This window comes from Prochlorococcus marinus CUG1417 (genome assembly GCF_017695975.1).
Taxonomy (GTDB): Bacteria; Cyanobacteriota; Cyanobacteriia; order PCC-6307; family Cyanobiaceae; genus Prochlorococcus_A; species Prochlorococcus_A marinus_AG.
On record NZ_JAAORN010000001.1, the window covers coordinates 687,529 to 745,199 of the forward strand.

At 31.5% G+C, this 57,671-nt stretch carries 62 protein-coding genes (2 of these 62 only partly in view); 33 read left to right on the top strand and 29 right to left on the bottom strand.

Going from position 1 to position 57,671, the window contains the following annotated elements:
- Positions 1-794, bottom strand: partial view of an ATP-dependent zinc metalloprotease FtsH gene (gene ftsH / locus HA140_RS03955; protein ID WP_209039822.1) — the 5' end (the start) only. The gene continues 1,120 nt to the left of window position 1, outside the view; 794 of the gene's 1,914 nt are visible here — the first part of the coding sequence; it begins with the start codon at positions 792-794; its stop codon lies off the left edge, out of view.
- A 107-nt stretch (positions 795-901) separates the two neighbouring features.
- Here ftsH and HA140_RS03960 point away from each other — a divergent pair, with 107 nt between their 5' ends.
- Entirely contained in the window at positions 902-1,111 is a 210-nt protein-coding gene (locus tag HA140_RS03960; protein ID WP_025894367.1) for an NAD(P)H dehydrogenase assembly family protein, read from the top strand.
- A gap of 1 nt (position 1,112) precedes the next feature.
- Here the strand turns inward: HA140_RS03960 and HA140_RS03965 are convergent, their stop codons facing one another.
- Complete coding sequence (locus HA140_RS03965; RefSeq protein ID WP_209039823.1) at positions 1,113-2,330, bottom strand: M16 family metallopeptidase; 1,218 nt, start codon at positions 2,328-2,330, stop codon at positions 1,113-1,115.
- Positions 2,324-3,574: a M16 family metallopeptidase gene (locus HA140_RS03970; protein ID WP_209039824.1), complete on the bottom strand. Its 1,251-nt coding sequence runs from the start codon at positions 3,572-3,574 to the stop codon at positions 2,324-2,326. The genes HA140_RS03965 and HA140_RS03970 overlap by 7 nt, the downstream gene beginning before the upstream one ends.
- 41 nt (positions 3,575-3,615) lie before the next feature.
- Between HA140_RS03970 and HA140_RS03975 the strand changes: the two genes are divergently transcribed.
- From HA140_RS03975 to HA140_RS04025, 11 genes are all read left to right on the top strand, one after another.
- On the top strand, positions 3,616-4,341 hold the full coding sequence (locus HA140_RS03975) for a phycocyanobilin:ferredoxin oxidoreductase (RefSeq protein WP_209039825.1): 726 nt from the start codon (positions 3,616-3,618) through the stop codon (positions 4,339-4,341).
- Positions 4,341-5,258: an HlyD family efflux transporter periplasmic adaptor subunit gene (locus tag HA140_RS03980; protein ID WP_209039826.1), complete on the top strand. Its 918-nt coding sequence runs from the start codon at positions 4,341-4,343 to the stop codon at positions 5,256-5,258. Before HA140_RS03975 ends, HA140_RS03980 begins: the two co-directional genes overlap by 1 nt.
- On the top strand, positions 5,255-6,427 hold the full coding sequence (gene devC / locus HA140_RS03985) for an ABC transporter permease DevC (RefSeq protein WP_209039827.1): 1,173 nt from the start codon (positions 5,255-5,257) through the stop codon (positions 6,425-6,427). The genes HA140_RS03980 and devC overlap by 4 nt, the downstream gene beginning before the upstream one ends.
- Before the next feature lie 13 nt (positions 6,428-6,440).
- Entirely contained in the window at positions 6,441-7,169 is a 729-nt protein-coding gene (locus HA140_RS03990) for a DevA family ABC transporter ATP-binding protein (protein WP_209039828.1), read from the top strand.
- An 18-nt stretch (positions 7,170-7,187) separates the two neighbouring features.
- Positions 7,188-7,337 carry a hypothetical protein gene (locus tag HA140_RS03995; RefSeq protein ID WP_011376314.1) on the top strand — a complete coding sequence of 50 codons (150 nt, stop codon included), beginning with the start codon at positions 7,188-7,190 and terminating at the stop codon, positions 7,335-7,337.
- Positions 7,338-7,399: 62 nt separating this feature from the next.
- A complete protein-coding gene (locus HA140_RS04000; RefSeq protein ID WP_209039829.1) occupies positions 7,400-8,311 on the top strand; it encodes a glycosyltransferase family 2 protein in 912 nt (303 codons plus the stop codon).
- Between the two features lie 129 nt (positions 8,312-8,440).
- Positions 8,441-9,145, top strand: coding sequence for a 30S ribosomal protein S2 (gene rpsB / locus HA140_RS04005; protein ID WP_011818259.1), 705 nt, complete (start codon positions 8,441-8,443; stop codon positions 9,143-9,145).
- A gap of 44 nt (positions 9,146-9,189) precedes the next feature.
- Positions 9,190-9,846, top strand: a complete 657-nt coding sequence (gene tsf, locus HA140_RS04010) for a translation elongation factor Ts (RefSeq protein WP_025923057.1) — start codon at positions 9,190-9,192, stop codon at positions 9,844-9,846.
- Complete coding sequence (locus tag HA140_RS04015; RefSeq protein ID WP_245156190.1) at positions 9,812-10,936, top strand: adenylate cyclase; 1,125 nt, start codon at positions 9,812-9,814, stop codon at positions 10,934-10,936. Before tsf ends, HA140_RS04015 begins: the two co-directional genes overlap by 35 nt.
- Positions 10,937-10,958: 22 nt before the next feature.
- On the top strand, positions 10,959-13,415 hold the full coding sequence (recG, locus tag HA140_RS04020) for an ATP-dependent DNA helicase RecG (protein ID WP_209039831.1): 2,457 nt from the start codon (positions 10,959-10,961) through the stop codon (positions 13,413-13,415).
- A gap of 57 nt (positions 13,416-13,472) precedes the next feature.
- Positions 13,473-14,156 carry a M15 family metallopeptidase gene (locus HA140_RS04025; RefSeq protein ID WP_209039832.1) on the top strand — a complete coding sequence of 228 codons (684 nt, stop codon included), beginning with the start codon at positions 13,473-13,475 and terminating at the stop codon, positions 14,154-14,156.
- 3 nt (positions 14,157-14,159) lie between these two features.
- Here HA140_RS04025 and HA140_RS04030 read toward each other — a convergent pair whose 3' ends face one another.
- Entirely contained in the window at positions 14,160-15,947 is a 1,788-nt protein-coding gene (locus HA140_RS04030) for an NADPH-dependent assimilatory sulfite reductase hemoprotein subunit (RefSeq protein WP_209039833.1), read from the bottom strand.
- An 87-nt stretch (positions 15,948-16,034) separates the two neighbouring features.
- Here HA140_RS04030 and glyS point away from each other — a divergent pair, with 87 nt between their 5' ends.
- On the top strand, positions 16,035-18,197 hold the full coding sequence (gene glyS / locus HA140_RS04035; RefSeq protein ID WP_209039834.1) for a glycine--tRNA ligase subunit beta: 2,163 nt from the start codon (positions 16,035-16,037) through the stop codon (positions 18,195-18,197).
- On the opposite strand, the gene chlP is transcribed toward glyS, so the two are convergent.
- A complete protein-coding gene (gene chlP / locus HA140_RS04040; protein WP_209039835.1) occupies positions 18,178-19,518 on the bottom strand; it encodes a geranylgeranyl reductase in 1,341 nt (446 codons plus the stop codon). The genes glyS and chlP overlap by 20 nt on opposite strands.
- Positions 19,519-19,631: 113 nt before the next feature.
- Here chlP and HA140_RS04045 point away from each other — a divergent pair, with 113 nt between their 5' ends.
- The 5 genes from HA140_RS04045 (at position 19,632) to ccsB (ending at position 24,519) form a co-directional block, all read left to right on the top strand.
- Positions 19,632-20,345 carry a M15 family metallopeptidase gene (locus HA140_RS04045; protein ID WP_209039836.1) on the top strand — a complete coding sequence of 238 codons (714 nt, stop codon included), beginning with the start codon at positions 19,632-19,634 and terminating at the stop codon, positions 20,343-20,345.
- A gap of 130 nt (positions 20,346-20,475) precedes the next feature.
- Positions 20,476-22,272: a translational GTPase TypA gene (gene typA, locus HA140_RS04050; protein WP_209039837.1), complete on the top strand. Its 1,797-nt coding sequence runs from the start codon at positions 20,476-20,478 to the stop codon at positions 22,270-22,272.
- A gap of 11 nt (positions 22,273-22,283) precedes the next feature.
- Positions 22,284-22,652: a DUF309 domain-containing protein gene (locus HA140_RS04055; protein WP_209039838.1), complete on the top strand. Its 369-nt coding sequence runs from the start codon at positions 22,284-22,286 to the stop codon at positions 22,650-22,652.
- A gap of 94 nt (positions 22,653-22,746) precedes the next feature.
- Positions 22,747-23,475, top strand: coding sequence for an LPS export ABC transporter ATP-binding protein (gene lptB, locus HA140_RS04060; protein ID WP_209039839.1), 729 nt, complete (start codon positions 22,747-22,749; stop codon positions 23,473-23,475).
- 114 nt (positions 23,476-23,589) lie between these two features.
- Positions 23,590-24,519 (top strand): c-type cytochrome biogenesis protein CcsB, encoded by a 930-nt coding sequence (gene ccsB, locus HA140_RS04065; protein WP_209039840.1) that lies wholly within the window; start codon positions 23,590-23,592, stop codon positions 24,517-24,519.
- 21 nt (positions 24,520-24,540) lie between these two features.
- On the opposite strand, the gene rpe is transcribed toward ccsB, so the two are convergent.
- Positions 24,541-25,299, bottom strand: coding sequence for a ribulose-phosphate 3-epimerase (gene rpe / locus HA140_RS04070; protein ID WP_209039841.1), 759 nt, complete (start codon positions 25,297-25,299; stop codon positions 24,541-24,543).
- A 187-nt stretch (positions 25,300-25,486) separates the two neighbouring features.
- Here rpe and glpX point away from each other — a divergent pair, with 187 nt between their 5' ends.
- The 7 genes from glpX (at position 25,487) to HA140_RS04105 (ending at position 32,437) form a co-directional block, all read left to right on the top strand.
- Complete coding sequence (glpX, locus tag HA140_RS04075) at positions 25,487-26,488, top strand: class II fructose-bisphosphatase (protein ID WP_011862804.1); 1,002 nt, start codon at positions 25,487-25,489, stop codon at positions 26,486-26,488.
- Between the two features lie 18 nt (positions 26,489-26,506).
- A complete protein-coding gene (locus tag HA140_RS04080; RefSeq protein WP_209039842.1) occupies positions 26,507-27,817 on the top strand; it encodes a glutamyl-tRNA reductase in 1,311 nt (436 codons plus the stop codon).
- 130 nt (positions 27,818-27,947) lie between these two features.
- Positions 27,948-29,243 carry a glucose-1-phosphate adenylyltransferase gene (locus HA140_RS04085; protein WP_209039843.1) on the top strand — a complete coding sequence of 432 codons (1,296 nt, stop codon included), beginning with the start codon at positions 27,948-27,950 and terminating at the stop codon, positions 29,241-29,243.
- Between the two features lie 95 nt (positions 29,244-29,338).
- The gene (gene gndA / locus HA140_RS04090; RefSeq protein WP_209039844.1) at positions 29,339-30,757 is read left to right on the top strand and encodes an NADP-dependent phosphogluconate dehydrogenase; all 1,419 of its coding nucleotides are present in this window, start codon (positions 29,339-29,341) and stop codon (positions 30,755-30,757) included.
- On the top strand, positions 30,745-31,482 hold the full coding sequence (gene pgl / locus HA140_RS04095) for a 6-phosphogluconolactonase (protein ID WP_209039846.1): 738 nt from the start codon (positions 30,745-30,747) through the stop codon (positions 31,480-31,482). The genes gndA and pgl overlap by 13 nt, the downstream gene beginning before the upstream one ends.
- A 30-nt stretch (positions 31,483-31,512) precedes the next feature.
- On the top strand, positions 31,513-32,061 hold the full coding sequence (locus HA140_RS04100) for a CIA30 family protein (RefSeq protein WP_209039848.1): 549 nt from the start codon (positions 31,513-31,515) through the stop codon (positions 32,059-32,061).
- Entirely contained in the window at positions 32,051-32,437 is a 387-nt protein-coding gene (locus HA140_RS04105) for a coat-like protein (RefSeq protein WP_209039850.1), read from the top strand. Before HA140_RS04100 ends, HA140_RS04105 begins: the two co-directional genes overlap by 11 nt.
- Before the next feature lie 21 nt (positions 32,438-32,458).
- On the opposite strand, the gene ilvD is transcribed toward HA140_RS04105, so the two are convergent.
- Genes ilvD through HA140_RS04120 form a run of 3 tightly spaced genes read right to left on the bottom strand, consistent with a single transcriptional unit; the run spans position 32,459 to position 35,093 of the window.
- Positions 32,459-34,132 (bottom strand): dihydroxy-acid dehydratase, encoded by a 1,674-nt coding sequence (ilvD, locus tag HA140_RS04110; protein WP_209039852.1) that lies wholly within the window; start codon positions 34,130-34,132, stop codon positions 32,459-32,461.
- A gap of 23 nt (positions 34,133-34,155) precedes the next feature.
- Entirely contained in the window at positions 34,156-34,446 is a 291-nt protein-coding gene (locus tag HA140_RS04115; RefSeq protein WP_011376338.1) for a hypothetical protein, read from the bottom strand.
- Positions 34,447-34,475: 29 nt separating this feature from the next.
- The gene (locus HA140_RS04120) at positions 34,476-35,093 is read right to left on the bottom strand and encodes a uracil phosphoribosyltransferase (protein ID WP_209039853.1); all 618 of its coding nucleotides are present in this window, start codon (positions 35,091-35,093) and stop codon (positions 34,476-34,478) included.
- Positions 35,094-35,156: 63 nt separating this feature from the next.
- On the opposite strand from HA140_RS04120, the gene HA140_RS04125 reads away from it, so the two are divergent.
- The 5 genes from HA140_RS04125 (at position 35,157) to purQ (ending at position 37,974) form a co-directional block, all read left to right on the top strand.
- Positions 35,157-35,669, top strand: a complete 513-nt coding sequence (locus HA140_RS04125) for a pentapeptide repeat-containing protein (RefSeq protein ID WP_011818281.1) — start codon at positions 35,157-35,159, stop codon at positions 35,667-35,669.
- Positions 35,670-35,678: 9 nt separating this feature from the next.
- The gene (locus HA140_RS04130) at positions 35,679-36,743 is read left to right on the top strand and encodes a GTP-binding protein (RefSeq protein WP_209039855.1); all 1,065 of its coding nucleotides are present in this window, start codon (positions 35,679-35,681) and stop codon (positions 36,741-36,743) included.
- Between the two features lie 47 nt (positions 36,744-36,790).
- Positions 36,791-36,955, top strand: coding sequence for a hypothetical protein (locus HA140_RS04135; RefSeq protein ID WP_209039857.1), 165 nt, complete (start codon positions 36,791-36,793; stop codon positions 36,953-36,955).
- A 97-nt stretch (positions 36,956-37,052) separates the two neighbouring features.
- Entirely contained in the window at positions 37,053-37,307 is a 255-nt protein-coding gene (gene purS, locus HA140_RS04140) for a phosphoribosylformylglycinamidine synthase subunit PurS (protein WP_209039858.1), read from the top strand.
- A gap of 1 nt (position 37,308) precedes the next feature.
- Positions 37,309-37,974 (top strand): phosphoribosylformylglycinamidine synthase subunit PurQ, encoded by a 666-nt coding sequence (gene purQ, locus HA140_RS04145; RefSeq protein WP_209039860.1) that lies wholly within the window; start codon positions 37,309-37,311, stop codon positions 37,972-37,974.
- A 50-nt stretch (positions 37,975-38,024) separates the two neighbouring features.
- Here purQ and fba read toward each other — a convergent pair whose 3' ends face one another.
- From fba to hisA, 16 genes are all read right to left on the bottom strand, one after another.
- Complete coding sequence (gene fba, locus HA140_RS04150; protein WP_209039862.1) at positions 38,025-39,098, bottom strand: class II fructose-bisphosphate aldolase; 1,074 nt, start codon at positions 39,096-39,098, stop codon at positions 38,025-38,027.
- A gap of 92 nt (positions 39,099-39,190) precedes the next feature.
- On the bottom strand, positions 39,191-40,288 hold the full coding sequence (locus HA140_RS04155; protein WP_209039864.1) for a Gfo/Idh/MocA family protein: 1,098 nt from the start codon (positions 40,286-40,288) through the stop codon (positions 39,191-39,193).
- A gap of 2 nt (positions 40,289-40,290) precedes the next feature.
- Positions 40,291-40,683, bottom strand: a complete 393-nt coding sequence (locus HA140_RS04160) for a hypothetical protein (RefSeq protein ID WP_209039866.1) — start codon at positions 40,681-40,683, stop codon at positions 40,291-40,293.
- A 1-nt stretch (position 40,684) separates the two neighbouring features.
- The gene (accD, locus tag HA140_RS04165) at positions 40,685-41,566 is read right to left on the bottom strand and encodes an acetyl-CoA carboxylase, carboxyltransferase subunit beta (RefSeq protein WP_209040236.1); all 882 of its coding nucleotides are present in this window, start codon (positions 41,564-41,566) and stop codon (positions 40,685-40,687) included.
- 139 nt (positions 41,567-41,705) lie between these two features.
- Entirely contained in the window at positions 41,706-42,602 is an 897-nt protein-coding gene (locus HA140_RS04170) for a phosphoribulokinase (protein WP_209039868.1), read from the bottom strand.
- Positions 42,603-42,691: 89 nt separating this feature from the next.
- Positions 42,692-43,765 carry a 3-isopropylmalate dehydrogenase gene (leuB, locus tag HA140_RS04175; RefSeq protein WP_209039872.1) on the bottom strand — a complete coding sequence of 358 codons (1,074 nt, stop codon included), beginning with the start codon at positions 43,763-43,765 and terminating at the stop codon, positions 42,692-42,694.
- 28 nt (positions 43,766-43,793) lie between these two features.
- A complete protein-coding gene (gene lpxD / locus HA140_RS04180; protein WP_209039874.1) occupies positions 43,794-44,828 on the bottom strand; it encodes a UDP-3-O-(3-hydroxymyristoyl)glucosamine N-acyltransferase in 1,035 nt (344 codons plus the stop codon).
- A gap of 20 nt (positions 44,829-44,848) precedes the next feature.
- Positions 44,849-45,931 (bottom strand): glutamate 5-kinase, encoded by a 1,083-nt coding sequence (gene proB, locus HA140_RS04185; protein ID WP_209039876.1) that lies wholly within the window; start codon positions 45,929-45,931, stop codon positions 44,849-44,851.
- The gene (locus HA140_RS04190; RefSeq protein ID WP_209039878.1) at positions 45,928-46,422 is read right to left on the bottom strand and encodes a YqeG family HAD IIIA-type phosphatase; all 495 of its coding nucleotides are present in this window, start codon (positions 46,420-46,422) and stop codon (positions 45,928-45,930) included. The genes proB and HA140_RS04190 overlap by 4 nt, the downstream gene beginning before the upstream one ends.
- A gap of 6 nt (positions 46,423-46,428) precedes the next feature.
- A complete protein-coding gene (locus tag HA140_RS04195) occupies positions 46,429-46,965 on the bottom strand; it encodes a DUF3727 domain-containing protein (protein ID WP_209039879.1) in 537 nt (178 codons plus the stop codon).
- A gap of 26 nt (positions 46,966-46,991) precedes the next feature.
- Positions 46,992-47,453, bottom strand: a complete 462-nt coding sequence (ruvX, locus tag HA140_RS04200) for a Holliday junction resolvase RuvX (RefSeq protein ID WP_209039881.1) — start codon at positions 47,451-47,453, stop codon at positions 46,992-46,994.
- Positions 47,450-48,505, bottom strand: a complete 1,056-nt coding sequence (locus tag HA140_RS04205; protein WP_209039882.1) for a hypothetical protein — start codon at positions 48,503-48,505, stop codon at positions 47,450-47,452. Before HA140_RS04205 ends, ruvX begins: the two co-directional genes overlap by 4 nt.
- Positions 48,506-49,672, bottom strand: a complete 1,167-nt coding sequence (locus tag HA140_RS04210; RefSeq protein ID WP_209039883.1) for a hypothetical protein — start codon at positions 49,670-49,672, stop codon at positions 48,506-48,508. It abuts the gene before it with no gap.
- Positions 49,673-49,679: 7 nt separating this feature from the next.
- Entirely contained in the window at positions 49,680-50,228 is a 549-nt protein-coding gene (locus HA140_RS04215; RefSeq protein ID WP_209039885.1) for a thylakoid membrane photosystem I accumulation factor, read from the bottom strand.
- Between the two features lie 14 nt (positions 50,229-50,242).
- Positions 50,243-51,859 carry a DUF3685 domain-containing protein gene (locus tag HA140_RS04220; RefSeq protein WP_209039887.1) on the bottom strand — a complete coding sequence of 539 codons (1,617 nt, stop codon included), beginning with the start codon at positions 51,857-51,859 and terminating at the stop codon, positions 50,243-50,245.
- Positions 51,860-51,938: 79 nt separating this feature from the next.
- The gene (gene hisA / locus HA140_RS04225) at positions 51,939-52,706 is read right to left on the bottom strand and encodes a 1-(5-phosphoribosyl)-5-[(5-phosphoribosylamino)methylideneamino]imidazole-4-carboxamide isomerase (RefSeq protein ID WP_209039889.1); all 768 of its coding nucleotides are present in this window, start codon (positions 52,704-52,706) and stop codon (positions 51,939-51,941) included.
- Between the two features lie 92 nt (positions 52,707-52,798).
- Between hisA and HA140_RS04230 the strand changes: the two genes are divergently transcribed.
- A complete protein-coding gene (locus tag HA140_RS04230; RefSeq protein ID WP_209039891.1) occupies positions 52,799-53,719 on the top strand; it encodes an NAD-dependent epimerase/dehydratase family protein in 921 nt (306 codons plus the stop codon).
- On the opposite strand, the gene pgsA is transcribed toward HA140_RS04230, so the two are convergent.
- Positions 53,693-54,232, bottom strand: coding sequence for a CDP-diacylglycerol--glycerol-3-phosphate 3-phosphatidyltransferase (gene pgsA / locus HA140_RS04235; RefSeq protein WP_209039893.1), 540 nt, complete (start codon positions 54,230-54,232; stop codon positions 53,693-53,695). The genes HA140_RS04230 and pgsA overlap by 27 nt on opposite strands.
- A gap of 183 nt (positions 54,233-54,415) precedes the next feature.
- Here pgsA and HA140_RS04240 point away from each other — a divergent pair, with 183 nt between their 5' ends.
- Positions 54,416-55,027 carry a PCC domain-containing protein gene (locus HA140_RS04240; protein ID WP_209039894.1) on the top strand — a complete coding sequence of 204 codons (612 nt, stop codon included), beginning with the start codon at positions 54,416-54,418 and terminating at the stop codon, positions 55,025-55,027.
- Between the two features lie 10 nt (positions 55,028-55,037).
- Here HA140_RS04240 and HA140_RS04245 read toward each other — a convergent pair whose 3' ends face one another.
- The 3 genes from HA140_RS04245 to nth are packed head-to-tail and all read right to left on the bottom strand — an operon-like array spanning position 55,038 to position 56,600.
- A complete protein-coding gene (locus HA140_RS04245; protein WP_209039895.1) occupies positions 55,038-55,226 on the bottom strand; it encodes a hypothetical protein in 189 nt (62 codons plus the stop codon).
- Positions 55,227-55,252: 26 nt separating this feature from the next.
- Positions 55,253-55,912: an SDR family oxidoreductase gene (locus HA140_RS04250; RefSeq protein WP_209039897.1), complete on the bottom strand. Its 660-nt coding sequence runs from the start codon at positions 55,910-55,912 to the stop codon at positions 55,253-55,255.
- Positions 55,913-55,946: 34 nt separating this feature from the next.
- Positions 55,947-56,600 (bottom strand): endonuclease III, encoded by a 654-nt coding sequence (nth, locus tag HA140_RS04255; RefSeq protein WP_209039898.1) that lies wholly within the window; start codon positions 56,598-56,600, stop codon positions 55,947-55,949.
- A gap of 95 nt (positions 56,601-56,695) precedes the next feature.
- Between nth and HA140_RS04260 the strand changes: the two genes are divergently transcribed.
- A protein-coding gene (locus HA140_RS04260) for an ABC transporter ATP-binding protein (RefSeq protein ID WP_209039900.1) crosses the window boundary here: on the top strand, positions 56,696-57,671 show its 5' portion. The gene runs 83 nt beyond the window's last position; only the first 976 of its 1,059 coding nucleotides appear in the window; it begins with the start codon at positions 56,696-56,698; the stop codon falls past the right edge of the window.

The following is a 57,671-nucleotide window of genomic DNA, read 5'->3' on the forward strand; positions in this document are numbered from 1 at the left end:
AGGTCTCTAACTCTACTAGCGCCAACACCAACAAACATTTCAACAAATTCAGAACCTGATAATGAGAAGAATGGTACACCAGCTTCACCTGCAATTGCTTTAGCTAAAAGGGTTTTACCAGTGCCAGGAGGACCTACCAGTAGAACACCTTTGGGAATTCTTGCTCCTACAGAAGTAAATTTTTCTGGTTTTTTCAGAAAAGTGACAACTTCTTGCAAATCCTGTTTAGCTTCATTAACTCCTGCAACATCATCGAATACAACTCCAGTTTCTGCTTCCATTGCAAATCTTGCTTTAGTTTTTCCAAACTGCATTGCTTGGCCAGGACCTCCAGGCATACCATTTGACCTCCTCGCTAACAAAATTAAACCCCCAATTAAGATAGCTGGGAAGAGTAAATTACCTAAAATTCCTAATGCAGGAGGAGCTGTTTTTATTGGATGAACATCAAAACTAATTCCCTCATTTTTTAAAATATTTATAAGTTCTGGTGTTAAGCCGGGAAGATCTACACGCAACCTTTGAACTTTATTATCTAAATCCGAATCTATTGTCTCTATAACTGCATTTCTCCCTCCCTCAAAAATATCAACAGATGTAACTCTTCCAGAATTAATGTAATCTAAAAATCTCCCGTAACTAACTCTTGCTACCGCTGAATTTCTTGGTGCAACAGTTGTGCCATTAGATTTAAGCGAATCAACGTTGTTTGAAGATAAAAATTGGTAGGAAAGTGCTATTACTAAAAGTATAGGTAAAGCCCATAAAATTAATGTTTTAAATTTTTGATTCATTAATTTGTAGAAAGTCAATTCTAGGATTCTAGAATGAATCAGTGCATTTCGTTGATATTTCCTCTAATTTTATGCTTATACTACTCTTTAATGTATCTAATTAATAAATGAAATTTGAGATCAACGATAAGGTTAAGTTAATTGCGCCAGTCTCTTACTTGAAGACTTCAGATAATATGCCGATGTTAAGACCACCTGATCTAGTGGCAATTGATGAAATTGGCGAAATCCTTTCAATTAAATCTCCAGATACTGTTGAAGTAAAGTTTAGGAGAGGTTCTTTTTTAATAGATATTGATAAGATTGAGAAAAACTAATCTAAAAGTTTTTCTTCCACCTATTAGAAATTTCTAAACATATATTTTTATTTCCAGAAATACTCAGAAAAGGTTTTGAAAAATACTTATTAGTTAATTTCAAAATATCTAACGAAGAAATTTCCTCTATTTTTGAATTTAAATCTTTCTCAGAAATTGGTGAAATACCATAACTGACTAACTGTATCATTCTCTGTAAAGCTTCATCTAGTGATTGATTTCCTAATAAAAAAGAACCTTTTAGTTTTTCTTTTGCTAAAAATATTTCAGAATCAGTCAACGGATTTGAAAGTAAATTTTTCCATAGTGTTGATAAAAGTTCAAAAGCAAAAAGTGCTTGATTATTAGATACGGATAAATAAATTAAAAATGGAGCATTTCCACTCCTGATAGGATAATAAACACCTAAATCGTATGTGATGCCATGTTTTTCTCTAAAAAGTTTAAATAAAGCAGCGCTCATTCCATAAGATAAATATGACTCCAAAACCTTAAGCGGAAAATATTCACTACTTCTTCGCGAGCAAGTTTGGTCCCCCATCATTATTATTGTTTGATTCGAATCATTAATAATGTAATCAAATCTATTCGTAGTATTTAAATTATGATTTAAAGGATCTGATTTTTCTTTTGAGATTTTTTTTTCAAGTGTTCCAAAATTTTCTCCATTTATTTCGGGATTATTTGAAATTAAATACTTTTCTCTATTTTTTAAATTTTTAAACTCAAGCAAAACATCTTCATAAGTAATCTTTGAGACATCATTAGCATTGCCTATTGTGTTGAAAGCATAAGGATGATTTGAGTAAACAATTTTTCTCCATTTTTCAAAACAGATATTGAATGGATTCTCTTTATCTTTTTTAATTTGATCAATAGAAGATTTTTTTACTTTTTTAAATTCAGTTTCCGAGAGGATTGGCTTATTAATTATTAAATCTAATAAAGGGTGTAATTTACTGAAATGTTCATTTAGGGATTTAATACTTATTGAAATTCCATCTTCAAATATTTCTTGATTTAATTCTGCTCCATAGGACTCAATATATTCAGAGAGAGTGAAATTGTTAAAACCTTCACATCCTCTGGTAAGTAATGAACAAAGGATCTTGTTTATCCCTTTTTTTCCAGTACTATCCATATCACTTCCCCCTTTAATCCAAATTGAAGCAGTTGAAAAATTTCTTTTTTTATTATTTAAAAAATATCTTTTTAACATTTACCTGGGGATGCAACTAATGTAAATTTCTCTCCACGAATATATTCTGTGATCTCTTTGAAGTTATCCAATTCATTCCAATATTTTAAATGACTCTCTAAATTATTTATTGAAGATTTTCTCCCCCAAAGAAGTTCATTTCCAAAGAATGAAGAGAGTTGTGTAGATGTCTCTAAATTAAAGATATAATTACTTTTGACAATATTTATTGCTTTTTTTATTTCATCAAAAGACAAGGCTTTAAAATTTAATATCTCATCTATTGTTTTATTAATTTGCTTTTCTACTAAATCAATATCTTTGGACTCACAACTTGCTTCTATTATAAATAATCCTCCTAATTCTCCAGCATTCACATCTACATATACCGATTCAACAAGATTACTATCTTCTTTTAATATTTTAACTAATCTGCTGTTTCTTCCAACAGAGAGTATTGATGCTAATATTTCTAGTCCAATAATATTCTTTTGATCATTTATGTTTGGGATAAACCAAGCCATAAATATTCTTGAAAACTCTAAATTATCAAACTTAACTGACTCTCTACCATTCCTAATTTTTAAAGAAGGTTTATTTTTTAGATTAATTAAATTTGGACTTTTTTTTATGCCAGACAGATCACTTTTTTCAAAAATTTTATAAATTTCTTCAGAGATATTACCAGCAATTGCAATACAAATTTTTTCTGTAGTGTAATGTTTTCTGTGAAATTTCACAAGGTCATTTATCTCTAGGTTTTTGATACTATGTTCAGTTCCAAGAATCGAATTTGCGTAATTCGGACTTAACCAAACCCTTTTCAAAAAATAATTAAATAATCTTTCCTCAGGCTGATCATTTTGTTGTTTTATTTCATCAATAACTACCCCTTTTTCTTTTATAAATTCATCAGGATTAAAATCTGGAGCAACGACAATATTTGTCAAAAGAGCAAGTGATTCTTTAAAGTTACTTGGTGGAACTAAGACATGGTAATGTACATCATCATAACCTGTTGAAGCGTTACTTAATCCGCCTAGTGATTCAATTTTATGGTCAAACACACCTGGCATTATTTTGTTAGATCCTTTAAAAATCATATGTTCTAGAAAATGAGCAGTGCCGTTTTTATCAACATCCTCAAATGAAGAACCTGCTTTGCACCAAATATCAATGCTTATAAGCGGCAATTCTTTATTATCCACAAACACACATCTAGTTTTGCTTGAATGAGTGTAGTAATTAACATCTCCTACGTTCATTTCGGTTCTCTTTCTAAATTCTATTTTGGTACTTTTTAGCCTTGTTGTCTGAATCTTTAACTAAAACAAAATTAACTGACCCTCTTATTTTGGAGTTATTACAAAATATTAGAGAGCATAGATCCACGCTTGAGGACCTTAAGAGTATAAAAATTGATCCAAAACTAACTAACATTATTTCTAAAGAAATAGGCAGAGAACTCTATATTGAAAATGAATTTCATAAAGCAAAAGGATTTAGAAAGTTACATATTGAAGTAGCAGAATTTTCAAAGAATCTTAAAATTTTACACTGCGTTTTTTTTCCTGATCCAAAGTTTGATATCCCAATTTTTGGTATGGATTTGGTAAAAATAAATGATATTGTTTCTGCTGCCATTGTTGATTTATCCCCCGCATCACAAACCCAAGGTTTGAAATACGAAAAATTGCTTTCTGAAGTTGATAAAAGTTCTTTTACCTCTTTGAGAGAGATCCCTAAATGGGGGGGGATATTTTCTAATAATGTATTTTTTGCTTCCTTAAAAAATATATCTGAAAAGAATGATTTTTGTAGAGTTGTGGATCAATACCTCTCTATTTTGATTCATATAAGTAAGAAAGCTAATCCGGAAGTCAAAGAGGAAATTATCCAAGAGAGAATAGATTTTCAAAAAAATTATTGTGTTCAACAAATGAAAAATGAAAAGACTAGTATGGTTCTTCTAAAATATTTTGATGAAAAATGGGTCAATAACTATATAAAAACAGTACTCTTCGATTTTTAATGAAATTAAAAATATTAAAAAATTTATTTATTTATTTTTTATTATTTACACCAATATCACTTGGGGTTATTTCTTGTTCTGGAAATAATAAGTCTAGTTCAAAATTTAAAGAGGAAATAACTTCAGATCTCATACCTGCTATTACAGCTGTTGCCGCACTAGGTCAACTTTCTCCTTCGGGAGAGATTAGAAAATTGGCAGCTCCAATAAGTCGGTTTGGCTCTTCACCCCGAGTTGTCGAAATTTTAGTAAATGAAGGGGATTTCGTAAGAAAAGGTGATATTCTGGCAATCTTTGAAGATGGAGAAAAATTAACTGCTGATCTTGAAAGGAATGAAAATCTAATTAATACTCTTAACGAAGAAATTGCCCTAAAAAAAGATCAAATCCAAAGGTATGAGTTAGCTTTGAACAAAAATGTATATTCTTTTGTAGAGTTTTCACAGAGGAAAGATGAATTATTAAAACTGCAAAAACAAAAAATCAACCTTATCGGAGATCAAAAAAATATCAAGATAGATCTATTTAATTCAAAACTAAGGAGTCCAATTGATGGTTTTATCCTTGGAATAAATACGAGAGTTGGTGAGAGGCCCCAAAATGAAGGGATTTTAGATATTGGTTCTAGTCAAAAAATGGAAGCTTTGATAGAGGTTTATGAATCTGACATCGATAGAGTCTTTATCTCTCAGGATGTTGAATTGAGCAGTGAGAATGGCGGTTTCCAAAAAAATCTTAAGGGAAAGGTAATTAGGATTAGTCCTCAGGTAAAACAAAGAAAAGTGTTATCGACTGATCCAACAGGGGATGCAGATTCGCGAATTATCGAAGTACTAGTAAAACTAGATCAAGATTCTATAGATATCGTTCAATACTATGCAGGAATGAAAGTTATTGCAAAATTTATTCCTCAATGAGTTTTTCTTTTTTAAAATTTAGAAAAATACCATTAGCTTGGTTGTTATTAACTAGGCAACCATTAAGACTGGCAGTTGCCATAGCTGGAATCAGTTTTGCAGGAATTTTGATGTTTATGCAATTAGGTTTTAGGGATGGTTTATTTGACACGAGCGTAACTATTCATAAACTTTTAGATGCCGACCTTGTTTTGATAAGTCCCAGATCAAAAAGTTCTATAAGCATGAGTGGATTCCCAAAAAGAAGGTTAATTCAGACTCTCGCAGTAGAAGATGTTGAAAAAACTGCTCCCGTTAATCTAAATTATTTACTTTGGAGAAATCCTGAAAATCTTAAAACTAGATCAATACTTGCATTAGGTTTTAATCCTTCCGATTCTCTTCTTATAGATGAGGGATTTTCAAAGAAAGCTTATAAATTGAGAAATCCATCAAGAGTTCTTTTTGACAAACTATCTAGACCTGAATTTGGCCCGATTGAAGAATGGTTCTTATCTGAAAAAAAGGTTGAGACTGAGGTTGCTGGAAAAAGAGTAATTGTTGAGGGCCTTGTGGAGTTGGGACCATCTTTTGGTGCAGATGGTAATTTGATAACTAGTCGAGAAACCTTTTTAAGACTTTTTCCTGCTAATCCTCCTGGCAGTATAGAAATTGGTTTGGTAAAGCTTAGAAAAGGATCTGATCCCGAATTGATTTCAAGGATATTAAATAACTCACTCCCTAATGATGTTAGAGTTCTTACAAAAAAACAATTTATAGAATTTGAAAAGAATTATTGGAAAAATAGTACTGCAATAGGTTTTATATTCAGTTTAGGAGCCTTGATGGGTTTTGTTGTAGGGTGTGTGGTCGTTTATCAAATTCTTTATAGCGACGTTACAGATCACCTTCCAGAGTATGCCACCTTATTGGCAATGGGTTATAGAATTAAGTCCCTTTTCTTTGTTGTAGCTAGAGAGGGGTTTTTGTTGGCATTATTTGGTTATTTACCTGCTTATTTCTCTGGTCAAATACTTTACTCAGTTATAAGAAGTTCTACTAAACTCCCAATAATAATGGATGCTGATAAAACAATTTTAATTTTCGTATTAGTTTTAGTTATGTGTATGGGGTCTGCTGCTGTTGCGATGCGTAAATTAGTTGACGCTGATCCTGCTGAAATTTTTTAAGAAACAAAGAAAAATGGTTAAAGCTAATAAATCAAAAAATAATGTTAAAAACCTTAAAACAGTCTCAATAAATAATTTGAGTCACTTTTATGGAAAAAATGAGAATAAAAAACAAGTTCTTAACAACGTTAATTTAAATATTGATAAAGGAGAGTTGGTCCTTTTAAAAGGACCTTCTGGATGTGGTAAAACGACTCTTTTAACATTAATTGGCGCCTTGAGAACCTGTCAAAGTGGAGATTTAACTGTATTAAATAAGCAGTTAAATGGAGCATCAAGGAAAACGCGTCAGATTCTTAGAAGAAGTATTGGAATGATTTTTCAAGGTCATAATCTTCTGAGATGTTTAACAGCAGAACAAAATGTCCAGATGGGCGCCGATTTAATAAAAGGTTTAACATATTTGCAAAGACGTGAAATAGCAAGGAATTGGTTGTCAGCAGTAGGACTAGAAGAACATCATAAAAAGTTGCCAAATGACTTATCTGGTGGGCAGAAACAGAGAGTAGCAATTGCTCGAGCTTTATCTGCTAACCCAAAACTTTTGTTAGCTGATGAGCCCACTTCTGCTTTAGATAGCGTCACAGGAAGAGAAATAGTAACCCTTTTAAGGAAACTAGCAAAAGAGCAAAATTGTTCTGTACTTATGGTGACGCATGATCCAAGAATTTCTGATATGGCGGATAGGATATTAAATATGGAAGATGGTAAAATATATAGTGCTCATAGTGAGCTAATATAATTAAAAGTTAAAAATTTTATGTCTAAGAGAAGGAATTTAAAAAAAGAAAAGCAGGAACGTAATAGAGCCTATGCTAGAAAATTCAAAAAAAGGAAATTAAGAACTGATGGAAGACCTGATGGTGGAAACGTTACAGGTACAGCAAATAATGGCGGTGCAGCTGATTAGGTAATATCTTTTCTTTTTTATTTTTTGGAGTTCAATATATTATGCATATTTAAGACATAATCATGAATGTAAGTATTGTTATACCGACTTACAATAGATTGCCCATACTAGAGAAATGTCTCTTTGCGCTTGAGAATCAAAAATTAGATACAAGTATCAGTAACTATGAGGTAATTGTAGTTGATGATGGATCAACTGATGGGACAACCTCATGGATATATAAAAACAAAGCTAATCTTCCACACGTTATTCTATTTCAACAAGAACATGGAGGGCCTGCACTTGGAAGAAATCTTGGAGTAATTAAATCAAAATATGAAATTATTATATTCATTGATAGTGATCTTATTGTTTTAGACAATTTTATAAATTGCCACGTAGAAAAATTACTTGCCTCTTGGAGAAAGAATGATAAAAAATGTTTTACCTATGGCTCAGTAGTCAATACATCTAATTTTCTAAATCCTCAGAGTGAAAAACATAAAATAATGGACACTTCTTTTGCATATTTTGCTACTGGGAATGTAGCAATATCAAAAGAATTGATTTTAAGTGTGGGATTATTTGATACTTCTTTTAGTCTTTACGGTTGGGAGGATTTAGAACTTGGAGAAAGATTAAAAAAAATGGGGACAAAATTAATTAAATGCCCAAATGCAGTAGGTTTTCATTGGCATCCACCATTTAGTTGCGAACAAATAGATGCATTAGTAGCTCAAGAAAAAGAGAGAGCAAAAATGGCTTTGGTGTTTTATAAGAAACATCCAAATTTAAGGGTTAGATTTATGATTCAATTAACGCCTCTCCATAAACTACTTTGGCAAATTCTTTGCTTGGGAGGAATAATCAGTGTTGATAGAATCCTTCCTTTATTAAGATTCCTAGTAAATATAAGAAAAAATAGACTTGCACTTGAGATACTTAGGATCCCCCTAAATATGATTTACATTAAACAGTTAACAAAATCAAGATAAAAAACTTTTAGAAATACACATCACTTGCTAGAATCGTTGAAATTAAATCCACACATCTGACAGTTTCGGGTGATTTTTAATATTAAATCCCCGTCAGATGGAGGCTAACCCGAAACCCTTTTCTAAATTATGGCTGTTGTATCACTATCAGAAATGATGGAAGCTGGTGCTCATTTTGGGCATCAAACTAGACGTTGGAATCCCAAGATGTCTAAGTATATATATTGCGCGAGAAATGGAGTCCATATTATTGATCTTGTAAAAACAGCATTGTGTATGAACAATGCATATAAATGGACGAGAAACGCTGCAAAAAGCGGTAAACGTTTCCTCTTTGTAGGTACAAAAAAACAAGCATCAGATGTAGTGGCTCAGGAAGCTACACGCTGTGGAGCTGCATATGTAAATCAAAGATGGCTTGGAGGGATGTTGACTAATTGGACAACAATGAAAGCTAGGATAGAAAGATTAAAGGATTTAGAAAGAATGGAAAGTAGTGGTTCAATAGCAATGAGGCCTAAAAAAGAAGCTGCAGTTTTAAGGAGAGAACTTGAAAGATTACAAAAATACTTAGGTGGACTTAAGGGTATGAGAAGATTACCAGATGTTGTTGTATTGGTCGATCAGAGAAGAGAATCTAATGCGGTATTAGAAGCTAGAAAATTAGATATCTCATTAGTCTCAATGTTGGATACAAATTGCGATCCTGATTTGTGTGAAGTTCCAATTCCTTGTAACGATGATGCCGTTAGATCTGTGCAACTTATTTTGGGAAGACTTGCAGATGCAATAAATGAAGGTAGAAAAGGCTCTAATGCCGAAAGAAAAAATTAAAATCCAATTTTAAACTTACTATTCACTATTTTTTATTACTTCAAATGGGAAACATTACAGCAAAACTTGTAAAAGATCTTAGAGATAAAACTGGCGCAGGAATGATGGACTGCAAAAAAGCACTTAACGAAACTGAAGGAAATCTAGATAAAGCTTTGGAATGGTTAAGAAAGAAAGGCATAGCTAGTGCTGAAAAGAAATCGGGAAGAGTAGCGGCCGAAGGTTCAATTGGCAGTTATATTCATACTGGATCAAGAGTCGGAGTTTTACTAGAGTTGAATTGTGAAACTGATTTCGTTGCTAGAGGTGATATATTCCAATCTCTGTTGAAGGATGTCTCAATGCAAGTAGCAGCATGCCCAAATGTTGAGTATGTATCAATTGATGAAATACCAGAAGATGTTGTGGAAAAAGAAAAGCAGATTGAAATGGGTAGGGATGATTTATCTGGAAAACCAGAACAAATTAAAGAAAAAATAGTTGAAGGGAGAATAGCAAAAAGACTTAATGAGCTTGTATTGCTTTCACAACCCTACATTAAAGATAGTTCTTTAACAGTTGAGGATCTTGTTAAACAAGCAGCTGCAAAAATTGGGGAAAATATCAAAGTACGACGCTTTACAAGATATACATTAGGTGAAGGTATCGAAAAAAATCAGATGGATTTTGCTGAAGAAGTTGCATCAATGCAAACAAACTAGTCACTTGAATGATTTGAATAATTTCAATAATTACATAGATATAGATAAAATTAATGCTCAATTAGAGAGAGCAGACATACAAAAAAGAAGATTAATTCGAAGTATTTATAGGGAATATGAACTTTACCTTAATCTCTTAAGAGATCTACTTTATATCTCGATAGAAAAAGGGCTTAAAGAAATATATAGTTATCCGTTAATTAATGATAATTTCTTAAATGAAAATGAATTTTTTTGTCTCTTTGAAGAAAAAATAAGTAAATTCATTAATACGAATTTGCCTTTATTAACAGTAGAGCAATTAAAAATAAATGAAATTGAAAAAAACATAAACAAGGAAATTAAATTTAATAGTTTGGGTAGTTCCATAAAAAGTAAAAATGACCAAAATGATAAATTTCAATGTGAAGATGGTTTTCAATTAGAAGAACCTATTCAGTTCAAGATTAATAAAGATATATCTAATACTTCTGAATATTATCAAGCTGATAATTATGAGAATTTAGTATCACTTGATCTAGATAATAATGATCATGATAATTATTTATTAAATAACAAAATTATTGAAAATTTAGGAGTTGAAAAACAATTCATTTCCTCTTTACTTGATTTAATGGAGGAAGTAAAGGTTGAAAATCCAAGATATTCAGAAAAAGATAAAATCAAAAAAATGGATATTTCACCCAAAAATCAAAGCCTAAGAATTTTTGGTTTTATAGACAAGTCATTGGAAAATTTACTTTTGAATCTTTCATACAATATTAACCAAGAATTATTTAAGGCTAATCTAATAAAAAAAATGATATCTAAAGATTCCTTTGAGTTCTTGGTTGGCAAAAAATTGATGATAAAACATCCTTATCCTTTTGTTATTAATTTCGAATTAAACTCAAATCGTTCATCAACAAAAGGCGATAATTTTCCATGTATTATTTTCTTTAATGTATCTACTGTTGAGTTAGAATTTGAAAATTTAAATCTTTCTATTCAAAGGAATAAGATAAATGAGCTAAAAAATCAATTTCAGCGTTTGATTAAAAAAGAGACATACTGGAGGCAAAAAGAAATAACTTTGAATAAGATACGTTGAAAAAATAACTTTTTTTTCAGATGTGACTATTAGCGGAAATAATAATAAATTAATTAAAGATTGGATAAGACCTCTTCAAAAGTCTTTAACTATTGAAACTGAAAACAAATTTATTAATACTCTTGGAAGAGAAAAATACTTTAATGATTATTTGCATGAATCATTAACCAAATTAGATAATCTAAATCTATCAGAGGAATATTTGAGGATATTTAATGAATTTTCAGAAAAATACAATGAATATAATAAATTAGATGATAATCAAAGAAAAAGGTTAATTATAGATACTAGAAAAAGTCTTTATAAACTTAGTAAAACTTTAGAAATAGAAAATCCTAATAATATTTCTAATAAAGTTTTTCTGAATAAAGCTGATTCAAGTTTGTCTCTTGATTCAGATATTTCATTAATAAAAAATGTAGGAAAAGTTTATAAAAATAAGCTTTCTGAACTGGGGATTTTTCATATAAAAGATCTAATTAATTACTTCCCACGAACTTATCTAGACTATACGAATAGAGTTAAGATAATTAATTTAAAACCAGATAATTTATATACTTGCATAGTAAATATTAAAAGATTTTATATTTATAAGAGTACGAAAAATAGTAATTTATCAATAATGAACTTTGTAGTTTCTGACGAAACGTCTTCAATAAAGGTTACAAAATTTTTTTTAGGAAGGAGATTTAGATCTTATTCCTTTTTCTCATCTCAAAAATCTTTGTATACTCCTGGAACTAAATTAGCAATTTCCGGTAAGGTTAAATTGACAGAGTATGGCAAAACTTTTGTAGATCCGCAGATTGAAATTCTTAAGGATAACAATGATAATTTTAATTTCTCAGGCAAAATATTACCCTTGTACTCATTAGGTGAATCATTATCAAATATGAGTTTTATAAAAATTATGAAAAAGGTACTAATTTATGCAAAGGAATATCCAGAAATTTTAAATAATAAGCAACTTGATTCATTATCTTTGTTATCAAAAAGAGAGTCGTTGATCAATATCCATTTCCCATCAACTCAACAGGCACTTATTGAGTCAAAAAAACGTTTGGTTTTTGATGAGTTGTTCCTACTGCAAATAAAGTTCCTACTAAGAAAAAGAAAGACGAACAAAAATATTACTTCTCAACAATTACCTCAAAAGAAATCTTTATTAAAAGAATTTTTAAATACTTTCCCTTTTGAATTAACAAAATCTCAAGAAAATGTTTTAAATGAAATTAAGAAAGATTTATCTAATCCCGTACCAATGTCTAGATTGCTTCAGGGAGATGTTGGAAGCGGTAAAACCATAATTGCAATAGCGTCTCTTTTGCTTGTAATTGAAAAAAACCTTCAAGGTGCATTTATGGTCCCAACTGAGGTATTGGCAGAACAACATTATAAAAATATATTAAAATATTTGAATCCTCTTTTAGTTTCTGTTGAACTACTTACTGGGAATACTCCTCAAAAAAAGAGAAAAGAAATTTTCTCTAATTTGAATAATGGGTTAGTTGATATCCTAGTAGGTACTCATGCATTATTTGAGGATAAAGTCATTTTTAATGAATTAGGGATGGTCGTTATTGATGAACAACACAGATTTGGAGTTACTCAAAGAAATAGATTATTAAGCAAAGGAGAAAATACTAACTTGTTATCAATGACAGCAACACCAATTCCAAGAACTCTTGCTCTTTCCATTTATGGTGATTTAGATGTGAGTCAAATTACAGAACTCCCTCCTGGACGAGTTCCTATAACTACAAAAATAATTTCAGAAGATGATTTAACTAACTTGTTCAAGATTGTTGAAGATGAGATCAATGAGGGAAAGCAAGCTTATGTGATTTTGCCACTTATAGAAGATTCAGAAAAAATGAATTTAAGCTCCGCAAAGAAAACATTCAAATATTTATCAGAAGGGGTCTTTTTTAACAAAAAAGTTGGCTTATTACATGGCAAATTAAGTTCACAAGAAAAGAATGAAGTGATTAATTCTTTTTTAAAGAATGAAATTAATATTTTGGTTTCAACAACTGTAATTGAGGTTGGCATTGATGTACCTAACGCCACAATTATGATTATTTATAATTCGGAAAGATTTGGATTATCACAGCTACATCAATTAAGGGGGAGAGTAGGTAGAGGCTCAACAAAATCTTTTTGTTATCTGGTAACCTCCGATAAAAATGGATTAGAAAATAAACGACTTTGTGTTTTGCAAAAATCTAATGATGGATTTTATATTGCTGAAAAAGACTTGGAGCTTAGAGGACCAGGCCAGATTTTAGGCTATAGACAATCTGGATTACCTGATTTTGTACTGGACAATTTACCTAACAATAAATTTCTTATTGATAAGGCTCGTGAAGAGGCTATTAAGGTTGTTAGTGATGATCCTGATTTAAAAGAAAATGTTGTTTTAAGGAATATACTTATTGATAATTCTGATAATAAATTCATTCATGATTTCTTGAATTGAAAATTATCATTGTAATTTTTGATATATATGCCACTATAAATCAATTGCAAATTTCAATTGAAAATTTGGAATAAAATACCAATTAAAGATAATGGAGATAAATTAATAGCTATACCTAGCTGCTTAAAGTTTTTAGATCCCCACCCTTACTCTCATTTAGGAGCACCTTACAAAGATAAAACTTCTATTTGGAAATTAAGAGAGGAGGTCATAAATAGATTAGTAAAAGCAAATGATTATTTGATATCAAAGAGTAGTTTTAACCTTTTAATTTATGACAGTTGGCGACCCTTAGAGGTCCAGGAATTTATGTTTAAAAGAGCATTTTTATTAGAGTGTAAAAAATACGATATTGATATTTCTTTTGAAAATATAAAATCGCATCCATCTATTTTAAAAAAAGTTGAAAAATTTTGGGCATATCCTTCTTATGACAATAGGTATCCTCCGCCTCATTCAACCGGAGGTGCATTGGATGTTTGTTTATCAGATAAAGACGGAAATCTTGTTGAAATGGGAAGCATGGTTGATCAAATGGATGAGACCTCAAATCCTTATTTTTATGTAAACATAAAGAATGAAGAAGCAATTATTTGGAATAGTAGAAGAAATTTATTAAGGGAAATTATGACTAAATTTGGATTTGCTCAACATCCTAATGAATGGTGGCATTTTAGTTATGGTGATCAATTATGGGCTTGGAAAAATAACAAAGCAAATGCCCTTTATGGAAAAATTTAAATTTTATTGATTTTTATTTAGTAAATTCAATATATAATTTTCATCTTGAGTATTTATAAAATCTCCGAAATCCATATCTAAATTACTCTTCCAATTATCAAATAATGGTTTAATAGTTTTTTCTAAATCGTTAAGTTCCATTCTTTGTAAAAATGGCTTAGCAAGCCTTTGTAGATTTTTACTCCCCCCCAACCATAATTGGTATTTGTTTTGCCCACTTCCAACAAGTGCTAATTCGGCCATATAAGGCCTCGTACATCCATTCGGACATCCTGTCATTCTGAATAAAATTGTCTTTTGTATTTTCAGATCTAATAGTAAATTTTCAATCCTTTTTAATACATCAGGTAATATTCTTTCTGCTTCAGTCATCGCAAGACCACAAAGTGGTAAAGCAGGGCAAGCTAAAGCGTGTCTTTGAATTTCATTAATGTTTTCTAAATTTTCGTATCCAATTTTTGATAGAGATTTTTGAATTTCACCTTTGTTTTTATTGGCGATATTACAAAGTAAAATATCTTGATTAGGTGTGAGTCTTAAATCTAAATTATATTTTTTAACAATACTTGTAATTGTATTCTTCTTCTCTCCAGATAATCTCCCTGACAATAATGGTAAACCTACGAAATAGGAGGTTTTATTTTGTTTATTCCAACCTAGGTAATCAATAAGAACATTGTCTGGTTCTTTTCTGATTTTTTTAATTTCTTTTTTGAAATACTTATCAAAAAGTATCTTTTTGAACCATTTAATACCTTTTCTATGAAGAAGGTATTTCATTCTCGAATTTTTTCTTGATTTTCTATCACCATAATCTCTTTGAATAGCCACTATGCTTTGAATTAATTCATAAACATCAGGTTCTTCAACATATCCAAGTGGATCTGCAATTCTGGCAAAGGTCTCTTCATTATTATGTGTGCGACCCATACCACCTCCAACATAGAAATTACACCCTTCTAAGTTTCCATCTTTAGAAGTAAAGGCAACTATTCCTATGTCATTGGTAAGAAGATCAACAGAATTGTCCCCAGGAACTGTCACAGCACATTTGAATTTTCTCGGTAAATAAGTTGAACCATAAAGAGGCTCATCTTTTATCCCACTAAAAACATTATCTTTGAATTGGAGCTTCCTAATTGCTTCAATATCTTTGTCAGGTTTTATAGTGTACTCTAAATCTCCATCAGCCCAAAGCTCTAAAAAAGTACCCTGGCCAGCCATTGGGGTTAGAAGATCTGCAACTTTTTTTGCCAACGATCGTGCAATATTATAGTCTGGCGAATCAAATGGAGCCGCAGGGGCCATTACATTTCTATTTATGTCTCCACATGCAGCCAAAGTGGAGCCCATTGAATTTACTATTGTTTGAATTACTTCCTTTAGGTTCTCCTTTCTAATTCCATGCATTTGAAAGGCTTGTCTTGTAGTGGCCCTAAGTGTCCCATTGCCTAGTTTGTCAGATAATTCATCTAATGCTAAATATAATTTCCCAGGAATTTCACCCCCTGGGCTTCTTAACCTAAGCATCATTTGCCAATCTTTACTTTTCCCCGGCCTTCTATTTTCCCTGTTATCTTGTTGATAACTACCATGAAATTTTAATAACTGAACTGCATCATTGGTAAAATGATCGCTCTCATTAACTAATTCTGTAGCAAGTGGTTCTTTTAGAAATTGGCTGCCTTTCTTAAAATTTTCAAATTTAGAAACTTCCAGTCCATTTGCTAAACAAACAGTTTCATCCTTGGTAGATTCTTTTTTCTTTTTTACTTTCTCAACCTTGATCAAAGGACCAAAAAATATCTCTTTTTATACATTAGCGAAAAGCTTATTTAACTGGTAGTAAATTATAGTAAGTGAAGTCATATTTTTTTCTTGTCTAAATATTTACTTGAGATAGGAACAGAAGAGTTACCCGCAAAATTTTCTCATTCTGTTCTAGAACAATTTAAATCTCTACTAGAATTTGAATTGAATAAAAAGTTAATCAAATTCGAACATATAGTTGTTACCTCCACACCAAGGAGGATAGTTCTACTACTCGAAGGTTTAGTTGATTATGCAGAAGATAAGATAATAGAAAGAAAAGGACCTAAAGCAAATTCAGCTTATTTAAATGGAACTCCTACTAATGCTGCTTTAGGATTTGCTAATAGCTTAGATATAGATGTAGGTGATCTAGAAATAAAAAATACAGAAAAGGGTGATTTTGTATTTGGAAAGAAAATTGAGAAAGGACTATCAACAAAAATTTCTTTGTCTTCGATTATCCCAAAATTAGTAAAGAGTCTTCAAGGTCCCCGATTTATGAAATGGGGGGCTGGGAACATCAAATTTTCAAGACCTATTAGGTGGATTGCCTCTATTTATAATGATGAAATTCTTGATTTTGAATTTGATGAATGTGATCCAAAGATCAAAATAAGTAATAGAACAAAAAGTCATAGGTTAATCAATGAAATTTTAGAAGTTCAGAATCCTGATGTTTTTTTTGAATTATTGAAACGAAATAGAGTAATAGCTATTCGAAAAGAAAGAAAAGAAAAAATTGAAAGTTTAATAAATCAGGCATCTAAATCTTTAAATCTTAAACCTGACCTTTCAGAAGGATTACTAAATGAACTTACCGATTTAGTTGAATGGCCAGATTTAATTATTGGCAAATTTAGTGATGAATTTCTTGATCTTCCGGTTGAAGTTCTCTCAACAGTCATGAAAAGTCATCAGAGATACGTTCCTCTTTTATTGAAAAACAAAAGTTTTTCTAAACTAGATTTAAGCTCTGAAAAAAATATTAGTACAAGTTTCTGCGTTATTTCAAATGGTCTTGAAGAATCAAATAATAATATTGCCAAAGGTAATGAGAAAGTACTGAGGGCTAGATTTTCAGACGCAAAGTTTTTTGTAGAAAGTGACAAAAAAGTTGCTTCAGTCGAAAGAAATGAAAAGCTTAAATCTGTTTCCTATTTGAAAGGACTTGGAAATATATTTCAAAGGGTAGAAAGGATAGAGGAAGTTACTAAAAAAATTCTTAAATTTTTAAATGATAATTCTTTAGAAGAAAAAAAAATAATAGAAGCTACTAAATACTGTAAAAACGACTTATGTAGCGAAATCGTTTTCGAATTTCCTGAGCTGCAAGGAATAATGGGTGGTAAATATCTTAAATATGAGGGATTTAGTGAGGATGTTTGCTTGGCTGTCGCTGAACATTATTTACCTTCATTTTATAAAGACGCTTTGCCCTCGACAAAATATGGTGCAATAGTTTCTATAGCAGATAAGGTCGAAACTTTAATAAGTATATTTATATCTGGTAAGCGTCCCAGTGGATCATCTGATCCTTATGCTTTAAGAAGAAATTTGAATGGAGTGATTAAAATAATTTGGGATTATGAACTTGATTTGCCTTTAGATAAATTATTTAATGAACTTATTGATTTTTGGAAAATCGCATTCCCAAATTTAAACTTCTCAAGAGAAACAGTATTTAAAGATTTAAATGAATTTTTAGTTCAAAGAATTGTTGGTCATCTAGAGGAAATATCACTAAGTAAAGAATTAATAAAGGCCGTTTGCTTTTCTGATGAATTATCTCAACAAAGAGCATTGAATATTGTGGATCTTAAATATAGGATTAAATCAATTATGCATTTTAAAGAAAAGGACAAATTATTTGAAATCCAGAAGGTAATTTCTAGGGTAAGCAAATTAGCTAATAATAGTGATCTTTCAACAGACGTTCTTTCAATAAGAGATTATGTGAACACAAAACTTTTTGAAAAAGATTGTGAGTTGAAAGTTTTTGAATTTATTGGAGAATTAGAAAAACTTTTTTCGGAAGGTTATTGTAATTATTTTAAACTTCTAAATTTGTTTGAGATTAATATAAATACTATCGAGGATTTATTTGATAATGAAAAGGGAGTCCTAATAATGTCAGATGATTTGAAAAAAAGAAATAATAGACTCAATTTGTTGAGCTTAATTAGAAATTATTCTCTAAAACTAGCAGACTTTACACTTTTGAACTTTTAACTTTAATGCCTCCCTTTATTGAATAATTTTCTAGCATTTTTTCTACTTCTTTATTTTCCCTGACAGCACTATCAACTGGTTTATATTTTAGAGGTGCCAAGGCTTTCCCTCTTAAAATAGAACCAAGTGTAAGCATTGTAATTTTAAGTTGCTGTAATGGTTTCATAGAGACAACTTTTTTGTATAAGTAACTATCAAAAGTAAGTCTTTGTACATCCATGTCATCACACATCTCAACAAAGGCTTCTCTTGCAGAATCATTTCTGTAGAAAATATTTTGAAGGATTTCAAGCACCTTATAAGTTGTGCCATATTTTTTATCCCATTTTTTAAGATAGTTTTTTAAATCTTTTTCTGATGGAATTACTTGACCATTTTTTGATGCTTCAACAATTTCTTCAGCGCACATTCTCCCGCTCTTTGCAGCAAAATAAATACCCTCTCCAGAACTCTTTGTAACATAACCTGCTGCATCACCAACCAAAGCCATTCTCCCAACGACTCTTCTTGGTCTTGGATGCTCAGGTATGGGATGTGCTTCTACCTTTATTACTTCACCATTAACAAGTCTTTTCTTAGCTCTATTTCTTACACCCTCTTGAAGCCCTTTAATTAATGACTGATTCTTTTGCATAGTTCCAGTACCCACAGCAACATGATCATATTTAGGAAATACCCACCCATAAAAATCTGGAGAAACATCTGTGCCGACATACATTTCAGCAAGATCTTCGTAGTAACTCATTTCTTCTTTAGGTAGTTTGATTCTCTCCTGAAATGCAATAGCAACTTTGTAATCCCCTGCATCCATCGCTTTCGCGACTCTACTATTGGCCCCATCAGCACCGATTAAAAGGTCAACAGTAAGCTCCTTAAGTTCTCCTTTTTTATCTCCATTCGTGAAATCTGAATAGGAGAGTTTATACGGCCCTTGATTATTATCACCAGTATCAATAGAAGTAACTAATCCATTTATTAGTGTTGCCCCAAGATCTGATGCTCTATTACGCATAAAAGCATCCATAACTTCCCTTCTACACATACCAATAAACTCATTATCACTTTTCCCGTAAACTCTATCTAGACTTATGTCTACCTCTCTATTCGATGGAGATATCATTCTCATATGCCTTACTTTTCTATCAATAATTGACTCAGGTAAATCAAATTCTTCTACCATGCAAAGCGGAATAGCTCCTCCACAAGGTTTCGCATTATCTAGTTTTCTCTCGAAGAGCCAAGTTTTTATTCCAGCTTTAGCAAGTATTTCTGCAGCACATGAACCACTTGGACCTCCACCAATAACAGCTACCCTCAACATATGAAAAAAAAATAATACTGTATATAAAAACTACATCTTTTTTGCTTATAAAAGTGCATTTCTTAAAATAATAGTTAATATCGAAATATCTTTTCCAAATTCACTTCTAAATATTGGAACTAAACAAAGATATCGATCAATTTGATATACCACTTGCCAAAAGAACCTACCTAAATAATCCAAATTCAACATTATTAAAGAAATTATTAGTATTTTCTCCATTTCTTTTTCTTATCTTTTCTGTGGCTGCATTGCGATTAATCAGAAATATAGAGATAGGATCTCTTGGCAATATAAATGTTCAGGTTCAGACAAATCACGACCATAGAATTTTGGGCCATTTACCCTATGCTGAAATTCCTAAGGAGAAGCTAGTTTTAATTGAGCCCAATATTCAAGTTCACATTGATATGCGTGATTCTTTGTTGGAGATGAGGGATGAAGCAAAAAAGAATGGGATATACTTAGTTTTCTTGAGTGGTTATAGATCAATAAATTTGCAAAACGAAATCTTCTATTCTCTTAAATCTATTAGAAATCAGGAAGCTTCAGAAAGAGCTAGGGTTTCAGCCCCCCCTGGATATTCTGAGCATAGTACTGGTTTTGCAATTGATATTGGTGATGCTACTCAAAGAGAAACAGACTTTGAGACCGAATTCGAAAATACTGATGCCTTTAAGTGGTTAATAAAGAATGCAGCTAAATTTCATTTCAAGTTATCGTTCACCAAAGATAATAAATTTATAGATTATGAACCTTGGCATTGGAGATATGAGGGGTCAATTGAAGCTTTAAAGGTTTTTGAAAATTCAAATAGAAAATCATAAATCTAATTCATTAAATTAAGTTATTCAATAAGATTATGTTTTTCAAAGTCTTAAAGAGAAAATTTTCATAATAAGCATTCTTTGAGTTAGCCTTAATAAAGTTAATCTACTATTTATATAAAATTTATAAATGTCATCTTCGATAAAAGAAATTAGGAATGTTGCAATTATTGCGCACGTAGATCATGGTAAGACAACTCTTGTGGACGCATTATTATCTCAATCAGGAATATTTAGAGACAATGAAGTCATCCCCACATGCGTGATGGATTCGAATGATCTAGAAAGAGAAAGAGGGATAACAATACTCTCAAAAAATACTGCTGTGAATTACAAAGATACCAGAATTAACATTATAGATACACCAGGACATGCAGATTTTGGAGGAGAAGTAGAAAGGGTTTTGGGAATGGTTGATGGTTGTCTACTTATCGTTGATGCTAATGAGGGGCCAATGCCTCAAACAAGATTTGTTTTGAAAAAAGCATTAGAAAAAGGACTTAGGCCTATAGTTTTTGTAAATAAAATTGATAGGCCAAGAGTAGTCCCAGAAATAGCAATTGATAAGGTATTGGATTTGTTCTTAGAACTAGGAGCAGATGATGATCAATGTGATTTTCCTTATCTTTTTGGAAGCGGCCTTTCTGGTTTTGCAAAAGAAGAGATGGAATCTAATAGTGACAATATGATGCCTCTTTTTGAAGCTATTATTAGACATGTTCCACCTCCAGTAGGTGATGCCAACAAGCCTCTTCAGCTACAAATAACTACTTTGGACTATTCTGATTTCTTAGGGAGAATAGTAATTGGAAAGATCCATAATGGAACTATAAAAAACGGCCAACAGGCTAGTTTAATTAAAGAAAACGGAAAAACTATTAAAGGCAAGGTTAGTAAGCTTTTAGGATTTGAAGGATTACAAAGAATTGATATAAATGAAGCATTTGCAGGTGATATTGTTGCTGTTTCTGGTTTCGATGACGTCAATATTGGTGAGACCATAGCATGTCCCGATTCTCCCCATCCACTTCCATTAATCAAAGTTGATGAACCTACCTTAAATATGACTTTTGTTGTTAATGATTCTCCATTCGCGGGTAAAGAGGGGAAATTTGTTACTAGTAGACAATTAAAAAATAGATTGGAAAGGGAACTTTTAACAAATGTTGCCCTAAGGGTCGAAGAAACTGATTCTCCCGATAGATTTTCAGTTTCAGGAAGAGGAGAATTACATTTAGGTATTTTGATTGAAACTATGAGAAGAGAAGGGTTTGAGTTTCAAATCTCACAACCTCAAGTGATTTTCAGAGAAATTGATAATGTTGAATGTGAGCCTATTGAGACTTTGGTTTTAGATGTACCTGAAGTATCCGTTGGCTCTTGTATTGAGAAACTTGGATCGAGAAAAGCAGAAATGAAAAATATGCAGACAAGTTCAGATGGGAGAACTCAATTAGAATTTCTTGTGCCATCAAGAGGACTTATTGGGTTTCGCGGTGAATTTGTTCGTATAACTAGAGGTGAAGGTATCATGAGTCACTCATTTTATGAATATAAACCTAAAACAGGAGATTTTGAAACCAGAAGAAATGGAGTCCTTATAGCTTTTGAGGAAGGTGTGGCCACATTTTATGCATTAAAGAATGCTGAAGACAGGGGAGTATATTTCATTAAACCTGGGGTTAAAGTTTATAAGGGAATGATAATTGGGGAGAATAATCGACCACAAGATCTTGAGTTGAATATATGTAAAACTAAGCAGTTGACAAATATGAGGTCTGCAGGGGCAGAAGAACTCGATACTTTGCAGTCACCTGTTGATATTACGCTTGAAAGAGCGCTCGAATATATTGGTCCAGATGAAATGCTAGAGGTAACACCTGATTCAATAAGAATGAGAAAAATAAATAAAAAGAAAAGAAATTAATAATTAATTTCATGAACGAAGAAAGTACAAAAAGTTTTAAAGATTCTCTTTTTACTGCTTTAAATCTTTTTAACAATCATGAATGGTATGAGGCTCATGATGCTTTTGAAGAAATATGGAATTCCGTTGATGGAGACGAAAGACAAGTTATTCAAGGAATTTTACAAGTATCTGTCTCTCAGTTTCACTTAAGTAAGGGTAATTTGAATGGAGCTACTATTTTGCTTGGAGAGGGTTTAGGTAGAATAAAAACTAGAACTAAGATTGATTTAGGAATTGATCTTGAATCCTTCTGCCAATGTTTGGAAGATTTATTGAGGAAATTACAATATGAAGAGCTATTAAATGAGAACGATAAGCCTTTTTTGAAACCTCTTTGATGAATATGAATTTATCTTTATCTTTAATGAAATTATTATTGTCTATTCCAGATTTTTTTCAAGAAAACAAGAAAACTAATCAATCTCAAGAAAAATGAACCTAAAGATTCATAAAGTATCCCTTTCAATTAAAGGAAGATTAATCGTAAATGATGTTTCTATAATTGTAAATCCAGGAGAAGTTGTAGGTTTGATGGGACCTAATGGTGCGGGGAAAACTACCACTTTTAATCTTGCCGTTGGGAATATAAAACCTGATAAAGGTGAAATTTTAATGAATGGAAAAAATATAACCAATCTCCCTCTCCCAATTAGATCAAGACTTGGTTTGGGTTATTTAACTCAAGAAGCGAGTATATTTAGGGACCTAACTGTTAAGGATAATATAGATTTAGCTTTGCAGAATTCATCTTATAGTAGAGCAGCAATTAGAAATAGAAGAGAACAATTAATTAATGAATTTAATCTGAATAACTTTGTAGATAATTATGGTTATCAACTTTCAGGAGGAGAGAGGAGGAGGTGTGAGATAGCTAGATCTCTCACGGTAGGCAGAAAGGGACCTAAATATTTGTTATTAGACGAACCTTTTGCTGGGATCGATCCTCTAGCTGTTAATGATCTAAAGAAACTAATTCTTAAATTAAGTAGTGATGGGGTGGGGATTCTCATTACAGACCATAATGTGAGGGAAACCCTTCTTATTACTAACAAATCATATGTATTAAGTGAAGGAAAAATTTTAGCTAAAGGTTCATCAAGTGAATTGGCTGATAATCCAATAGTCAAGAAGTATTATCTAGGAGATAATTTCAAACTTTGAAAAACTTTTTTAAAAATAAATTAAAACTTTATTATTAAAGATTTACTCATATAAGTGGGATTTTAATTATTATTTGTTTGTCATTAATTATTAAAACTTGAGAAATTTCTAGAAATGATACTAGATAATTTTTTTAAAAATTTAATATATGAACCGGTTTCAGTTTTAGGTCTTTTAGTTTTTTATTTTTTATTAATTAACTTACCACTTTCTTTGGGTGCAGTTTTTAAAAAAAAGTCTTCTTCTGCTGTAAGACTTATTACGATTTTAGTGAACTTATTAATAACATTACAATTACTTTTTAGGTGGTCAATCTCTGGTCATTTTCCTATTAGTAATTTGTATGAATCTCTTTATTTTCTTACTTGGGGTATCACATTAGGTCAACTATTGGTTGAAAGAGAATACCAAGCTCCAATAATTCCCTCAATTGCCATACCTATTGAGTTACTAACTGTGGCTTTTGCTTGTTTTGTTTTGCCTGAGGATTTGAAATTATCATCCAATTTAGTTCCAGCTTTAAGGTCTAGTTGGTTAGTAATGCATGTTAGCGTCGTAATGCTTAGTTATGCAGCATTAATAATAGGTTCTTTACTTTCTATGTCCGTTTTGTTTATTAATAAAAATAAGCCGCTTCAAATCAGAAGTAGTTCTACAGGTATAGGAGGATTTAAACTTTCAAATAGTTACCCTGTAAATGATTTAGTTGAACCTATTGAATTTTCTCATTCGGAAGAATTAGATACATTAAGTTATCGTTCTATATTAGTAGGTTTTGTTCTTTTGACTCTCGGATTAATTTCAGGAGCAGTTTGGGCTAATGAGGCCTGGGGTACATGGTGGAGTTGGGATCCAAAAGAAACATGGGCATTTATCTCATGGTTGTTTTATGCTGCTTATCTGCATATGAGAATAAGCAAGGGTTGGCAAGGACGCAAACCAGCATTATTAGCATCTACAGGCTTTTTAGTGGTTTTAGTATGTTACTTAGGAGTTAATTTCTTAGGAATAGGGTTACATAGTTATGGCTGGATATTTGGGTGATTTGTTAATCTCTCAGAATATTTATTGAGGTTCAGAAAGAACATTCCCCTTTTGAGCTTCTTGTGCAACTTTTCTCAAGTCATCACATCCCTCTTTTAATGTTGGATAAGCAAACATTCCACTACCTGCAATAAAACAATTAGCTCCAGCATCTGCACATTGTGAAATAGTCCAATTTGCTTTTATTCCTCCATCAACTTCAATGTCGACATTTAAGTTTTTTTCGATAACAAAGTTTCTTATCTCTCTGATTTTATTAAGCATTGTTGGTATATAAGCTTGTCCACCAAAGCCTGGATTAACTGTCATAACTAAAACATGATCAACCATGTCCATAATGTTTTTAATCATTTCAAAGGGAGTATGAGGGTTTAATGCAACGGAAGGAGATCCTCCTAAATCTCTTATTCTTCCAAGAACTCTATGCAAATGAATATTTGCTTCCGCATGAGCTATTACTACTCCTGGTTCACCATTCGCTCCCTTTGTGGCGTTTACATAAGATTCAAGCATGGTTTCACAGTTGTATTGACTCACCATTAATTGAGTTTCAAAAGGGACATCGCAATATTTCCTGCATGCCGCAATCATTTCAGGACCGAATGTGAGATTTGGCACGAAATTCCCATCCATTACATCAAATTGAATTCTATCTACTCCAGCTTCCTCGAGCTCTTTCACACATGCCCCCATATTTGCCCAATCTGCTGGTAAAACTGATGGAATTATTTGAATTGGTCTATTAACACCAGCTAAAATTGTTTGATTTGACTCAGTCATTTAATTTTTAAAATATTTAATAAAGATACTATATTTGGTTGTTTATTCCTAATTTCAAGTCACGGCCTGATAAAGTATCACCTGTAAAGAGTTAAAAAAAGCTTACTAGCATAATAATTCTTATAAAAAATGACATTTTTTATGAGATCATACTCAAAACCTTTAAGAAAATCCTCAAAATTTAATTGTGAATCAAACTTTAATTCAAGAAATTCTCGAAGTTGTCGAGCAAGCAGCTATTGCCTCAGCAAAACTAACAGGTCTTGGTCAAAAAGATGAAGCTGATGCTGCAGCTGTAGAAGCAATGAGATTGCGAATGGGCAAAATTGAAATGAAAGGGAAAATTGTCATTGGAGAAGGTGAAAGAGATGAAGCACCTATGCTTTATATAGGTGAAGAGGTTGGGAGTGGAAATGGCCCAGGGGTTGACTTTGCAGTAGATCCTTGTGAAGGAACAAATCTTTGTGCGAATAATCAAAGAGGCTCTATGGCGGTTTTAGCTGCCTCTGATACTGGTGGTCTTTTCAATGCACCTGATTTTTACATGAACAAATTAGCAGCGCCTCCTGCGGCTAAAGGTAAGGTGGATATTAGAAATTCAGCTACTGAAAACTTGAAGATACTTAGTGATTGCTTAGGCCTTTCTATTGATGAGCTTACAGTAGTTGTAATGGATAGAACTAGGCATAAAGATTTAATTAAGGAGATTCGAGGATGTGGTGCAAAAGTACAACCGATTTCTGATGGTGATGTTCAAGCTGCGATTGCATGTGGTTTCGCAGGTACTGGAACACATTGCTTGATGGGTATAGGTGCAGCTCCAGAGGGCGTTATTTCAGCTGCTGCTATGAGAGCTCTCGGCGGACACTTTCAAGGACAACTAGTGTATGATCCAGCCATCGCTCAAACTTCTGAATGGGCTGATTACACAAAAGAAGGAAATATAAAACGTCTTAATGAAATGGGCATAACAGATATAGATAAAATCTATGAAGCGAATGAATTGGCATCGGGAGAAAATGTTGTTTTCGCTGGAAGTGGAATAACTGATGGATTATTATTTGACGGTGTTAAATTTGAAAGGGATTGTGTTAGAACAAGTAGTCTAGTAATTAGTACATTAGATAGTACTGCAAGGTTCACAAATACTGTCCATATAAAAGATGGTGCTAAGAGTATCAGCCTTTAAAAATTCACTTTTGATTTTATGCATATTGTTGTCGTCGGACTGAGTCATCGCACGGCACCTGTTGAAGTGCGTGAGAAGTTAAGTATTCCTGACCAATCCATAACAGAGTCATTGAAGGCGTTAAAAGCTTTCTCTGATGTATTAGAGGTGTCAATTTTAAGTACCTGTAATAGGCTGGAAATATATGCGCTAGTAAAGGATAAAAATACTGGAATTTCGTCAATTAAAGAATTCATATCAGAATATTCTGGAATTACTTTTGAAGATTTAAATCCACATCTTTTTTGCTTCAGACAAGAAGAAGCAGTTTTGCATTTAATGAAAGTCTCGGCAGGACTCGATAGCCTCGTTTTAGGGGAAGGACAAATCCTCTCGCAGGTAAAAAAAATGATGAGATTAGGTCAAGAGAATCAATCTACTGGACCAATTCTTAATAGATTATTAACTCAATCAGTTAGTACAGGTAAAAAAGTAAGATCCGAAACAAATTTAGGAACTGGAGCCGTGTCAATCAGTTCAGCAGCGGTAGAACTAGCTCAATTAAAAATTGGACAAGAAAAGGGTTTTGATAATCTTGTAAGTTTGGAATCAGAGAACGTTCTTGTTGTTGGCGCCGGACGAATGAGTAGGCTTTTAATAACTCATTTAAAATCAAAAGGATGTCATAAACTTATCCTTTTAAATAGAAATATTGATAGAGCATTAAATCTTGCTCAAGACTTCCCTGATTTAGAGATTGTTTGTAAAGGGTTAAACCAATTAGAAGAAAACATATCATTATCTTCGCTTGTTTTCACCAGTACTGCTTCTGAAGAGCCAATTATTGATCTCAGAAAAATTGAAAAAATAAATTTGAGTAATAGACTTAAATTTATTGATATTGGTGTTCCGAGAAATATATCTAATGATGTCAAACAACATGAATTTGTAAAATCATTCGATGTTGATGACTTACAAGAGGTCGTTTCAAGAAATCAAGAATTTAGACAGAAAATAGCAAAGGAAGCGGAATCTTTAGTAGAAGAAGAAAGGATCATTTTTCTAGAGTGGTGGGCAAGTTTAGAGGCCGTTCCAGTAATTAATAAACTTAGATCAGATTTGGAGTTAATTCGAAAAGAGGAATTGCAAAAAGCACTTAGCAGAATGGGGCCAGATTTTTCAGCTCGAGAGAGAAAAGTTGTGGAAGCTCTGACTAAAGGAATAATTAATAAAATACTTCATACGCCTGTTACCAAGTTGAGAAGTCCTCAATCAAGAGAAGAAAGACAAGTTTCTTTGAAAATCGTTGAAAAATTGTTTTCTTTGGTAGAAGAGGATAAAAATAACTAACTTTTTACGATTTATATTAAGTTTTACCAGTGATTTATCGAAATACCTTTGTAAACTGACCATTTGAATTTCTAAATATGCCCATAATCAGTTACTTTAAGTAGTTGTATATATACCTCCATTAGATTGAATGAAGCGTGTGTTGGCCATAATCCTCGGAGGAGGAAAAGGTTCTAGACTTTACCCTCTAACAAAAATGAGGGCTAAACCTGCTGTGCCTTTGGCAGGAAAGTATCGTTTGATAGATATTCCCATTAGTAATTGTATAAATTCAGGCATTGAAAAAATGTACGTATTGACCCAGTTCAATAGTGCATCTCTAAATAGACATATAGGAAGAACCTATAATTTAAATGGCCCTTTCGGCCAAGGATTTGTGGAGGTTTTAGCGGCACAACAGACTCCTGATAGTCCGAAGTGGTTTGAAGGTACTGCTGATGCTGTAAGAAAATATCAATGGTTATTTCAAGAATGGGATGTTGATGAATATTTAATATTGTCAGGTGATCAACTGTACAGAATGGACTACAGTTTATTTGTTCAACATCATAGAGATAATGATGCTGATTTAACTGTTGCAGCTTTGCCTGTTGATGAAGCTCAAGCAGAAGGTTTTGGCTTAATGAGAACCGATGATGTAGGAAATATAAAAGAATTTAGTGAAAAGCCTACTGGAGAGAAGTTGAAGGCTATGGCAGTAGATACTTCAAAATTTGGGTTAAGTAAGGAGTCGGCTGCCGAAAAACCATATCTAGCCTCTATGGGTATTTACGTTTTTAGCAGAAATACTCTTTTCGATCTTCTAAATAAATTTCCTAATTATACGGATTTTGGTAAGGACATAATTCCAGAGGCCCTCAAGAGAGGCGATACTCTTAAAAGTTATGTATTCGATGATTATTGGGAAGATATAGGCACCATTGGGGCATTCTTTGAGTCAAACCTTGCATTGACTGAGCAACCCAAACCTCCATTTAGTTTTTATGATGAGAAATTTCCAATTTATACTAGACCTAGATTTTTACCCCCTTCTAAACTTGTAGATGCTCAAATTACTGATTCAATTGTTTGTGAAGGTACAATTTTGAAGTCATGCAGTATTTTACATTGTGTTTTAGGTGTAAGAAGCAGGATTGAAAGTGACTCGGTTCTCGAGGATACTCTTGTTATGGGAGCCGATTTCTTTGAATCTCCTGAAGAGAGGATTGCATTAAGAAAAGGGGGCGGAACACCTCTTGGAGTAGGTGAAGGGACTACTGTAAAAAGAGCAATTCTCGATAAGAATACAAGAATTGGTGATAATGTCGTGATTATTAATAAAGATCGAGTAGAAGAAGCAGATAAGCCAGAATTAGGCTTCTATATCAGAAATGGAATTGTTGTAGTTGTTAAAAATGCAACTATTGCAAATGGAACTGTTATTTAAATCTTTTCCATCATTTTTCGCTGACATAAGTGTTTTTTTTGAGCAATTTTGTTGAGTTGCAGGCACACTATATTTATTGAGTTTTTTAATTTTTTATGTCCAAGGCACATTTTGGTTTAATAGGTCTTGGTGTTATGGGCGAAAATTTAGTTCTTAACGCAGAGAGAAATGGATTTTCTAGTGTAGTTTTTAATAGGACTTTCTCAAAAACCGAAGAATTTTTACAAGGTCGCGGCCTTGGCAAGAATATAGAAGGAGCTGAAACTCTTCAAGAATTTGTTAATAAGCTAGAGAGACCTAGAAGAATTCTCATGATGGTAAAAGCTGGGCCAGCAACAGATGCTGTTATTGATAATATTTCTGGATATCTCGAGGAAGGAGATTTATTAATAGATGGCGGTAACTCTCAATTTAAAGATACAGAAAGAAGGGTGAATACTCTTGAAAGTAAAAGTTTTGGATACATTGGGATGGGAGTCTCTGGAGGTGCTAAAGGAGCTCTAGAGGGTCCAAGTATGATGCCCGGTGGTACTAAGGCTTCATATGATGCAATAGAAAGCTTACTAACAAAAATGGCTGCCAAAGTTGAAGACGGACCATGTGTTGCATATGTTGGACCAGGAGGCTCAGGTCATTTTGTAAAAACTGTTCATAACGGAATTGAATATGGAATTGAACAAATACTTGCAGAAGCTTATGACCTTATGAAGAGAGTTAAAGGTATGAATGGACAGCAGATGTCAGAGGTATTTGGTATTTGGAATAATACTGATGAATTAGCTTCTTATCTTGTTGAGATAACAGAGATTTGTCTAAATACAAAAGATGAGATAACTGGAGATGATGTCGTTGAAAAAATATTAGATAAGGCTGGCCAGAAAGGTACAGGTTTATGGACTGTTGTAAGTGCTCTAGAACTGGGGGTATCAGTCCCAACTATTTATGCATCTTTAAATGCAAGAGTAATGAGTTCTTTAAAAGAGCAACGTAGTGAGATTGAAAAAACTATTCCATCTAAAGAGATAGAGGATTTTGATTTAGGAAATATATCAGATGGAATGAAACCTTTATTTGATGCTGTAGTCCTTGCCACAATTGCTAGCTATGCCCAAGGTATGGATATTTTAAGAGAAGCATCTGCGGTATATAACTATGATTTGAATATGCCGTCAATTGCTCAAATATGGAAAGGTGGTTGCATAATTAGATCAAAATTATTAAGTAAAATTCAAGATGCTTATAACAAAGAACCTAATCTAAAAAATTTAATTTTTGATGATTGGTTTAATAATGAAGTTGCGACAAGATTAGATAACTTAGCTAAAGTAGTTTCTCTATCCACAAAGGCAGGTATACCAGTTCCATGTTTATCTAGTACTTTAGATTATTTGAATAGTTATAGAACCAATAGACTTCCTCAGAATCTTGTTCAGGCAATGAGGGACTGTTTCGGTTCTCATACATATGAAAGAATTGATAGGGAAGGTAGTTTTCATACTGAATGGATGAAATGATTGAAAAGGTCAAAAATGGATACACCTTAAATATATACAAAGACAAGTTAGAACTATCAACAGCGGTTTTTAATTTTATTCAAAGCCACATTATTCATACCTTAAAAAAGAAAGACAGATTCAAATTTTGTGTAAGTGGAGGTTCAACTCCTAAATCTGTGTATCATCTCTTATCTAATAATGATCTTAGATGGGATATGGTTGATGTCTTTTTAGGAGATGAAAGATGTGTTGATCCAAATTCAGAATTAAGTAACTCGTTAATGTTGAGAAATTCTTTGTTAACTAATTTTGGATCTAAAGCTTATTTTTATGAAATTTTCAATGATCTAAACGCTGATGATGAAACTACCAAAAATCAATTTATTTCTAAATTATTTGAAAAATGCGGATCAAACCCGCCCTCATTTGATTTGACTTTGTTAGGTCTTGGAGACGATGGTCATACAGCTTCATTATTTCCTTATCAAAAAAATAACAATGTAGATGATTTTGTGATTTTTAATGAAGGCAAAGGATTAAAAAGAATTTCATTAACGCCAAAGGTTCTTTCAGCCTCATCAAAGATAGTATTTTTGGTTAGTGGAGCTAATAAAAGAATTGCTCTTGAGAGGTTGTTAGATGAGAAAGAGCCGCCAGATAGAACACCATCAAAATTAATAAAATCTATTAATCAAATTTCAATATTTTGCGATCAGGATTCAGCAAAAGAATTAGAAATTTAGTTAAAGTCTATTAATAATTTAAATTATTTAATGAGTAAGAAAAAATTTTTATTCCAGAAAAAGGAGTTCGATGGTTGGAAAACATTAAATGATACTGTTATGGGCGGATCAAGTTCAGCTTTTTGTGAAATTTCAAATTCTGGTTTGTTATTAAAGGGTAATATTGTCGAGAAAGCTGGAGGATTTGTTAGTTGTAGATCGCCTATTTATAAACCCTCTTTAAATGTATCTGAATATTCATCCTTCGAATTAAATATTGATGGACAAGGAAGAACTTTTAAATTTGCTGTTGCTTGTGAAGATGATCTTCTTGGACTAACCGAATTTATTCCTGGTGGTCTTAGATGGATTAAATCATTCCCAACAAAAAAATTCGGAACGACAAATGTTCAAATTCCGTTTAGTGAGCTAAAACCTTCAGTAAGAGCTAATAAGGTACGGTTCCCATTTAAATTCAAGCCTTCTAAAATTAGAAGACTGCAACTACTACACTCTAAGTTTGGTGATGATGGATTACTTAATAATGAGTTTAAACAGGGTTCCATAAAAGTTTTAATTAAATCAATAAGTGTTATTTGAAAATCCATCTAAAAATATAGAGAGCTTAATCGCTAAGTCAGCAGATTTAACAAATAAACCTTTTGTGCATTCTGTCGTAAAAATAAATGGTGAATACGAAATCGAAGAAGGAGATATTGATTTGACGGTTAATATCTTATGTCGAGATAAAGAAGGTAAAAGATTAGAAATTTACGATCTTGAATTAGAACTTTTTAAATCAAATAAAGAGTTAGTTTTAGTTATTTCTAAGCTTAATTTTCCTGATGAACCAATATTGTGGTGTGGAGTTAAAACATTGTGGATGAATAGCAATAATGGAAAAAAATGCAACTCACCAAAATACAGCGCTAGATTGGAAAACCTAGCAAATAGGATAAAAAGCTTTATTGATTAAGAAAATAAATTTTGAGCTGATCTATAAATCAGTAACTGCCCCTAAACTTGATGTGCTTACGATTTTCGAATATTTTGAAAGTATCCCTCTCTTGTATTTTGGTTCAGGCTTTACCCAATCCTTTTTTCTTTTTTCTAATTCTTCGTCAGATAAATCAACTTCAATAAGTTGCTTTACAGCATCTACTGTAATTAAATCACCTTGTTTTATTAGAGCAATATTTCCGCCAACAGCAGCCTCTGGGGCTATATGACCCACAACTAAACCATAAGTACCTCCGCTAAATCTGCCATCGGTAATTAAGGCTACCTTCTCTCCGAGCCCTTGACCAACAATTGCAGATGTTGGAGCTAACATCTCTCTCATGCCTGGTCCTCCTACAGGTCCTTCGTTTCTAATAACAACAACATCACCAGCTTTGATATCATTATTCAATATCGATTTTAAACAATCCTCTTCACTTTCAAAGATCCTTGCTGGACCTGTTAATACAGGGTTTTTTACTCCGCTAATTTTAGCTACGGAACCTTCGCTCGCTAAGTTACCTTTTAATATCGCTAGGTGCCCCTTTTGATAAAGAGGATTATCTATGTCTCTTATGACTTTTTGATTTGTTGGAGGCTTATCTGGAATATTCTGTAAGTATTCTGAGATAGTTTTCCCTTCAATATTTTTGCAATCGCCATGAATTAATCCTGCATTCAAAAGTATTTTCATTACTTGTGGAATCCCACCTGCATTATGAAGATCCACCGTAACATATTTACCACTCGGTTTAAGGTCACAAATAACGGGTACTTTTTGTCTGATTCTCTCAAAATCATTAATGTTGATATCTATTCCTGCAGTATTTGCAATTGCTAAGATGTGCAATACCGCATTTGTTGAACCCCCAATTGCCATAATGACTGAAATTGCATTCTCAAATGCTTTCTTCGTCATTAGGTCTAGAGGTCTTATATCTTTTTCTATCGCAGAGACTAATATCTCAGCACTTTTATCTGCACTTAGTTCTTTTTCAAGATCTTCAGCAGCCATAGTGGAACTGTGAGGAAGACTTAACCCTAACACTTCAATAACAGCAGACATTGTATTAGCTGTAAACATCCCTCCACAACTACCAGCACCGGGAATACAATTTTTCTCAACTTGGATTAGCCTTTCTTCATTGATTTTGCCTGATGTTAATTGTCCAACAGCTTCAAATGCACTAACAACAGTAAGATCTTCTCCATTTAACTTTCCAGGTTTTATTGTCCCTCCATAAATGAAAATTGAGGGAATATTCATTCTTGCAATCGCTATCATGGCACCAGGCATATTTTTGTCACATCCTCCTATAGCAAGCACTCCATCCATACTCTGAGCATTGCATGCTGTTTCAATTGAATCGGCAATAACTTCTCTTGAAACTAGAGAATATTTCATGCCCTCTGTTCCCATAGAAATGCCATCACTTACTGTTATAGTTCCAAACATTTGAGGCATCCCACCTGATCTTTTTATTGACTCTTCAGCTTTGAGAGCAAGCTTATTTAAACCTATATTGCATGGTGTTATGGTGCTGTATCCATTCGCAACTCCAATAATAGGTTTATTAAAATCTTCATCATTAAATCCAACAGCTCTTAACATCGATCTGTTAGGGGATCTTTGCACACCTTGGGTTATTGCAGATGATCTGAGTTTATTCATATTATTTGAGAACCTTTTTTATTCTATTGTCCCAACTCTTCAAGTTGCTTCCTTACATCAGCAATTGCAGAATTTAGTTGCTCAACTTTCTTCTCCAAATTCTCTCCTTCAACTTCATTTATATTTTCATTTGAATCAATCGCTTCAGAACCGTCTTGAATTCTGGAGGAATACATCATTGCTTTTTGTTTTTTTTCCTCCTTTCTTTTGTCTGCTTCGGAAATTAACCACCAAGCTAGACCTGCTGCTCCAATAAAAGCACCGCTTATTAATGATAAAAGATTATTTGAAGACGAATCTCTGTATTCAGACATTGGTAAAATATTTACTCCTATATTCTATATTAGTTCTTATCTTGAAATATAGTACTTAAACGCAATAAAGGATTCCCAATCCCCGGTCGTAATGATTTTGTTTTTTCGTCTTCCTCATCTATGCAAGAAGTGTAAATTACCTGATTAGGGAATAATTTCGCAATTTCATTTAACCCTTTATTTGAGCAAATAGCAGTTATTAAAAGAATCCTATTTGAATCAACACCTAATTCCTTTAATTTAATTAAAGTTTCTAATGTTGCTGATTTTGTTGTTATTTGTTCTGAATAAAATATGACTCCTTCATTTGATTCAATAGTTTTAGGAAGTTCTCCTAATGAGAGGGTTGAATTAGGAATTACTTCTTTAGATCCAAACCAAAGAGATAACCCTTCGGGCAACATTGCGAGCACTTTTATTGGATAATCATTATTAATAAAGAATCCATCTGCGTCCCCATTATCAGTATTTACTATTTCTTTTTTATATGGCAGCCAATTTCGTAATGCTTCATATGTAAGCCATTTCCCTAATTGCTCATATCCTGTTGAGTACAAAATATTTGGAGTATTTTTTTCTCGCAGTATTGAAAGCCAATGTTTTATTAATGGATGAGGAGGAACAATAACCTTTAATGACATTGCCATATATTTTCCTTTAAGATACTCTTACAAACTTTAAATACTTAAGTTCTAAAATACAGTCTTATTATGATTAAATCAATTGTTTTCCCCTCACTAAAGAATGCATTAATTACTTTGTTGTTCGTTGGGATTTTATTTTTTAATTCTGTAAATTCTGCATGGGCTAAAAGACCTCCTGAGATTAGAAACCAGCAAGACCTTAATTTAGAGCCAGATATGCATGGTCAAGATTTAAGTGGTAACGAATATGTTAAGTTTGATTTGAATGGGTTTAATTTCAGTGAAAGTAATTTAGAAGGCGCGGTGTTCAATAACAGTAAATTGCAAAATTCAAAGTTTAATGGAGCCAATTTAAGAGATGCACTAGCTTATGCAACGGATTTTACAGATGCAGATCTTTCGGATGTTAATTTTACAAATGCTTTATTGATGGAGAGTAATTTTGAAGGAGCAAAAATAGATGGTGCTGATTTTACTGATGCTGTTCTTAGTCGTACACAACAAAAACAATTATGTGCGATTGCTAATGGCACAAATAGTTCTACAGGAGAGAGTACAGAATATAGCTTAGGGTGTTAATCATTAAAGATGAAAAAAAAAATACCAGTTATCGTTGTTTCAGGATTTCTTGGTTCAGGTAAAACAACTTTTCTAAGATATCTATTAAAAGAGAGTAATAAAAAATTTGGTTTAATAATAAATGAATTTGGGGATGTTGGAATTGACGGTGATTTGATTAAAAGTTGTGATAAATGTGATGAATCTGAAGACGACTGCATAATCGAATTAAACAATGGATGTTTATGTTGTACTGTTCAAGATGATTTTGTTCCATCAATAAAAGCTCTCCTAGAATTTAATCCTTCTATCGAATCAATAATTATCGAAACAAGTGGCTTGGCACTACCAATTCCCTTAATTCAAGCACTTAACTGGCCTGAGATCAGGTCTTCCATCTACCTTGATATTGTTGTTGGTATCGTTAATGGAGAATCAATGCTTAATGGTTCACCAATTAATGATTTAAATAAAATAACAAAACAATATAATGAAACAGATAAAATTGATCACAACGCCAGTATAGATGAACTTTTTGAGGAGCAACTAGAAGTTTCTGATATCGTTTTAGTCTCTAGATCAGATATCTTAAATGATGATCAGTTTGACGTTGTAAAACATAGAATTCAAGGAAGTCTAAACTCATCTACACCAGTCCTTAAATCCAATAATGGCAAAATTGATTTGAACTATCTATTTGATTTTAATTTTAAAAAAGAGACTTATAAAGAATTTTTAACTGAAGAACATGACCATAATCATGTTGAACTTGTATCAGATTCAATAAAATTAAGTTATTTCCTTGAAAAAAATAACTTTGAAAAGGAGATGTCAAAAATCTTGGATGAATTAAACATTCTTCGAATAAAAGGACGTATTTGGATACCAAACAAATCATTGCCTTTACAAATACAAATTGTTGGAAAGAAAATTAATACTTGGTTTGAAGAAGCTCCAGACAATTGTTGGAGACCAAATGATAATGCTGGGCTTGAATTAGTAATAATTTCCTTTGATGAAAAATCTATAAAAACTTTCAATAGAAAAATTAAAGAGAAATTTAAGATTTTAAGTGAACCAAAAATAGCAATTTGACATTATAGTTAGCTGTCGGGATACTTAGACAGTAGAGACAGCCCAAGATGAAAAATCCAAAAATTGCTTTTAAACAAATAATCTCTGACGAAGTTACATCAATTGATAAAATAAAATGTTCAAAATGTGGAGGATCAGGGAATTTTAAAACACATGAAAATTCAAGAAGAACTTGCTTAGTATGTTTTGGTAGAGGCTACATAAACATCTAATAATTCAGAAAACCTTAAGGTAAAAATATTTGTTTATTAATCAATAGTACTTTTTATTAAAATTTAAACTAATCTTCTAGTAGAAATTAATTTTTAATTGGACCAATTTGCTGCAAAAGTTTTTATAAGACTAAGACCCTCAGTCTTGGATCCAGCAGGAGAAGCTACCAAATCTGCCTCTATAAAACTTGGAGCCGAGGGAATAAAATCATTACGTATAGGAAAAATGATTGAGGTAAAAATAGAAGGTAATGGTGAAAAGGACGTAAGAGAAAAAATTGATTTATTGTGTGACAGGTTATTTGCAAATACTGTTATTGAAGATTATGAGTATTCACTAGAAAAACTATAAGATGGATAATTTTATTGTAGGAGTTGTTGTCTTCCCTGGTTCTAATTGTGATCGAGATGTTTCATGGGCATTGGAAGGTTGTTTAGATATAAGAACAAAATACTTGTGGCATGAGTCATCAGATTTAAGTGATGTGGATGCAATAGTTTTACCTGGAGGATTTAGCTATGGTGATTATTTAAGATGCGGAGCAATTGCGAGATTCTCTCCATTAATAAATGCCTTGGATGAGTTCGTTAAAAGTGGGAAAAGAGTTTTAGGAATTTGTAATGGGTTTCAAATTTTGACAGAATCAGGATTTTTGCCTGGCGCTCTTGTTGCAAATAAAAATCTTAATTTTATCTGTGATGACGTTGAATTGGATATCGTTTCTTCAAAAGGAGGTTGGTTTAAAAATGAAGATGAAAAACAAACTATTAAGTTGCCAATAGCGCATGGGGAGGGAAGATATCATTGTGATTCTGATACTTTAAAAAAACTTGTAGATAATGAATTGATTGCTTTGAGATATAAAAATAATCCCAATGGATCCTCATTCGATATCGCAGGCATAACTAATGAAAAGGGAAATGTTCTAGGTTTAATGCCTCATCCTGAAAGAGCATGTGACGAGACAATTGGTGGGACTGATGGTCTCTTTACATTAAAATCATTAATATTGAAATAAAAAAGACCCCCAATTTTGGAGGTCTTTTTTTTATTTAATTTGGGATGAAATTAAACAGTAGCTTTTACTTTTGGATCTAAATCGCCTTTTGCGTAAAGATCAGCAAAATAATTAGTGCTATTTTGTTTGATCTTACTTGCTTGACCTTCGCACCAGAACTGCTTGTATCTATCAAGACAAACTTGCTTCATATATTTTCTAGCAGGCTTGTTGAAATGTCTTGGGTCAAAGTTTGCCTTATCAGCAAATGCGGCCTCTCTGACCGCGGCAGTGAATGCAAGCCTGTTATCGGTATCAATGTTCACTTTCCTAACTCCATTTCTTATTCCCTCTTGAATCTCTTCAACAGGAACACCATATGTTTGAGGAATTTCACCACCATATTTGTTAATGATATCCAACCATTCCTGAGGCACTGAACTAGATCCATGCATTACAAGATGTGTATTTGGAATTGCTTTATGGATTTCAGCAATTCTGCTTATTGCAAGAACTTCTCCTGTAGGTTTCCTTGTGAATTTATATGCACCATGACTTGTACCTATAGCAATTGCTAATGCATCAACTTTTGTTTTAGCTACAAAATCTGCCGCTTCTTCAGGATCAGTCAAAAGCATATCAGTAGAAAGTTCACCTTCAAATCCATGACCATCTTCTGCCTCACCTTTTCCTGTTTCTAATGAACCTAAGCAACCCAACTCTCCTTCGACACTTACTCCAACTGAATGAGCAAAATCTACTACTTTTTTAGTAACTTCAACATTATATTCATAACTAGCAGGTGTTTTTGCATCTGCCTCTAGAGAACCATCCATCATTACTGATGTGAAACCATTTATTGCTGCTGAATAGCATGTTGATGGCTCATTACCATGGTCTTGGTGCATTACCACTGGAATATTTGGATATGTTTCTGTAGCGGCAAGGATTAGATGACGTAAGAAAATTTCTCCTGCATAATTTCTTGCCCCTCTTGAAGCTTGGAGGATAACTGGACTATCAGTTTCATATGCTGCTTCCATGATTGCTTGAACTTGCTCAAGATTATTAACATTGAAAGCTGGAATACCGTAACCATTCTCAGCAGCGTGATCTAAAAGTAGTCTTAGTGGAACGAGGGCCATAATTAAAATAAGTTAGATGCTATACAAAGCACTTGTTTCCGCGAGTTTAGTACAAAGAGGGATCAAATGTCACGTAATTAGATATACAAAATCTATATTTTTATATTTAACCCGCTCTTCGACGATTCTCTTATGGCTTCGCAAACTTTATGACTAGCAAGTCCTTCGCATAAGCCTGGAATGATAGGTGTTTTATTAAAAATACTCTCAGCCCATAAATTTTGAATTCTCAAAACTGGAGCTATCCTCCCATCAGTCCATGTTTTTTCGAAATTAAAACTTGAATCTGCAGTTAGATTTTGTATTTTATTTTCGCTGTTTGAATATTTCAAATTAAAACCATGGACATAATCTTTTTGGTTCTCGCTTTTAAGAATAAGTGAACCTTCGCTTCCATATATTTCTAAACTAAAACCTCTACCGTTTTTAGAAATCGATGATAATGATACCTGACATGGAATAAGATTCGAGCTGTAGTTTGATATTTCTATATTCGCTAAACATACATCTTCACTAGTAACATCATTTAAATCAGATGAATTAGGTAAAGGTCTTTTTTTTATTGATGTTGCTAACTTGCCAGTCACGCTTATTGCTTCTCCAAAAAACCAATTCAACATATCGAATGCATGAGTACCCAAGGCGCCAATAACTCCTCCACCTTTTTCTTCCAATGAATACCAATTCCAGGATCTTTTGGGATCGGATCTACTGCCCATTAACCAATCTAATTTGACTAAATATATATCTCCTAAGATATTTTCATCAATAAGTTTTTTTGTCTGAAGGAAAAGAGGTACTGCTCTATATTCAAAATCAACACATACGCTTAAATTATTTATCAAAGATAATCTTTGAAGCTCTTCAATTTCTGAGGAGGATATTGAAACGGGTTTTTCTAAGAACAAATTTTTATTATTCTCAAGAGCTTGTTTCGCTAACTTGAATCTTGATTCAGGAGGGGTGGCAATAATAATTCCATCAATTTTTGGAGATTTAACTAAGTCTTCCCAATTATGAAAAAAATCTAAGCCCGTTTCTTTTTCTAATATCGATTTTTGCTTTTTCTCGTAATGATAAATAGCTACAGGAGTTAAGTGATCAGAATGCTTTAATGCCTCTAAATGAACTTTTTTCCCAAACCCCAGTCCAGCGATTGCTATTTTTAATTTTTTATTTTTTGTATTCATTTTTATCCATCAATAAACTCTAAACAGCTATTTTCAATAACAACATCTAAGAGTTCATCATTATTAGAAGTTTGCCATTTTGAATTGAATTGAGGAATTCCATTTATTGATGTATCTTTGAACTTCTTTTCATTACAATTGATTCTCATTACATAAAGTGATAACTCTCCATCATCATCAGAATTAGTTGGATTCTTAAAGAACTTTGTTAATACACTTATTTCCCCATTTGGGTGAGGCTTAATACTCCCTTTATCAAGCCATTCTTTCCCATCATTATTCTCTTTAAGGAGAACCCAATCAACATTTCCTAACGCATATGAATAGGAGGCAAAGTTAAAAATAAAGAGTAAAAGGCTTAAAGAAAAATAAAATAAATTAGAAATTATTCTCATTTTATATATTTGCTTCTGCAAGTTCTTTTACTCCATGGATCTTTAAAATTTTAGTCAAAGTAGTCTTGAGATCTTTCCTTTTCACTATTACATCAACAAAACCATGCTCAAGAAGATATTCAGCTGTTTGAAAATTATCGGGTAATTTTTCTCTTAATGTTTGTTCAATAACCCTTCTTCCCGCAAATCCAATAAGTGCTTTAGGTTCCGCCAAAATCAAATCACCTAACATCGCAAAGCTAGCTGTTACCCCTCCAGTGGTTGGATGAGTTAACAATGGCATATATAGGAGATTTTTCTCTTTATGTTTTTTTAGTGCTCCAGAAATTTTTGCCATTTGCATGAGACTTAACATACCTTCTTGCATCCTTGCCCCACCTGATGCACAAACAATAAGAATTGGGTAATTTTCTAAAGTTGCTCTCTCAATTATCCTTGTAATTTTTTCACCAACTACTGAACCCATAGATCCTCCCATAAACCTAAAATCCATAACAGCTAATGCTAAAGGCATTGTATTTACTGAACAAAAACCTGTTATGACACCATCTCTTAAACCTGTACCTGCTTGACTTTCCTTAATTCGATCAGCATAAGACCTTCTATCTTTAAAACCTAAAGGATCTGTAGGACTTAGTGAACTATCAAATTCTTTGAATGAATTTTTATCAGCAATTATATTTATCCTTTCATCACTATTAATTCTATTATGGTGACCACAATTACTACAAACATTGAAATTTGAAATTAGGTCTTTTCTATAGGCTACTTGCGAACACTCTGAACATTTAACCCACAAACCATCTCCTTCATCAGTATCTTGGGAAACTTTCCCAACAAATTGATCTTTACGCCTTGCGGCAAACCAGTCGATTAATGACACAACGTTTCCTTTTTTTCTATTTAAATCTAAGTTAGGTACTTTTATCAAGAAAGATATATAAATATTTGAGATTTTCTAAATTAGAAACTCCTTAAAAGTTAAAAATATAATTATTTGAGTTAATAATCGAAATTAATTATTATTTATTTTTCTCCTCAATCATTTTATGAATTATTGGAGTAAGAATTAGCTCCATTGCGAAACCCATTTTTCCACCATTTACAACGATACTTGTTGGACTTGACATAAATGAATCGTTAATCATTCCAAGCAAGTATTGAAAATCAATACCCCATTTCTCTCTTGCCCCCTTTCTGAAATGTATGATCACAAAGCTCTCATCAGGAGTTGGGATATTTCTGCATATGAAAGGATTTGAAGTGTCAATTGTGGGTATTCTTTGGAAATTAATATCGGTTTTGCTGAATTGTGGGCAGATATGATTTATATAATCAGGCATTCTTCTCAATATCGTATCCACAATGGTTTCCGCTGAGTAACCTCTTTCTGCGTTATCTCTATGGATTTTTTGAATCCACTCTAAATTTGTTATTGGAACAACGCCAACAAGTAAATCAGCATAAGACGCCACATTGTATCCATCACCTTCTACCCCGCCATGCAAACCTTCATAAAAAAGTACGTCTGTCCCTTCAGGAATATCTTCCCATGGAGTAAATTGCCCAGGTTCTAGGGATGTTCCAAGTCTTGTGTTATGTTCTTCTGCTTCTTCAAGACTATGTAGATAATATCTTTTCTTTCCTCCTCCAGTTTCACCATAGATTTTAAAAAGTTCTTCTAACTTGTCAAAAAGATTAGCCTCTGGACCAAAATGAGAGAAATTTTCACCTTTTGCAAGAGCCTCTGCCATAGCTTTTTTCATAGGCATTCTTTCAAATCTGTGGTAACTATCGCCTTCTACAACTGCGGGAACAATATCTTCTCTGGCAAAAATATGCTCAAAGGCTCTTTTTACTGTACTTGTTCCTGCTCCTGAAGATCCTGTTACAGCGACTACTGGATGACGTTTTGACATTTTTTAAAAACAATATCTAATGATTCTGACAGGTCATATGCCAACTTTATGTTTTACTTAAAAATATTTTTTTATTTATTAATTTTTTTTTAAATTTCATCCATTATTTTATCTCCGATTTCACTGCAAGATAAAACTTCAGTAGACCCATCAGCTAAATCTGCTGTTCTAAATCCGTTTGATAAAACTTTATCAATGGCATTTTCTAAATTTTCTGCAGCTTCTTCTTCATTTAATCCAATTTTTAACATCATGGAAGTAGATAAAAGCATTGCAATAGGATTAGCTATGTTTTTACCAGCTATATCAGGCGCCGAACCATGAACAGGTTCAAAAACGCCTGGGCCATTATTGTTTAAAGAAGCAGATGGAAGCATACCGATAGAACCAGTTAACATTGCGGCTAAATCGCTTAAAATATCTCCGAATAAATTACTAGTTAAAATCACATCAAATTGACTAGGATCTCTAACTAATTGCATTGCTGCATTATCAACGTACATATTGCTTAGAGATATATTTTTATCTTTTGAGGTGATATTTAAAACTGTATCTCTCCACAATTGACTAACCTCAAGAACGTTTGATTTATCAACAGAACATATTTTTTTATTTCTTTGGCTAGCGATTTTTATTGCTATTTCAGTTATTCTTTCTATTTCGGTCGAATCATAAACCATCGTATTGAAAGCTTTTGGGATTTTTGTATTTGTTATATGTCCTCTTGGTTTCCCAAAATAAATTCCCCCTATTAATTCTCTTACAACAATAAGATCTACATGCTCAACGATTTCTTTTTTTAATGTACTTGCTTCCAAGAGAGATTTTCTTATTTTGACAGGCCTAATATTTGCGAAAAGGTTTAGGGCAGATCTTAACTTTAGTAACCCACTTTCTGGCCTTAATTCTCTTGCAAGAGAATCATATTTAATATCTCCAACACATGCTAAAAGTACTGCATCACTTTTTTTGCATTGATCTAGTGTCTCATCTGGAGCTGGAGTACCATATTTTTCATATGCTATCCCTCCAAATAATTTTTCAATAATCTCAATATCGAAATTATGATTTTTTGAAAGCTTTTTTAAAACTTTTTTTGAAACTTCTGAAATCTCTGGTCCAATTCCGTCTCCTGACAATAGAACAATCTTATATTTCTTCATTTAAATTTTTGTTTAATAGAACAATAAATTATTGCTTGTCTAATTGTCTAAGTTTTTTTGCTAATTCTGGTAATTTTTTAAAAATACTTGAACTCCTTAGCCATGATTTATTTTCCATCGCGGGGAAACCACTAATTACCTTGCCATCTTCTATGTCACAATGAATTCCGCATTTTGAACTCGCAATGACATTATTGCCAACTTTTACTCTATTATTTACTCCTACTTGCCCTGCCAAAATAACACCATCTCCAATATTTGCTCCTCCAGCTATACCAACTTGAGCTGCAAATGCACAATTCTTTCCAATTTTTACGCCATGACCTATTTGTATTAAATTATCCAGCTTTGTTCCCTCATCAATAAAAGTAAATCCAACTGCAGGTCTATCAATACAACAATTAGTTCCAATTTCTACAAAACTCATTATTTTTACCCCCCCTTTTTGCGGCATCTTTACCCATTTGCCATTTTCAGGAATAAAACCAAATCCCTCTGATCCAATAACAGAATTTGAATTAATTACACAATTATTTTTTAAGGTGGTATTTTCGTAAATAACACAATTTGGATGAATTATATTATTATTTCCTATTCGAACATTGCCTAAAATTGATGATCCAGGAAGAATATGATTATTGTCTCCAATGACAGTATTTTCTCCAATATAGACATTAGGTCCAATATGGCAACCTGTTCCAATTATTGCTGTTTTATCTATAACTGCTGAAGTGTGAATTCCTGGTTTAAAGTTGATAGTTTTATATAAACAATCCAATACTTCTGCAAATGCAATTCTTGGATTTTTAACGATTATGTTTGATATATTTAGTTTCTTTAGGGCACTAACGATTTCATCGTTGTTAGTAGTTATTATTGCTGATGCTTTAGTTTGATCTAATTTTTCTTTAAGAATATTATTTTCTTCTAAAAAAGATATTTGATGTTTAACTGCAGCATCTAATGAGGCAGCATCATCTATATTTAAATCTTCGAAAATTTTGGCACTAATAAAATTTGAATTTCCTTTTTTTATTAGATCAACTAAATCACTTAAAAGCATCTTTCAGTTTTAATATTTTTCTAAGAGAGAGCAAGAACATCTCTATGAACGACAATTATCGAGGAGTTGTTATTTTCTTTATTATTTAAGATACTTCTTAATTTGTCGCTACCTATTGATACTAAACCTTTTGCAACTTCTTTATCATTTGTATTTACGATTTTAACTGCCTGATTAATTGTAAAGTTTCCTTCTACATTTTTAACACCAACCGCTAAAAGCGAGGCACCTTTTTTTTTAATTGCAAAAGAAGCGCCATCATCTAAAGTAATTTTCCCTACTGTTTGAATTGCATGTGAAAGCCAACTTTTTTTGTTTCCAATAGGTTTTTCTATTGGATAAAATAAAGTTCCAATTTTATTATCATTAAAAATTTCAATTAAGTTTTTTTTATTAGTACCATCAACTAGTTGGACTTCGACACCTCCTTTTGTTGCTATTTCTGCAGAAATTAATTTTGTAGAAATTCCTCCTGTTCCCCATTCATTATTTGAGTTTTGAATATTTTTATCTTTAATTTCCTTTAATTCACTATTATGAACTTCTTTAATAGGTTGCGCATCTTTATTATTACGTGGATCTTTTGAGTATAGATTTTCAATATCGGTTAATAAAATAAGCTTGTTAGCATTTATAGCCAAGGCAACTAAAGCAGAGAGGGTATCATTATCTCCATATTTAAGCTCTTCATTTGCTACGGTATCATTTTCATTTACTATTGGAATAATATTCAAATCGATTAATCTTTTTAAAGTTTTAGAAGCGTTATTAAAGGATTCTCGTGAATTGAAATCAGCTTTAGTTATTAAAATTTGAGCAATATTAAAACCTAATTTGTTAAATACTTTATCGTATAAGGACATTAAATTAACTTGACCTACTGCAGCAGTAGCTTGAAGGGTACTTAAATCATTTGGTCTTGTTTTAATATTTAACTTTTGGCAACCTAATCCAACGGCCCCACTAGTTACTAAAATTAACTTGTTTCCTTTTGCAAGAAAACTTGTAAAGGATCTAGAAAGGTTTTCAATAACTTCTTCTGTAGATGTTTCCTCTGTTCCTCTTAAAATACTAGTACCAATTTTTATAACCCAAGTTTTCATTTTAAAAAATGAGAAATTAATTTTTCTATTGTCAAAGTTAAATTAAATTTTATAGGCAAGCCATCTCTATTTAATCTTTTAACTAATATTGTTTTTATATCACATCTATTCCCAACAATAATATCTGTAAAGATTCTGTCGCCAATAATGGCTATATTTTTTGGATCTCTGCCAATTTCTTTAATAGCTAACAAGGTTACTTTTTTTCTGGGTTTTGATGCATTGTATTTATACTTTAAATTTAATTCTTTCGCTATTTTTGCGATTCTTTTTTTTGATGGATTATTACTTATTAGATATAAGGAGAAAAGTTTTTTAGATTCTATGATCCAATTTTTTACAGCTTTTGGGATCATATTTGATCTTCTATTTACTAAAGTCCCATCCACGTCTAGCAATAAAGAATTAATTCCTTTTTTTTGCAACTCAGATTGAGAAATATTATATATTGGTAAGTTTGAATCCCAATTGACTTTTAGGATAGATCTCATTTTTTTTTAAGAACTACTTTTTTCAAGCTCAGTTTCAATCAAAGGTTGAATTTTATCGAACTCATCATCTTCAACCAATAAGACACCTTTGTCTTTTAATTTACCCACAATAAAAAAAGGATCTAGTGGTATATATAAGCCATATTCTTGGTCAAAAAGATTAAAGTTAACGAGCAATTCATAACTCTCACTATCATCATCGACGTAATCTTCTTCTAATTCATCGTAAATTGGTTCTTCAAGTTCTCCTGATACTGTTAATGTAACTGCTGATCTGATAAGTCTTAAATCATGTTCTTGAAGAACTGCTTCAGCATTTTTTAGTATTTGTTCATTTTTATCTATTTTCTCAATTAGTTCAGGTTCATCTTTTTCATTTATCTTAAAAAGACTAACTGGTGTATCAACTGGAGTTAATAAAGCATATTCTTGGCCTTCAACACTTACTAATTGTTCAAGATAACAAAATAGCTCGTTTCCATTTGAGTCATTTAATAAAAGAGTCTGTGCATCATAATTATCATTTAAATTGGCTTCTTTCATTTTAAATTTTTCTATCCTTTTTAATACTAATATTTTATTTGAGGTTTACCAGCTATTTCTTCTAATTCAGGACCTTCTTCGATCCATTGTTCAAGTATTATTTTTGCTGAAAAACTATCAATCAAACCGGACTTATCTTTTTTTATTCCAAATCTATTTGAAGATTCCCAAGTTGAACTATGTTCGTTGACGTAAGAAAATGGAAGCTTTAATTCATTTGAAAGTAATTGACCGTAATTTTTACAGTCTATAGCTTGAGTGGTCATTTGACCTCTCTCATCTAGTGGAATACCCACAATAAACCCAGTCAAATTATATTCATTTATATAATTTCTAATGATTTTAATCTCTTGATTATTTTCAAAACGTTTTACTGCGGGAAGTATATTTGATGTTATACAAAGAGGATCACAATAAGCTAAACCTATTCTTTTGGTACCTATATCCAAACTCAAAATTGACTTGGGTTTGGGTTTGCAAAATTTCACTTTGTTTTTAATGGAAAAGGAGATGGATATGGATTACCTTGTGGACCTAATTTTTCAAAGATTGATTCCAAAGATTGATTTATTATATTTACTTGTTTGGCTTCATTCTTAACTATTGTGTTCCTGATAAGAATTATTTCTTGATTTTTTTCTTCAAGATTGCATTCCTCGAGAAAAAGATTTAATTGAGAATTGTCTTTGTAGGTTTTTAAATATGAAATAGGTGATTTTTCAAAAAATCTTTTTATAAATTCTCTTAATATAGAATTGAATCTCTTATCCCAATATCTACTTATAGTTAAAGTATAAATTTCTTCGTTTTGATAATTTATATCTTTTAAAATGGTACATAAAACTGAATTTTCATATATTAAAGCACCACTTTTAGAGTTATTTCTTTTAAGAATGTCGTCTTGATCAAAATCTAAAATATTTCTTATTAAGGCGGATTGATTTGATCTTATGAAATTCATTATTTTTAATATATTTTGTTTATTAATGTTTTGGAATTCATTAATTAATGCATAAGCATTGATATTTTGCTTTATAGATTTATTTAGATCAGAACCATCCCAAAGGATTATCTCTCCTAACGGCTGAAAGCCTAATTCTCTGGAGGTTGATATGAGGTCAACATTATTGATATCAGCGTTAATGATCCAACTTGAAGTTTTGATGTCTTTTATTGAGATAGATTTTTTTATCAATCCTAAAGTTAATTGTTTATCTGTTAAAGAACACTTGTTGTTAATCAACTTGGGCTTAGATATTTTTAAACAAGTCTCTTTTTTGTTTAAAGGGAAAATATTCAAATAACCAATAATTTCGTTTCCATATATAGCAATTATGCATTTTTTTTTATTTTTCTTTAGGTTATTTAAAAAAATTTTTAAGTCATCAAAGGTGTTAATAATTGCCATCTTTAAAAACCAATTATTCAATTCCTTATTTTTGATATCTATTAAAAGGTTAATGTGTCTTATATGGAGTTCTTCAAAAGTTACTTCCATTCCTTTTTTAGATCGAAAAGAATAAGAGGTATCTTTTTTCATTTACTTTTTTTCTCTTATTAGTACTATAGGGGTTTTTTCATCTCCATTGCCAGCCGGATTAGAAATTAAATTTCTTTTGAGTATTTTATTTACTGCTTTATTTGAACTGGCTAAGACTTTCACACCTCCAAGATCATTAACATCTACTACAGCAACATTTATATTCAGATGGTTCGAGACCTCCCTACAAAATAACTCCGCATTGAGAGGACCCATAACTATACTCTTGTCGTAGGGTGTAACTGTACCGCTTATATCATCAATGAGAGATGATTCTGTACCAGTTAACCTATAAAACATACCTTTAATACCAAATAATTTGAAGAGACATCCAACAAATAGTGCAAAGGTTATTCTTGTGACTCCTATTCTATTTATTAATAATTGCATGCCGCAAGCTGTTGCGAGACTGCTCGTAGGGTGAAAAAAATAACATAAAGCTTTCGAAAATAAACTATATTTTAAATTTTGAGGGGAAATATATCTATTTTGCATAATCGCTAACGGACTCTCACCGATTGTTAAAATATCATTTTTTTCTACAATTTCTTTGCAGTATTCAATCACAGTATTTACTGGGTTATCGAAGCAACCAAGTAAATCAGTTTTAATTGCAAAAGCTTTGTAATTATTATTTAAAGGAATTTCAAAAACTTCTTTTGGCTTTTGTTTTTGACCATCTAAATTAATTAAAAAACAATCCTTATTATTTGAAATACCAAAATGTCCATAGTTCTCCCAAAATACTTTTAACCATAAATATTTTATTTTTTCCCTAAAATTATCATTGCTAAATTTATATATGATTCTTATAAATAATTCTGTATTTGACTTGATAATTGTTGTTGGCCAATAATTATTTAAATTCTTAATTTTATTATTTTCATATATATAAATATCTTCTTGATAGTTTAAATTTTGACAATATTCGTTACCTTTATTTTTAAAAAAATCTAATTCAAAATTTATATTAGATACCATCGTCTCTTTGGTTTTACTTTTATTAGTTATTTTTAAATCAATAATTAATTCGTTTAAACCATCCTTTTTTTTAATTTTGTAATCTATAGGTACCAGATTTAACTTTGATTTTGGTGAGATTTTAATATATAAGTCTGAAACAATTAAAAAAATTAAAAGAACTAAGAGGATATTTATTAATATCATTTTTTAACTAATTTTTGTTTTTATCTTTTTTTTCAGAAATGATACTGTTGTATTCATTAAAACTTTCTACAGAAAAAGTCGTATCTTCTATATCAATTCCTTTTAGTTCTCCTATTACTTTGTTTAATTCATCGATATTAATCATTCCATTTTGATCATATTTAACTTCACCATTACTATTTAAAATAATGGTTTGTGGAATTAATCCGTTCCAATAATAATTAGGTTCATTTCTAAGATCAGACTTTTCTTTATCCTGTAATTCATCAGTTGTTAGAGCAATGATATCTATATTATTTCTCCATATCAAATCTAAACCAGATATTATCGGAGCCATAGCTTTACTATCTGAGCTATCGTCAAGATAAAAAAATAAAACTGAAACTCTTTTATTTTTTAATGATTCCTTAAGAGTTGTCTGGGGAGGAACTATAGCCCCATTACCTGCGTATATAGGAAAGATGTTGCCATCGTAACTATCAGAATCTCTAGAGGCATTTGCTTTATATGGACTTAAGAAAATTAATGCTATTAGGATCCATTGAATTATTTTCATTAAAGTTTAAAAACTTACTTTGAACTTGATCTTCCTAATCCTTGAAGGATCCCTTTCCCGACTAAACCGATAGCTTTGCCAACAACCTTTGTAAGGAAATTTACGAAGAGATTACCGATATATTTTACCGCAACTTCTAACTGCGGTGCTACGGCATCTCTTATCTCGACTAACAATGTAACTTGTTTTTGTAGCCATTCTAGATTCTCTAATTCTTTCTCCCTATTTTCATTTTTAAAGTAACGGGTAAATTTTTTATCGATAATATCAATATATTCTCGTTTACTCTCATACAAATAGATAGGCATATAAATATAGTCATGCCAGCGATTGTAGTTATTAATATTATTTCTAAATCTTTCAAAATTTCTTGTCGATTGTAATTCGGGATTTATGAGTACAGTTCTTAATTCAGGCCAAGAAGAACAAATATTAAAGATTTCAGAAGCTAATAAATTACAGTTCCTTATTGTCCAATTTGAAATTATATTTTCAAGAATCAAAAACGATTCTGTTTCATATAGAGGGAGTAATTTCCCATCATAGTCAAGAGCTTCATTTTTAATAATTGGTTCAATAAACATTATTGATTCATGTGATTCTCTATCTATCTCTTCACAACTTACCTCACTATAGATAAAATCATTTATTGAGATAGATTCGCTTCCTTTTTTTAATCGAAAATAGCTGTCTGTGATATTTGAAATTGTATTAACTTTAAGTTCTTTTATAAGAGAATTTAAATCATCTTTAAAATCTTTCTCCTTATAGTTTTCCTTAATATTTTTTACTAAATTATCTAACTCATCTAACATTTTACAAATTAATCGTGAAATAAATTCTTTCTTTATCCCAGAGAGAATTATTGATGAATTATTAAATTCAACCTGTAAGTTAGTTGAGCTATACCTTTCTTTTAGTCTATCTAGAATTAAATTCCATATTTCTGTTGTGTTTTTATCTTTAATGAATACAGTGTTCTTATTTTCAAGATTAAATTTATTTTCAGTGTAAACTGCCTCTGTATAAAGTTGTAGCGAATTACCCCATAAGAAAATTAGAAAAGATTTTGCAGTAATAAGTTCTCTTAATCTTCCTTTTAAAATGAATTTATAAAATTCTGGTGTTGAATCAGAGTTGACATATTTAAATATATAATTGATTTCAGAATCAATTTGTTTAAGACCTGAAGTTAGAATTTTTTGACTTAAAGAAAGAGGCTTATTTTTGTTTAATTGAACTCGGGAATTATTTTCAATATCAAATACCCTTCCTCCATTTAAAATGGTTTCAATAGATTCAAGAACTTTTTCTGAACTAGGATTTAAAAGAAAACCTTCAGCATTTAACGATGGAGGGGTATTTGCTTCATAAATAAGTTCACCAGAGAGAATTAGAAGAAACTTTGACTCATCATATTTTTCTCTTAATTTTAATAATTCTAACCTTATAAGATCTTCTGATTGGAAATTAAGAACATTCCAAATAACTAAATCTGGAGTTTTATCACCTGTTCCATTATTAAAATAAATATCTAAATTTTGGTCTAGTGATGTTAATTTAAGCGATAAAGATTCTGCTATTAAGCTTGGAGCAATTATCAATATCGATTTTTTTGAAATTAATTCCAAGACTAGATTTCTTATCTCTTATACAAAATTAACTAACAATTACTGCAAACACCAGCCTTAAATCAATTTTTATATTCTTTTAAGCGTAATAATTTCTTTTTAAATCAAAGTCATTTAATCTCTCTGATGACAATACATTATTCGCTTCGTTTATCGTGAATTTTTTTTCATATAGAGCTTTACCTACAATTACTCCAAAAAGTCCATAGTTTTCAAATTTTACTAAAGATAATAAATCAGAAATTGAACCAACACCTCCTGAGGCTATTACTGGAATATCTGTAATTTCAAGTATGCTTTTTATGAATTCTTCATTTGTCCCTCCTAAAGTTCCATCTGTATTTATATCTGTAACAATAAAACTAGCAATTTTAAATGAAGAAAACTCCTTTACTAGATCTGTGGCAAAAATATTAGATTGCTCAAGCCAACCCCTTGTACTAACTTTTCCATCTTTTGCATCTATCCCAACAATTATCCTACCAGGGAATTTATTTGATAAGTCTTTTACTAGTTCTTTATTTTCTATAGCAGAGGTCCCCATAATAACCTTCTCAATACCATAAGAAAATAATTGTTCTATCCTTTCTTGAGACCTTATCCCCCCTCCTATTTGAATAGGTATATTAACTGTTTTTGCAATCTTTTTTATTGATTTATCGTTTGTAGGGAATCCAGTTTTTGCAGCATCTAAATCAACTATATGTATATATTTTGCCCCTTCGCTTTCCCAAAATTTAGCTTGCTCATGCGGCTCTTTTGTGAAGTCTTTTCTTTTATTAAAGTCTCCTTTAAAAAGCCTTACACACTTACCATTCATCAAATCAATTGCTGGTATTAGTTCCATAGAATCATCCTTTTCATTAATTACTTATTAGTAGTACTATTCAATATGTAATTCTATTTAAGATTACTACTTCAGTTAAATATTTTTTGAATATGAAAATTCTTGTAATGGGCGGCACTAGATTTGTTGGTAAGTCTTTGGTTGGAAAGTTATTAAGTAAAAATTATGATATTGATATTTTCACGAGAGGTAATAAAAGTAATCCTGAAAAAACAAATTTAATTAAGGGAGATAGAAATAATTCAGAAGATATCTTCAAGTTAAAAAATAAAAAGTATGATGTTGTTTATGATATTTCTGGACGAGAGTTAGAACAAACCAAACTCCTAATTGAAAATTTAGATAACTCTTTCCAGAGATATATATATGTAAGCTCTGCAGGTGTTTATAAAGATAATTGTGAAATACCCTTATCTGAGGTAGATCCAATTGATCCAGATAGTAGACACATAGGAAAGTTTGAGACAGAAAATTGGTTAAAAAACCAAAAAATTCCTTATACAAGTTTTAGACCTACTTATATTTATGGACCAGGAAATTATAATAAAATTGAAAATTGGTTTTTTGAAAGGTTATTTACTAAAAAATCTATACCAATCCCTGGTGACGGTTCTTTAATTACTCAGCTAGGCCATGTTTCTGATCTAACTGATGTAATGATTAGGTGCATAAATTTTGAAAATTCTAAAAATAATATTTACAACTGTTCAGGCGAAAAAGGAGTAACAATTAAGGGTTTAATTTATTTCTGTGCGAATGTTCTTGGATTAAACCAAAATGAGATTTCTTTAAGAACATTTGATTATCAGAAATTAGATCCTAAATCTCGAAAGGGATTTCCAATTAGATTAAATCATTATCAGACTGATATCTCTAAGATAAAAAAGGATTTAGAGTGGGCGCCAACTTTTGATTTACTTAATGGTTTAAGGGATAGTTTTGTGAATGATTTTAATAATACAAAGCGTGAGGAGTTTGATGAGAATTCAGATAATATTCTTTTTAGTTCTTAAATACCTTAATAAAGTCAAAAAAGTCAAGATGAATCCTAACCAATAAAAAATTAAAGCTAAATTATTCAATAAACTAATTTTTAATGGTGTAAAGAATGTAATTACTGAAATAAAAAAGAAAAATGTTTTATATTTACCTAACATAGATGCTGGTAAACCGTCTTTTGTTGAGTTCCTCAGGCTAGAGATAATTAATTCTCTAAATAAAATTAATGACAAAGACCAGAAGGGTATAAAATTATTTTTACAAAGGAAGGTTAAAGGGATTAAATAGAAGACTTTATCGCTTAAGGGATCAAGGATAGCTCCTAATCTGGTTTTAAGATTAAATTTCCTTGCAATTAACCCGTCAAAATAATCAGTTAAACCTCCAATGATAATTATTATAAAGACATAAAAAGGTCTGTTAATTTCTAAAAAAAGTATTAATGGAAATACGAGGAAAAGGCGAGATATTGATATTATGTTGGGAATATTCAATGCCGAATTTTTAAGTTTTTTGCTTAATAACAAATTAGTTTTTGTATTTAAAAAATATATTACACTCTCAACAAGCTTAAATTTTTAGAAAAATTTTAAATGTTTTTTAATGCTAGATTCTTAAATTTAATTTAAATCTGAATCATAAAGATTATAAACTGAACTTCTCTTTATGAATGATGATGTTTTATATTACAAAATTATTTCTCATATATAATGCAGCCTCATAGCTTAAAGCTATCTCCAGAATCTGATTTGATAAATTCAATTAAAGAATATTCTTTATCGAAGAATTTATACGGGTATGTATCTGGAGTGGTTGGTAATCTAAGAACAGTTTGTATTCAATGCCCCGGAAATCAAGAGATAAATAAATTTGAGGGGAATCTAGAGATAGTTTCTTTAAATGGACATTTTAATAAAGGAGATGTTCATTTACATTTGAGTTTTGCAGATGAGGGATGTAATGTCTTTGGCGGGCATCTTGAGGAGGGATGTATTGTAAAAAAAGGTACTGATATATTATTACTTTCATTTGAACAAAAAATTATTAATATCTCAAGTAATAATTTATTAAAAAAGGAATCACGAGTAAAAGCATATATTTTAAAGGATTGTCCTTGGTCTAAAAGAGCAATTAGGTTGCTGAATTCTTTATCTATCCCTCATGAAATTATTTTAATAGACAATGATGAGAGCTTCCAAAAAATAATGGCTCAAAGTAGCCATAATACTTTCCCTCAAATATTTTTGGATAATAAATTTTTTGGAGGATATGATGAACTTTCAGAACAAGCAAAATTAGATAACTTAATTTCATTTAAGTAATCTAAATTTTTTAACTATCACGATTAGTAAGCTTTTCAGAAACTAATTCTTCCTCTAACTGCTTTATCAACCTTGATACAAGACTTTGAAATTCTGGCTGACAGCCTTTAAATGCTGCTTTATGTCTTATAGGTTCATTTCTAGTTCTTAAATCAGTAAGCATTAATTGTAATGCGTCAATTTTGGGGTTTATTTTCATAGTTTTTTTTTATATATTTACATTTTTTAAATCATTTGCATAGCTTTTTTAAAAGATATCTTTTTATTAACATTCGAACTTGTAATTTCTATTAATTTATTTATGGATTCTTTGTTTTTCAAAGAATCTATACAACATTGCGCAACTAATCGTCTTGGGATTGATCCATTAATTTGAGTATCCTCCTTTGAATAATTTATATTTTCTGATTTAATATCTTCACTTTCCTTTAATCCCCCAGGTCTAATAATAGTCCATTCGAAATTTGTATTTCGTAGAAAGTTTTCACCTATTTTCTTCCAAATAAGAATTAAACCAAACAAGTTTAATGGGTGAAATAATTTACCAGTACAAAGAGAACTAACTAAAATAACTCTTTTAATACCAACTCTTTTGCAACTCTCTAATTGTCTATATACCCCTAATGCATCAACCTTTGCAGGACCAGTTAAATCTAATGATGCTCTCGCTCCAGTCGCTATTACCAAAGCGTCAATATCTTCAAAAGCCTTATCAAGTTCTCCTTTTTTGTCTAAAGAAACCCTAATCGTTTCTAAACTCTCTAGTCCTTCTGGGACTTTTGAATTTTTTCTAATGATTTGCCTTACTTTATATCCTTTCTTAACTGCTTCTTCAGAAATTCTGTAACCTGTTTTTCCCGATGCACCTGTAATTGCTATTTTCATGATTAAAAACTAATTTGGATATTATATAAATTTCTCAGGGTTTTTTGCATATAAATTTTTTTTTTCTTTTGGGATAAAGAGTACGACATAAATAACATTTTGTTCCATCGCAGCCTCTTGCTGTGCAATATTCTCTGCCATAAAAGATTATTTGCAAATGTAAGTTATTCCATTCATTTACAGGAAATATTTTTTTTAGGTCTTTTTCTGTCTGAATTACGCTATCTCCATTAGATAGCCCCCATCGCTGTGACAATCTGTGTATGTGCGTATCAACTGGAAAGGATGGAATTTTAAACACTTGAGACATCACAACTGATGCTGTTTTATGACCTACCCCTGGAAGAGATTCAAGCTTTTCAAAAGTATTTGGGACTATACTTTTATGCTTCTCAATCAAGAGTTTAGATAGTTTATAAATGTTCTTTGATTTTTGATTAGATAGACCTAAAAATTTTATGTATTTATAAATGCCATTAATACCTAGCTCTACCATTTTTTCTGGATTATCTGCAGCCTTAAATAAGCTTTTTGTTAATTCGTTAACTTTTTTATCTGTTGATTGTGCACTTAGAACGACGGCGACGAGAAGTGTATATGCATTTGTATGATCAAGAGGGATTGGAGGAGATGGATATAGTTTTTTTAATTCCTTACGAATTATTTCTGCTCTTTCGTACTTTCTCATAAAAATTGAAAATTAAATGGTGTATAAAATTATACAAGAGATATTTAAGGTGAATATTTTCTGCTAGTTTAATATATTTGAATAAGAAGAACTTAGTGAAAAATGATGCGCTATTAATTGATGAACTGCATCATAAATACGATAAGCGAAAATATTCAAGTTGGATATTAAACGATATTAACCTTAAAGTTGAAAATGGCGAATTATTGGGTTTGCTTGGTCCTTCTGGCTGCGGAAAAACTACTCTTTTAAGATTAATCGCAGGGTTCGAATATCCCTCTAAAGGAAGGATTTCTTTAAATGATAAGGAAATTTCTAGTAGAAAAAAAATCCTTAGCCCTGAAAAAAGAAATATTGGTATGGTTTTTCAAGATTACGCACTTTTCCCTCACTTGACTGTTATGGAAAATGTGATGTTTGGTTTGAAAAACAAAAAAGATAGATCTAGAGTTGACTATTTATTAAATGTTGTTGGTCTTGATAGTTTTATTGGAAGGTACCCACATGAATTGTCTGGAGGCCAAAAACAAAGACTTGCAATTGCGAGGGCTCTTGCTCCAGGAACAAATTTTATTTTGTTAGATGAACCCTTCTGTAGTCTTGATATGCATGTAAAACTTAAATTGAGAAGTGAACTCCCAAATATTCTAAAAGGTTGTAATACAAGTGGATTGATGGTTACTCATGATCCTGAAGAAGCTATGTCAATTTGCGATAAAGTGGCAGTTATGAATGAGGGTAAAATTCATCAAATTGATACGCCTATCAATCTCCTTAATAATCCCAAGACTGCATTTGTTAGTAGTTTTATTTTGGGAAATAATATTATTAATCTCAAAAAGATTGGTAATTCATATAAGTCTTGTTTAGGTGAAATAAATAGTTCAGGGATTTTACAAAATGCAAATATTAAAAATATGTCAATTTCGCCTAAATTTATTTCAATTAAAAGATCAGAATCTGGAAATGCGAAAGTAATATCTAAAGAATTTTTTGGAGAATTTCTTATATATAAAGTAACTATTAATGGAAACATATTGCGGGTTAGAACTGATATTAATAATCTCCTAA

Excerpts from the sequence above, each read along its gene's own strand:
- HA140_RS04210 (WP_209039883.1), bottom strand. The coding sequence starts at position 49,672 with ATGATATTAATAAATATCCTCTTAGTTCTTTTAATTTTTTTAATTGTT.
- HA140_RS04130 (WP_209039855.1), top strand. The coding sequence starts at position 35,679 with ATGAAAAAAAAAATACCAGTTATCGTTGTTTCAGGATTTCTTGGTTCA.
- HA140_RS04240 (WP_209039894.1), top strand. The coding sequence starts at position 54,416 with ATGCAGCCTCATAGCTTAAAGCTATCTCCAGAATCTGATTTGATAAAT.
- HA140_RS03990 (WP_209039828.1), top strand. The coding sequence starts at position 6,441 with ATGGTTAAAGCTAATAAATCAAAAAATAATGTTAAAAACCTTAAAACA.
- pgl (WP_209039846.1), top strand. The coding sequence starts at position 30,745 with ATGGATGAAATGATTGAAAAGGTCAAAAATGGATACACCTTAAATATA.
- HA140_RS04160 (WP_209039866.1), bottom strand. The coding sequence starts at position 40,683 with ATGAGAATAATTTCTAATTTATTTTATTTTTCTTTAAGCCTTTTACTC.
- HA140_RS03960 (WP_025894367.1), top strand. The coding sequence starts at position 902 with ATGAAATTTGAGATCAACGATAAGGTTAAGTTAATTGCGCCAGTCTCT.
- HA140_RS03970 (WP_209039824.1), bottom strand. The coding sequence starts at position 3,574 with ATGAACGTAGGAGATGTTAATTACTACACTCATTCAAGCAAAACTAGA.
- HA140_RS04250 (WP_209039897.1), bottom strand. The coding sequence starts at position 55,912 with ATGAAAATAGCAATTACAGGTGCATCGGGAAAAACAGGTTACAGAATT.
- nth (WP_209039898.1), bottom strand. The coding sequence starts at position 56,600 with ATGAGAAAGTACGAAAGAGCAGAAATAATTCGTAAGGAATTAAAAAAA.
- HA140_RS04155 (WP_209039864.1), bottom strand. The coding sequence starts at position 40,288 with ATGAATACAAAAAATAAAAAATTAAAAATAGCAATCGCTGGACTGGGG.
- ilvD (WP_209039852.1), bottom strand. The coding sequence starts at position 34,132 with ATGAATAAACTCAGATCATCTGCAATAACCCAAGGTGTGCAAAGATCC.
- HA140_RS03980 (WP_209039826.1), top strand. The coding sequence starts at position 4,341 with ATGAAATTAAAAATATTAAAAAATTTATTTATTTATTTTTTATTATTT.
- lpxD (WP_209039874.1), bottom strand. The coding sequence starts at position 44,828 with ATGCTTTTAAGTGATTTAGTTGATCTAATAAAAAAAGGAAATTCAAAT.
- HA140_RS03965 (WP_209039823.1), bottom strand. The coding sequence starts at position 2,330 with ATGTTAAAAAGATATTTTTTAAATAATAAAAAAAGAAATTTTTCAACT.
- HA140_RS04190 (WP_209039878.1), bottom strand. The coding sequence starts at position 46,422 with ATGAGATCTATCCTAAAAGTCAATTGGGATTCAAACTTACCAATATAT.
- HA140_RS04100 (WP_209039848.1), top strand. The coding sequence starts at position 31,513 with ATGAGTAAGAAAAAATTTTTATTCCAGAAAAAGGAGTTCGATGGTTGG.
- purQ (WP_209039860.1), top strand. The coding sequence starts at position 37,309 with ATGGATAATTTTATTGTAGGAGTTGTTGTCTTCCCTGGTTCTAATTGT.
- ccsB (WP_209039840.1), top strand. The coding sequence starts at position 23,590 with ATGATACTAGATAATTTTTTTAAAAATTTAATATATGAACCGGTTTCA.
- HA140_RS04080 (WP_209039842.1), top strand. The coding sequence starts at position 26,507 with ATGCATATTGTTGTCGTCGGACTGAGTCATCGCACGGCACCTGTTGAA.
- proB (WP_209039876.1), bottom strand. The coding sequence starts at position 45,931 with ATGAAAACTTGGGTTATAAAAATTGGTACTAGTATTTTAAGAGGAACA.
- HA140_RS04245 (WP_209039895.1), bottom strand. The coding sequence starts at position 55,226 with ATGAAAATAAACCCCAAAATTGACGCATTACAATTAATGCTTACTGAT.
- HA140_RS04215 (WP_209039885.1), bottom strand. The coding sequence starts at position 50,228 with ATGAAAATAATTCAATGGATCCTAATAGCATTAATTTTCTTAAGTCCA.
- HA140_RS04085 (WP_209039843.1), top strand. The coding sequence starts at position 27,948 with ATGAAGCGTGTGTTGGCCATAATCCTCGGAGGAGGAAAAGGTTCTAGA.
- HA140_RS04170 (WP_209039868.1), bottom strand. The coding sequence starts at position 42,602 with ATGTCAAAACGTCATCCAGTAGTCGCTGTAACAGGATCTTCAGGAGCA.
- devC (WP_209039827.1), top strand. The coding sequence starts at position 5,255 with ATGAGTTTTTCTTTTTTAAAATTTAGAAAAATACCATTAGCTTGGTTG.
- HA140_RS04055 (WP_209039838.1), top strand. The coding sequence starts at position 22,284 with ATGAACGAAGAAAGTACAAAAAGTTTTAAAGATTCTCTTTTTACTGCT.
- HA140_RS04000 (WP_209039829.1), top strand. The coding sequence starts at position 7,400 with ATGAATGTAAGTATTGTTATACCGACTTACAATAGATTGCCCATACTA.
- HA140_RS04125 (WP_011818281.1), top strand. The coding sequence starts at position 35,157 with ATGATTAAATCAATTGTTTTCCCCTCACTAAAGAATGCATTAATTACT.
- HA140_RS04205 (WP_209039882.1), bottom strand. The coding sequence starts at position 48,505 with ATGAAAAAAGATACCTCTTATTCTTTTCGATCTAAAAAAGGAATGGAA.
- lptB (WP_209039839.1), top strand. The coding sequence starts at position 22,747 with ATGAACCTAAAGATTCATAAAGTATCCCTTTCAATTAAAGGAAGATTA.
- typA (WP_209039837.1), top strand. The coding sequence starts at position 20,476 with ATGTCATCTTCGATAAAAGAAATTAGGAATGTTGCAATTATTGCGCAC.
- HA140_RS04135 (WP_209039857.1), top strand. The coding sequence starts at position 36,791 with ATGAAAAATCCAAAAATTGCTTTTAAACAAATAATCTCTGACGAAGTT.
- fba (WP_209039862.1), bottom strand. The coding sequence starts at position 39,098 with ATGGCCCTCGTTCCACTAAGACTACTTTTAGATCACGCTGCTGAGAAT.
- HA140_RS04230 (WP_209039891.1), top strand. The coding sequence starts at position 52,799 with ATGAAAATTCTTGTAATGGGCGGCACTAGATTTGTTGGTAAGTCTTTG.
- HA140_RS03995 (WP_011376314.1), top strand. The coding sequence starts at position 7,188 with ATGTCTAAGAGAAGGAATTTAAAAAAAGAAAAGCAGGAACGTAATAGA.
- HA140_RS04120 (WP_209039853.1), bottom strand. The coding sequence starts at position 35,093 with ATGGCAATGTCATTAAAGGTTATTGTTCCTCCTCATCCATTAATAAAA.
- rpsB (WP_011818259.1), top strand. The coding sequence starts at position 8,441 with ATGGCTGTTGTATCACTATCAGAAATGATGGAAGCTGGTGCTCATTTT.
- tsf (WP_025923057.1), top strand. The coding sequence starts at position 9,190 with ATGGGAAACATTACAGCAAAACTTGTAAAAGATCTTAGAGATAAAACT.
- HA140_RS04115 (WP_011376338.1), bottom strand. The coding sequence starts at position 34,446 with ATGTCTGAATACAGAGATTCGTCTTCAAATAATCTTTTATCATTAATA.
- chlP (WP_209039835.1), bottom strand. The coding sequence starts at position 19,518 with ATGTTGAGGGTAGCTGTTATTGGTGGAGGTCCAAGTGGTTCATGTGCT.
- leuB (WP_209039872.1), bottom strand. The coding sequence starts at position 43,765 with ATGAAGAAATATAAGATTGTTCTATTGTCAGGAGACGGAATTGGACCA.
- gndA (WP_209039844.1), top strand. The coding sequence starts at position 29,339 with ATGTCCAAGGCACATTTTGGTTTAATAGGTCTTGGTGTTATGGGCGAA.
- hisA (WP_209039889.1), bottom strand. The coding sequence starts at position 52,706 with ATGGAACTAATACCAGCAATTGATTTGATGAATGGTAAGTGTGTAAGG.
- rpe (WP_209039841.1), bottom strand. The coding sequence starts at position 25,299 with ATGACTGAGTCAAATCAAACAATTTTAGCTGGTGTTAATAGACCAATT.
- HA140_RS04195 (WP_209039879.1), bottom strand. The coding sequence starts at position 46,965 with ATGAAAGAAGCCAATTTAAATGATAATTATGATGCACAGACTCTTTTA.